This window comes from Massilia sp. PWRC2 (assembly GCF_049896725.1).
Classification (GTDB): domain Bacteria; phylum Pseudomonadota; class Gammaproteobacteria; order Burkholderiales; family Burkholderiaceae_D; genus JAFCUW01.
Map to the genome: position 1 here is coordinate 115,344 of NZ_JAFCUW010000008.1, position 56,189 is coordinate 171,532.

The window sequence follows — 56,189 nt, forward strand, 5'->3', positions numbered from 1 at the left end:
GGCGTGAACGGCGGCAAAGCAGGCACGGTCGACGGCGGCGGCTGAGCAGCCTTGATGGGACATATCGGGGGCATCACGATGGGGAACGCAAGCCTGCCAACAGTGCCCCCTGATTTCCCCCCGATTTTTTAGCGAATGCAGGCAGCGCGCGAAACTGCAACGACAGTGGCCCGTCGCTTTGATCTGGTGTTAGCTTGTCGCGGAATCAACTAGCCACGGAATCAACTTGCCACGAAATGCAGGTGACCGGCCACCAGTGGGCCGGTAGCGGCGCCGGCGCCGCGGTCAGTGGGATGGCTGCGGCCCTCGTTGACGGCAACGACGGCAAAATCGAAGGGCTGACGCCGGCGAGGCAGGCGACGTTGACGCCGTATTCATGGGGATTGGAGCGCCGTTGATGGTGGGTATAGATGCCGCATGTCGAGCAGAACCAGTGCTTTGCCTGCATGGTATTGAACTGGTAGAGCGTCAGGGCGTCCATCCCCGCCGTGACGGTCAGCTGCCCCACCATGGCCGACACGGCGACCGCCCCGCGCATGCTGCATAGCGAGCAGTTGCAGCGGCGTGCCGTGCGCAGCCCATCCTTGAGGACCACTGTGAACTGCACCGTGCCACAGTGGCAGGCGCCTTGCATTGCAGCTTGCTGTTCGCTCATGATCATCTCCCTCGCACTGCAATACGGTGGCACTGGACAATCGCACTGGACAATCGCGCCACTCACCTCGCTGCAAGCGCCCCCTTCACATGGAACCGTCACGCTCGAAGGCAGCGCCAGAAATGCATCGGGCTGAGGTCACCAGAAAAATCATCTGGCTCACCAACCATCGCGTTCAGTCCGCAAACCATTGGGACAGCCACCTGCGCTGTCAGTTCCCCTGCTGCCAGCATCCCCGCCTGGCAGTGATTTCAAACCGCGCCCCACGCCCTCGAGGCAGAGGCAGATCAGACGGGTTTGCAACCCCTCTCAAAATCATCTGGCTCCGCCAGTGATTTTGCGCTGACCTGCGGTGCGCCTCTGAGCCGGTGTTGCCCTTCGCCCCTCACTTCAAGCCAAACAAAAGTAGGTTTTCACTTTTGTTTGACCTATTTCAGCCACCCGCGATGCCGGAAATACAGAAAAGGCGCAATCGCACTGGTGACCATCAAGGCCAGCGCAAACGGATACCCCAGCTGCCACTCCAGCTCCGGCAGCCACTTAAAATTCATGCCGTAGATACTGGCAATCAGGGTCGGCGGCAAGAAAGCCACCGAGGCCACCGAGAAAATCTTGATGATCTTGTTCTGGTTGATGTTGATAAAGCCGACGGTGGCATCCATCAAGAAGTTAATTTTGTCGAACAGGAAGGAGGTGTGGCCGTCGAGCGACTCGATGTCGCGCAAAATCTGGCGCGCTTCTTCGAACTGCTCGGCATTGAGCAGGCGCCCACGCATCAGGAAACTGACGGCGCGGCGGGTGTCCATCATATTGCGGCGGATGCGGCCGTTCAAATCTTCCTCGTGGGCGATGGCGTTGAGCGTGGCCGCCGCGTCGGTGTCGGTGAATTCTTCCTGCAGTACGCGGCTGGAGACTTCTTCCAGGTTCTGGTAGATGCCTTCGAGGGCATCGGCCGAATACTCGGCATCGGTGGCGTACAGGTCGAGCAGCACGTCCATATAGTCTTCGATCGAGCCGGGGCGCGAACGGGCGCGCATGCGCACCAGCCGAAACACCGGCAAGTCGTCGGTGTGCACGGAAAACAGCATCTTGCGCGCCAAAATGAACGCCACCGTGACGATGCGCGACGGGCCGTCGTCTTCTTCGAGCAGGAAGTCGGTGCGCAGGTGCAGGTCGCCATTTTCCGCTTCGTAGTAGCGGGCCGACGCTTCGATGTCCTTGACTTCATCTTCGCCCGGCAGGATGACGCCATAAATGGCCTTGACCCAGGCGCGCTCGTCGTCGTTCGGATCAGTCAGGTCGACCCACACCGGCGCGACCTGTTCGAGGTCCTCGCGGCTATCGATGGGGACCTGGTTGAGGCGGCCATTTTGTAAGACGAATACGTTGATCATGCGTGACGGTCCCGGCCCATGTAAAAACTAGCGCAAGTGTAACCGCAAGCACCCCGGCCCGTCACCTGTGGCTCAAGCGTCCCCGTCCCGATCAGGGCAGTTCTGCCGAATTCATGCGATTGAGGATGACGCCGGTGCGCCGGGCCAGGTAATTGGTGCTGCGGTGGGCGTCGTAATAGCGGGGATTGGGCAGCATCACCGCCAGCCGCGCCGCCTGCGCCGCCGTCAGCGACGACGCCGGCGCGTGAAAATAATGGCGCGCAGCGGCCTCGGCGCCAAACACGCCACGGCCGAATTCGACGACATTCAAATAAATCTCGAGGATGCGCTCCTTGTCGAGCACCGTCTCGAGCATGTAGGCGATCACCAGTTCCTGGCCCTTGCGCAGATAATTGCGCGAGCCCGACAAAAACAGGTTCTTGGCCAGCTGCTGGGTGATCGTCGAGCCGCCGCCCACCACCCGGTGACGGCTACTGTTGCGGTCATACGCTTTTTGCAAGGCCTCCCAGTCGACGCCGTCATGCTCGGCAAAATTGGCGTCTTCCGAGGCGATCACCGCCCGTTTCAGGTTGGCCGAAATGGCGCGGTAGGGCACCCACTGCTGCTCGAGGGTGGCGCGCGGGTTGGTTTCGCGCAGGCTCGAGAGCTGGGCGCTCATGAAGCTGGTCATGCCGGGATTAAAGCGCGACCACCAGCAAATCTGCAAAAAGAAATACACCTGCAACAGCAGGACCGCCAGCAGCGGCCCGAGCACCAGCCATTTGAGCCAGCGCTTGGCGCTACTACTGTGGCTACCGCTGCTACGTTCCCGCGCGCCCTTCATGCCGCCGCACGCAGCGACGCCAGCACGGCAGCGGTGGCAGGCCGCACGCCGCGCCACCCATAAAACGCTTCGGCGGCCTGCTCGACCAGCATGCCCAGACCATCGCGGGTGGCGGCGCCGTGCTCGGCGGCAAACGCCATGAATGGCGTGGACGCCGCGCCATACATCATGTCGAGCGCCAGCGTGCCAGCGCCGAACACGCAGGCCGGCAGCGGCGGCAGCGCTCCCGTCAGGCTGGCAGAAGTGGCATTGATGACGATGTCGAACGGCCCCCTCAACTCGGCAAACGCGCGCACATCGATGGGAAAATCGAACTGCGCCGCCACCGCGGCGGCGGTGGCAGCGGTGCGGTTGACCAGCGTCAGCGTGGCCGGGCCCTGTTCGATCAGCGGCAACAGGGCGCCGCGGGCGGCGCCGCCAGCACCCACCACCAGCACGCGCTGGCCGGCAATGGCGAGGCCGGCGTTGCCGGTGATGTCAGCCACCAGGCCGGCGCCATCGGTGTTGTCGCCAGCGATGGCGCCGGCGTCAAAGGTCAAGGTATTGACGGCACCCGCGGCGCGCGCGCGCGCGCTCAGGCGCGTGCACAGCGCAAACGCCGCAATTTTAAAGGGCACGGTGACGTTGGCGCCCTTGCAGCCGGCAGCAGCCAGCGCCGCCACCGTGGCAGCAAAACCATCGAGCGGCGCCAGCACGCTGTCGTAGGTCAGATCAATGCCCAGCTGGCGCGCAAAGGCGGCGTGGATGAGGGGCGACTTGCTGTGGCCGACGGGGTTGCCGATGAGCCGGTAAAAATCGCCCATCAATTGCCCCTCAAATTGGTCTCGAGCCGTTCATCGCGGGTAAATTTAAACCGGGTGATGATGACCCACAGGTCGTCGCGGTCGGTCGAGAGCATATTCGGCGGAAATTTGCCGAACGGCGCCGAGCGCCGCACGATGGCCATGGCGGCCGCATCGAGGGCCGGGTTGCCCGAACTTTTTTCCACCCGCACGCCGCCATCCTTCAAATAAATGGTGCCATCCTGGAACACCGGAATGTACAGCACCAGGTCGCCATACAGCTTGCGGCCATCCTTCTGCGGAAAATTCAGGGTGCCAATTTCTTCGACCCGCTTTTGCATGGCCTTGTAATACATCGCGTAACCGACTTCCTGGGTGCTCGGCGTGATGTAGGTTTTGCGGGGGCGCTTGTTCTGGTCTTCGATCGTGGTCGACAGTTCGGCGGTGGCACGGGCAATCGCCTTGGACGACTCGAGCAAGTCCTGGCCAGTGCGGGCGGGGTCGGGGGTATCGCGGTCGGTGACCGGCGGCGCCCGGTAAGCCGAGGCGCGCGCCAGCGTGAGCAGGTTTTGCTGCACCTGTTCGAGCTCGGCGATACGCTTCTGGGCTGCCTTGACGCTGTCGCCGTTTTCACTCTTCCTCATGTCGGGCAGGGGCGACTTCGAGCGGCCGGCATCGGCCTGGCCGCCGCCATCGAGATTGGCCTGGGCCAGGGCGTCGGCCTGGATCGGCTTGCGGTCATGCTTGGCATTGACGAGGATGACTTCCAGCCCCGGATCAGCGGGCTTGACGACAAAGGCGTCAGGAGCGACAAAACGCACCGCCAGCAGGGCTGCATGGAGCACCACCGAGACGGCGATGGCGATGGTCAGGGAACGAGATTGAAATAGGGACGTCACGCGACACCGGCAAAAACTATTGAACTACGGAACGTTAATTCTACCGCGTTTGCCTGCGGGCACCGAAGGGAAATCCGCCGCCGGTGCCCGATGCTATCAGTTCGACAAGGGACTATCCGCCGCCGGCGCCTGCGGTGCACCGGCCACCATCTCGATGCCTTCGGCGTCGGCGGCGACGGCGGCGCCGCTGTCGGCCGGCAGGCTGGCGCCGGCGTCCGCGCCGTCGGCGGTCAGATCGCCCGTCTGTTCATCCTGGCGGTCGTCGTCGTCGACGGCGCCAGCGGCATTGCCCTCACCGGTGGCTGCCACCACTTCGAGCAGGCGCGCCTCGATGGTCAGATCGACTTCATCCCAGCGCAGGATGTCGAGAATGACGGCGGCGCCGCGCGCCACCTGCGGCATGCCGGGCAGGCGCACCACCAGCGGAATGTCGGCTAGACGCAACAATTCATCCTTCAAGACCACGGCATCGACGCGGCGGCCGCCCTCGCCCGCCTGCTGACCCAGCCAGCGCAGGCACCAGTAGCGTTCCATGTTTTGCTGGAACTCGTTATAGGCCGCGTAGGCCGCATCAAACGCCGAGACGATGGCGAACAGGCCGGCATCGCGCTGCTTGAAGGGTGCCACCAGCGGCGCGGTGACGCCGTTGCTGGCGCAGGCCAGGATTTGCCACTGGTTGACCAGGTCGGTATACCGGCGCAGGGGCGAGGTGCTCCAGGCGTACTGATCGACCCCGAGACCCTGGTGCGGCGCCGCATGGGTGACCATGCGCACCTGCAGCTTGGCGCCCCAGCCGGGACCGCCCGTGGTTTGCGAACGGTAAATGCCGGGCACGCCGCAGTCGTGCAGCAGCTTGCCCCAGGTGCTGTTGGCAAAAATCATCAGCTCGGCGACGATCTTGTCGAGCGGCGCGCCGCGCTTGCGCTTGACCACCGAGACGACGTCGTCATCGACATAAAAATTGAAGTCGACGCGGTTGTTTTGCTCCGGTTTCAGGCCAAACGCTTCGCGCTTGGCCATGCGGCCGCTTTCCAGTTTCAAGGCCCACTGCCACAGCTGCAGCAGCTCGGCCTTGTGCGGGTAGGCGCCTTCGCCGCTGGCCAGGGTGGCTTCATTGACCAGCTCATCGAGATCGTTATGGCGCAGATTGGCCGCCATCGGCACCAGTTCGGCGCGCGTTTCGGTGGCCAGCACCGACCAGGTGGCGGTGTCGATGGTGGCGTACAGCGACAGCGCCGGGCAGGTGCGCCCTTCGGCCAGGGTGAAGGCGGCCACCACGTCGTCGGGCAACATCGTGATTTTGTCACCCGGCATATACACGGTCGACATGCGCGCGCGCGCCAGCTTGTCGATGGCGTCGTCCGGTTTGATGCCCAGGCCCGGCGCGGCGATGTGGATGCCGACCTTGATGGTGCCATCGCCGAGCACGGTGACGGAAAAGGCATCGTCGATCTCGGTGGTGGTGACGTCGTCGATCGAAAAGGCGGCCACGGCCGCCAGCGGCAGGCTGCCGGCGGCAGGCGGTGGCGGCAGCGCCACCGCGGCAAAGCCGGCGCCGCGCGGGAAGTTGTCAAACAGGAAGCGCGCCATGTGCAGTGCCTTCGGCGAAGACACGCCGCCGGTGGCCAGCATCAGGCGCGGCGCGCTGGTCTGCAGTTCCATGCAGGCAGTCTCGAGCGCCTTATATTCGATGGTGTTCTTGTCGGGCTTGAACAGCAGTTGCTGGACCATGGCTTGCATCGGCGCCGGCAGGGTGCCCGCCTTGAGCTGCTCGACGTAGCCGGCCTGGATCACGGCTTGCTGCTTTTTCTTTTCGATGCCCGCCTGCGCCGCCCGCAGCGACTGCTCGGGCGCCGCCTTGTAGCGGCCGCGGCCCTTCTTGTAGAAATAGATGGGGGCATTGTGCAGGGCCAGGATCAGGCCGGCCGCTTCGGCGGGCAGCGGCGCGTGGCCGACGTAATCGGCGGCCAGCTCGGCAAAACCGAATTCTTCCTGGCCTGCCACTTCCCACAAGAACTCGAGGTCGACCTCATCGGCGATCGCCTTGGCGGACGCGAGCAGTTCGGCCGGCGTCGGCTTTTCGTACTGCAGCAGTACGTCCTTGATTTTTACCTTGGTACGCTTCGCGGACGGCATTTCCACCTGATAGGCTTCGCCCGCCTGGGACAACACGCTGCCGACCTTAAAATCGCCGGATTCTTCAAAAAATACATTCATGGTTCACTTCACGTTCTTGATGAGAGTAGTCGGCTGCAATGCCAGCACGGGCGGCAAGAATACCTCCGTGACCAGCAGGCTGCCTTGATGGCGGCGATACAGGCAGCGCCGCGCATAGTACATGGAAGATGCGGCGCCAGCCGGGCCAAGCGCCGCCGTCGCCCGCAGCACCAGCGGATGGCTGGCACGCAGGCGGGCAAATGCGAGCGCGCCGCGGCGCACCAAAGGGTCATAAAACAGGGTCGAACCGAGCGATCGCTCGCCGAGGCCGCCAAACAGCGGCCAGTCGGTGGCCGAGTCGGACAAGGGTACCACCGTGTGGGCGAACACCACGGCCGCCCCGTCGCAGCGCAGCAGCACCTCGCGTTCGAGCACCCGGCCCGGGCGCGCCATGCCGATGGCAGCGGCTTCATCGGCCAGGCACAGGGCCCTGCGCTGGTGCAGGCGCTGGACCCGGAAGGCGTCGCTATGGGCGATCAGGCGCGCGGTGAGCGAGCCGGGCGCCGTCAGCCAGGCTGCCAGCGGCGCCGGCGCCGCCAGCGCGCCGACGTGGCCATGCCAGTGCGTCAGCCGCAGCGAGCCTGCCCGCGCTGCGCTCACGTGGACGCCCGCAAAAGGCAAAAGTCGAGCACGGCGTCGACGTAATCGGCAAATTCGCTGATCGCATGGTCGCTGCCATCGATGACGTGCTGGCGCGCGCCCTGGTAATGGGCCAGCATGGTGCGGTAATCGAGCACGTCGTCGCCGCTGGCGGCGAGCAAAAAATAACGGGACGGGTCAGTAATGGCCGGCACCGCCAGCGCGCGCAGCTCATCGATATACTCGACCTTGAATTCAAACGGCGCCTCCGAGTGCCAGGCGGTGGTCACGCCCACATGGCGCGCCAGACTGTCGAGCGGGTGGACGGCGGGATTGAGCAGCACCGCACGGCAGCCGAGTTGCTCGGCAAGATAAGTGGCGTAATAGCCGCCCAGCGACGAGCCGACAATCGCCAGTTCGGCCGTGGGCACGCCATCGACCAGCGCGCGCGCCAGCGCAATGGCCGCGCGCGGCGACGCCGGCAGCTGCGGGCAGGCCAGTTCGCCGGCGCGCCCGAGTGCCGCCATGCGCGCTGCCACCACGGTCGCCTTGTACGACGACGGCGACGAGCGAAAGCCGTGCAGGTACAAGATCATGCGGTGGCAGGGACCACAGCGGCCAGGCCATCGAGCAGCTTCTGGTGGATGCCGCCAAAGCCGCCATTACTCATCACCAGCACATGGTCACCCGCTTGCGCCGCCTGCACCACGGCTTGCACCAGGAAATCGAGCTGATCAAAGCTGTGGGCGATGGCGCCCAGCGGTTTGAAGGCATCGGCCAGGCTCCAGCCCAGCGCCTGCTGGCTGCCAAAGCCGAACACCAGGTCAGCGTCCTTCAGGCTGCCCGGCAGCGCATCTTTCATGGCCCCCAGTTTCATGGTGTTCGAACGGGGCTCGAGGACGGCGAGGATGCGGCCGCTGGCGCCGATTTTCTGGCGCAAGCCACCGACGGTGGTGGCAATCGCGGTCGGATGGTGGGCAAAATCGTCGTAGACGGTGACGCCGTGCACACTGCCGCGCACTTCCATGCGCCGCTTGACGGAGGCAAAGCGCGCCAGCGCTGCGGCCGCCTGCGCGGCCGGCACGCCGACGTGGCGGGCGGCAGCGATGGCGGCGAGCGCATTGGCGCGGTTGTGGCGCCCGGTCAATTCCCAGTGCACGCTGCCCACCACGGCGCCATTGAACAGCACCTCGAAACTGCCATCCTGGTGCTCGGTCATGCTCCAGTTGGCGTGTTCGCCGACACCAAAACTTTCATGCTCGCTCCAGCAACCCCGTTTGATCACCCGTGCCAGCGACGCCTCGTCGCCATTGACCACCAGCCGGCCGATGCCGGGCACGGTGCGCACCAGGTGGTGGAACTGGGTTTCGATGGCGCCGATATCGGGGAAGATGTCGGCGTGATCGTATTCGAGGTTGTTGAGCACCGCCGTCTTGGCGTGGTAATGGACAAATTTGCTGCGCTTGTCGAAAAACGCGGTGTCGTATTCATCGGCCTCGATGACGAAATAATCCGATGGTATCGCTCCGGACAGGCGTGCCGACACGCCAAAATTGACCGGCACGCCGCCGATCAGGAAGCCGGGCGCATAACCGGCGTCTTCGAGAATCCAGGCCAGCATGGCCGACGTCGTGGTCTTGCCGTGGGTACCGGCGACGGCGAGTACCCATTTGTGACGCAGGATGTGCTCGCCCATCCACTGGGGCCCCGACATATAAGGCAGGCTGCGGTTGAGAATTTCCTCGACCAGCGGATTGCCGCGCGAGACCACGTTGCCGATCACATACAGATCGGGCGCCAGCGCCACCTGCTCGGGGCCGAAGCCCTGGATCAATTCGATGCCCTGGGCTTCGAGCTGGGTGCTCATGGGCGGATAGACGTTGGCGTCGCAGCCGGTGACGCGGTGGCCCGCGGCCTTCGCCAGAACAGCCAGGCCACCCATGAAGGTGCCGCAAATGCCGAGGATATGAATATGCATGATGGGATCGTGGTGGACGGCGTCACAGGGCCGCGCCGCAAAATAGAATGGCGAAAGCGCGATTTTACCTGACCCGCTGCGCTTTACCGTTCCAGAGTATCATCGGGCGATGTTGCCCACTCTGTTGACCACCCAGTTGAGCACCCAGTTGCCCACCCCCATGCCGACCCCGCACCCTGACCATGGCCAGCTGCGCACCGAGATCGCCGTGCGCGCCGCCCGCCTGATCGCCGAAGATGGCGCCGATTACGACCTGGCCCGCAAAAAAGCCGCACGCCAGGTCACCGGCGTTGACGCCAGCGTGCCCAATCTGCTGCCCGACCGGCTCGAAATCGAAGCGCAAGTGCGCAAATACCAGGCGCTGTTCCAGGCCGACAGCCAGCCGGTCCGGCTGATGCAGCTGCGCCAGCTGGCCGCCGAAGTGATGGAACGGCTGCTGCCGTTTCGCCCCTATTTAACCGGCGCGGTACTGCACGGCACCGCCGGCATCCATGACGACATCCACCTGCAACTGTTTGCCGACAGCAGTAAGGACGTGCTGATGTTTCTGCTCGACCGCGACATCGCCCTCGATATTGGCGCAGCGCCCCATTTCAAGGGCAGCCGTTACGATGATGTCGAAACCGTCAGCTTTTACTGGCGCAAGCAGCAGGTACACGCTGAACTGTACGAACTGAACGATTTAAAAGGTGCCCTCAAACCACGCGCCGATGGCAGCGCCCACCGGGCCGACCTGACCGCAGTGCGCGCACTGCTGGGTAACCCTGTATCCTCCCCCGCAACCTGACTTCTTTTTAATTTATGAACACTACCAACAAGATCGTGCTGGCCGTCGTTGCCGTGATTGCCATCGGCGCCGGCGCTACCCTCAGCAAAAAACACGACAGCCAGACAGTGGCAGCGCCAGCGGCAGACATTGCCGGACCGGTCGCCGCCTTGTATGGCCAATCGATGAACGATGCCAGCGGCGCGCCGCACGCGCTGTCTCAATGGAAAGGCAAAGCGGTGCTGGTCAATTTCTGGGCGCCGTGGTGTGGCCCCTGTGTGCAAGAAATGCCGGAACTGGTCGAACTGTCCAAAGAACTGGCCGGCAAAAACATCGGCGTGCTCGGCATCGGCATCGACTCGCCGACGAACATCGCCCAGTTTGCCGACAAATACCGGATTTCCTACCCCTTGTATGTGGCCGGCATGAGCGGCACCGACCTCTCGCGGCAATTTGGCAACACCAATGGTGGCTTGCCATTTACCGTGCTGATCGGCGCCGATGGCAAGGTGCGCAAGACCTATCTGGGACGGCTGAAATTCGCCGAACTGCGCGCTGACCTCGCCGCACTGTAGTCTGGCGAACGGTCGTTCTATTCCATTGAGCGTAAGTATTACCGCTTGCCAATCCCGGGTGTAGTCGGCAAAATGCCAGACTTTCGCGCCCAAGTATCGTAAAGCACCCCACGCCATGGTTAAAAAGTTGCTACTGCTAAATGGCCCAAATCTCAACCTGCTAGGCACGCGCGAGCCTGCTGTGTACGGCAGTAGCAGCCTGGCCGATATTGAGCAGGCGGCGCAGGCGCAAGTGGCGGCGGCGGGTGCCGAACTGAGCTGTTTCCAGAGCAACCATGAGGGTGCCTTGATTGATCGCATCCACGCCGCCCGCGCTGAGGGGATCGCCGCCATCGTCATCAATCCAGGCGGCCTCACCCATACCAGCGTGGCATTGCGCGACGCGTTTGCCGCCGTTCAGATACCGTTCGTGGAAGTGCATATTTCTAACGTCCATCAACGTGAAGCATTCCGCCACCATTCTTTCCTCTCGGCCCTCGCAGTCGGCACGATTTGCGGACTGGGAACGGACGGCTACCGGTATGCCATCGACTTCGCGCTCAAAAAGCGTTAATCTTCGTCAACTTCACGTATTGTCGTGGCGCGCCTTATCCGGGCGTCCCATTTGCCTTTAAAAACCACAATAATTCCAAGGGGTTCTACATGGATTTACGAAAGCTCAAGACCTTGATCGACCTGGTCGCCGAATCGGACATCGCCGAACTCGAAGTCACCGAAGGCGAAAGCAAGGTCCGCATCGTCAAGTCGTCGGCCATGCATCAAGGCCAGATGATGATGATGCCGCAACAGGGCATGCCCCAGCAGTATTCGGCGGCGCCGCTGGCACCGGCGGCAGCGGTGGTCGACGTGCCGGCCGAGCCGACCGGTGTGATCATCAAGTCGCCCATGGTCGGCACCTTCTACCGTTCGTCGGCACCGGGCACCCCGGCCTTCGTCGAAGTGGGCAGCACCATCAAGGAAGGCGACACCTTGTGCATCATTGAAGCGATGAAACTGCTCAATGAAATCGATGCGGAAGTCTCTGGCGTCGTCAGCAAGATCCTGGTTGAAAACGGCCAGCCGGTCGAATTCGGTCAACCACTGTTCGTGATCGGCTAAGCGGCCGCGCGGCAGTCGCCACCGCGGCTTGTGCAGCGCGTGGCGATCCTGACTCATCATGCTGTTCCCGGTTTGCGCCGGGCTTCATAGAAACACCGAACCTACCATGTTTGAAAAAATTCTTATCGCCAACCGGGGTGAAATCGCCTTGCGTATCCAGCGCGCCTGCCGCGAAATGGGCATCAAGACCGTGGTCGTCCACTCCGAAGCGGACAAGGATGCCAAGTACGTCAAGCTGGCCGACGAGTCGGTCTGCATCGGCCCGGCCTCGTCCACGCTCAGCTATCTGAACATGCCGGCCATTATCAGCGCGGCCGAAGTGACCGACGCTGAAGCGATTCACCCGGGCTATGGCTTCCTGTCAGAAAACGCCGATTTCGCTGAACGGGTGGAAAAATCGGGCTTCGTCTTTATTGGCCCCCGCTCCGATTCGATCCGCCTGATGGGTGACAAAGTCTCCGCCAAGCAGGCGATGATCCGCGCCGGCGTGCCGTGCGTGCCCGGCTCGGAAGGCGCACTGCCGGACGATCCCAAGGAAATCGTGCAAACCGCCCGCAAGGTCGGCTATCCCGTCATCATCAAGGCGGCCGGCGGCGGCGGTGGCCGCGGCATGCGCGTGGTGCATACCGAAGCGGCCCTGCTCAACGCGGTGGCGATGACCAAGACCGAAGCCGGTACCGCCTTCGGCAATCCTGAAGTGTACATGGAGAAGTACCTGGAAAATCCACGCCACGTGGAAATCCAGATCCTCGCCGACGAACACAAGAACGCCGTCTGGCTCGGCGAACGCGACTGCTCGATGCAGCGCCGCCACCAAAAGGTGATCGAAGAAGCACCGGCACCGGGCATTCCCCGCAAGCTGATCGAAAAGATCGGTGACCGCTGCGCTGAAGCGTGCCGCAAGATCGGCTACCGCGGCGCCGGCACCTTTGAATTTTTGTATGAAAATGGCGAGTTCTATTTCATCGAGATGAACACCCGCGTGCAGGTCGAGCATCCGGTCACGGAAATGATCACCGGCATCGACATCGTGCAAGAACAGATCCGCATCGCCTGCGGCGAAAAGCTGCGCTTCCGCCAGCGCGACATCATGTTGTCGGGCCACGCTGTCGAGTGCCGCATCAATGCCGAAGACCCGTTCAAATTTACCCCGTCGCCAGGGCGCATCACCGGCTGGCACACGCCGGGCGGCCCCGGCATCCGCGTCGATTCGCACGCCTATGCGGGCTACTACGTGCCACCGCACTACGACTCGATGATCGGCAAAGTGATCGCCTACGGCGCCACCCGCGACCAGGCCATCCGCCGCATGCAGATCGCGCTGTCGGAAATGGTGGTCGAGGGCATCCTGACGAATATCCCCCTGCACCGTGAACTGATGATCGACGCCCGCTTCATCGAAGGCGGCACCAATATCCATTACCTCGAGCAGAAACTGGCCAACAAGCCCGATCTGAAGAGCATGATGGATGCAGCCGACGCCAAGGCGGCGCCATGAGCTGGACCGAAGTCGTCATCGAAATCGCCCGCGCTCATGCCGAGGCGCTGTCGGACGCGCTGATGGAAGCGGGCGCGCTGTCGGTATCGGTGGAAGACGCCGATGAAGGCACCGCCCAGGAACGCCCGCTGTTTGGCGAACCAGGCATGGAGCCGACCGAGGCGGCGTGGGACCACAGCCGCGTGGTGGCGTTGACCGATGTCGACGCCGACCAGGCGGCCATCGTCGCACAAGCAGCCAGCGCGATTGGCCTGGGCGTCGCCCCGGCATTTAGCACGCGTGCCGTCGCCGACGAAGACTGGGTGCGGCTGACGCAGTCGCAGTTTGCGCCGATCCACATCGGCACCAACATCTGGGTGGTGCCAAGCTGGCACGAAGCGCCCGATCCAAGCGCGCTGATCCTCGAACTCGACCCCGGCCTGGCGTTCGGCACCGGCAGCCATCCCACCACGCGCTTGTGCATGGAATGGCTGGAAGTGCATGCAAAGCCGGGCCACAGCGTGCTCGATTACGGCTGCGGTTCCGGCATCCTGGCGATGGTGGCGAAAAAAATGGGGGCAGGCGCCGTTACCGGCGTCGACATCGACCCGCAGGCGATCGTCTCGGCGCGCGACAACGCCGAGCGTAACAACTGCGCCATCGATTACTACCTGCCCGACGAATTTGCCGCCGCCACGCCGGCCGGCGCCACCTTCGACAGCGTGGTCGCCAACATCCTCTCGAGCCCATTGAAGCTGATGGCGCCGATGCTGTGCGGGCGCGTTGCCCCTGGCGGCACCCTGACCCTGTCGGGCGTGCTGGCACGCCAGGCCGAGGAAGTGGCGGCGGCCTATGCCCCCTTCATCAAGCTCGCGGTGTGGGCCGAACAGGACGGCTGGATCGCCCTGCACGGGGTGCAAGGACTGGCTGGGATACCGCCGGCCCGGGCCGGCTAAGGCGAGCCGCCATGGCGCTCGCCACGATCTGCCCCCACTGCGGCACCACCTTCCGGGTGGCCGCAGACCAGTTGAAGCTGCGTGGGGGTATCGTGCGCTGCGGCGCCTGCCATCAAGTATTCGACGGCAGCGCCGCGCTGGTCGAGCCGGACGCGCCGCCGCGTGCCGGCAGTGCGGCAGCGGCGCCGCCCGAAGGTAGTAGCGCTGCGGCGGCGCTGCCGGTGCTCGACAGTATCGTCAGCGCCGCGCCAACGCGCGCCGACGATCCCAATCAGATCGTCTACACGATCGACTTCGATACCACGCTCGAGCCGGTGCAACCGGTGCCGGTGGTGCCGCCAGCGCCAGTTTTAGTATCAGCGCCAGTTTTAGTATCAGCGCCAGTTTTAGCACCAGCGCCGGTATTCGTACCGACGCCAGCGCCAGCGCGTGAACTGGTACAGGAACTAGAGCCGGCACCAGCGCCCGCAGCCGATTTGCCTGCCATGGTGCGCGAGTCGCCCGTCGCCGCGCCGTTGATACCGCCGCAGGCGGAGATCGAACACCTGGTGGCGCTGGCGCCGCCAGAAGAACCGGAAGACCCGTTCGGCGCGCAGTTCGGCGCACCGGTTGGCGCACAGCCTGCCGAACCATCGCGCGCGCCACCGGCACTGCCAGCTGCTGTCCCGCCAGCGCGGCAGACCAGCGTGACGCCGTCGCCGGCCTCGCTGTTAATGCGCTCGTCGGCTGCCGACGAACCCGCGCCCGCTGCGCCGGCCGGACCGCCCGCGGTGCTGCCGCTGGCAGCGGCCAAGCCAGCGCGCCGCAACAGCACCTCAGCTGAAAAAGCGAAGTCGAAGCCACGGCCGGCGCCAATGGACGATCTGGCAGCGGCCCACGACGAACCCGAATTTGTCCGCAGCAGCCGGCTGCGCGAACAGCATGGCGCGCGCCGCCGTATGCTGGCGCTGCTGGCCGTGGCCGTGCTGACGGTGACGCTGCTGGCGCAGGGCCTGTGGGTTTTCAAAAATACGCTGGCGGCGCGCTATCCGGCGGCGCGGCCGGTGCTGGTCGCGGCCTGCGCCGTGCTCGGCTGCACGGTCGAACTGCCGGCGCAGATCGATGTGCTGGCAGTCGAGACGGGCGAATTGCAATCGCTCGAAGGCAGCGCCGACATCAGCAATTTTGCCTTCACCACGCTGCTGCGCAACCAGGGCGAACTGGTGCAGGCCTGGCCCCACCTGGAACTGGCGCTCACCGACGCCAGCGACAAGACCCTGGTACGCCGCGTGTTCACACCGGCCGACTATCTGCCGCCTGGCGCGCTGGTCACCGACGGCTTCGCGGCGCGCTCGGAGCAGAGCGTCAAACTGCGCTTCGAACTCAAACAACTGAAGGCGTCGGGCTACCACCTCGCCATTTTTTACCCTTAAACCAGGACGCCCTGCCACCATGACCGACACTTCATCGACCACCACCCTGATCTGCGGCTCGCTCGCTTTCGACAAGATCATGCAGTACCACGGGCGCTTTTCCGAGGCGCTGATCGCCGACCAGCTGCACAAGGTCAACGTATCGTTCCTGGTGCCGACCCTGCATACCGAATACGGCGGTTGCGCCGCCAACGTCGCCTACAACCTGATGATGCTGGGCGGCGATCCCTTGATCATGGCAACCCTCGGCCAGGACGGCGGCGAATACCTGGCGCGGTTTGCCGAGCTGGGTATATCGACCCGCGCCATCCGCACCATCGGCCACGCCTACACCGCCCAGTGCTTCGTCACGGCCGACCAGGACAACAACCAGATCAACGCCTTCCACCCGGGCGCCATGCAGTTCTCGCATGAGAACAACGTGGCCGACTACGGCCCCCTGCGGGTCGCCCTGATCGCCCCCGATGGCCGCGACGGCATGCTCAAGCACGCCAGCGACTGCGTCAGCGCGGGCGTGCCCTTCATGTTCGATCCGGGCCAGCAGCTACCCATGTTCAATGGCGAAGAACTGCGCGACTTCATCGACAAAGCCACCTACGTCGCCGCCAACGACTACGAATTCGAGATGCTGATGGAGCGTACCGGCTGGTCGGCCGACACCATCGCCGGCCAGCTCGATGCCCTCATCGTCACCCGCGGCGAGCAAGGTTCGGAGATTTTTGCGAATGGCGAGCGGATGATGATTCCAGCGGTGCCGGCCAGCGCCGTGGTCGACCCCACCGGCTGCGGCGACGCTTACCGCGCCGGCCTGCTGTTCGGCATCGCCAACGGCTTTGACTGGGGCACCACCGGCCGGCTGGCCAGCCTGCTCGGATCGATCAAGATCGCCCACCAGGGTGGCCAGAACCACCGCTTCACGGCAGCTGGCGTGGCCGGGCAATTCGAGCAGGCGTTCGGCTACCGCATGCAGTAAACAAGGTTCAGCACAAAGCTCAGGGCGGCGCCAGCAGGGCCGCCACGGCGTCGACGCTGATGCCGCGGATTTCCACCAGCTTGCTGCGACTGCTGCTGCCATGGGTGATGACGACGGCGCCTCGCGCCACTCCCAGCGTCTTGGCCAGCCACTTGAGCAGCACGGCATTGGCCTGTCCTTCTACCGGCTGCGCCTGCAGCTTGATTTTCAGGGCGACGCCCTCGCCTGCCGCGATCAACCCCACCACCTCGGTCTTCCTCGCATTGGGCGTCACCTGCACCGCCAGCCGCACACCCTGCGGCACGGCGCTGCACCAGGGCGCCGCGCGCGCCTCAGCGATAGCCGAACACCGAGTCGAGCACGAACTTGGCGATCTGCAGCAAGATCAGCGCCACCAGCATCGATAGATCGAGGCCACCGAGCGGCGGCACCACGCGCCGCAGCGGCCGCAGCAGCGGATCATTCAGGGCGCCCACCAGCGGCGCCAGTGGCGCCTGCGGATTGACCCAGCTGAAAATCGCTTCGATGACCAGCAGCGCCATGAAGCCGTACAGGATCCAGGTGAGGAAGCGGTGCAGCGCCGCCTTGAGCACGAATTCAAATGGCATACCGGCCAGCAGTAGCACCGAGCTGGCCAGCAGCACCACCAGGAAGGCGCCGATCAGGCTGGCCCAGTCATAGCCGCCGACGCCCGGCACCACGCGGCGCAGGGGGCGCACCAGCCAGTCCGTTACGGTATAGGTAAAGTGCGCCACCGATTGCGGCGGGCGCACACGAATCGCCTGCATCCAGAAACGAAGCAGCAAGACCCCGCCGAGCAAGGTGGCGATGGTATCGACGATCAACTGGAGAATACTGAGCACGACGACTCCTTAAAAAAAATACCGCTGTGTGAAAGTCACACAGCGGTATTCTGCCTGAAGGAGGCGCAGCTGGCTATTACGGACGGCTGCTGGTCGGGAACGGCCAGGCGGCGGCCGGCGCCAGCACGGTCTTGGCGGCCGGCGCTGGCGCAGCAGGCTTGTCAGCCGCCACCGCAGGTGCAGCGACGCTCGACGTTGCGGGAGCGCTCTTTGGTGCAGCAGCAGGCTTCGGTGCCGCTGCTTTTTTCGGTGCGGCTGGCTTGGCGGCTGGTTTTACAACTGGGGTGGCCACTGGTTTGGCCACTGGTTTGGCCACTGGTTTGGCCACTGGTTTGGCAACAACAGGCGCGGCTGCCGGTGCGGCAGCTTTAACGGGCTTTTTTGCTGCTGGCTTAGCCGCTACCGTCTTTTCTGCTGGCTTGGCTGCCGCCTTGCTGGCTGGCTTGGCTGCTGTTTTGGTAGGGGCGACTGGCTTGGCGGCGGCCTTCGGTGCGGCCTTCGGTGCGGCCTTCGCGGCCGCTTTCGGTGCGGCCTTCGGTGCGGCCTTGGTTGCAGCCTTCGGTGCGGCCTTCGCTGCAACCTTCGCTGCAACCTTCGCTGCGGCTTTCGGTGCGACCTTGGTTGCGACCTTCGCTGCTGCCTTCGCTGCTGCCTTCGGTGCTGCCTTCGCTGCTGTTTTAGCGGCGGGTTTTACCGCTGCCTTGGCACTGGCTTTTTTGGCTGCTGGCTTGGTGACCGGGACTTTGGTGACAGCTTTGGCGGCGGCTTTTTTGCCAGCGGGCTTGGCGGCAGCGGCTTTTGTCACTGCTGGCTTGGCGACGGCCTTGCTGGCGCTTTTTGCCGTGGCTTTAGTTACACTCTTGGCTGCGCTCTTGGCTGCAACTTTCTTTGCCGGTGCTGCCTTGGTGCTCGCTGCCTTGGTGCTGGCGACCTTTTTGGCGACCGGCTTGGCTGCAGCCTTGCTGGTGGCTTTTTTTGCTGCTGCTTTGGGTGCCGCTTTCGCTGCTGCTTTGGGTGCCGCTTTCGCTGCGACTGCTTTTTTGACTGCTGGCTTGGCCGCTACGCTGGCTTTTTTGGTGGCTGGCTTGGCTGCTGCTTTGACGACGGCTTTCTTTGCCGCTGGCTTGGCTGCTGCAGCTTTCTTGGCCGCTGGCTTGACGGCGACAGCGGCTTTTTTGGCAGCCGGTTTGACCGCGGCGGTCACTTTTTTGGCTGCTGCTTTAGGGGCGGCGGCGGCTTTCGCGGCCGGCTTCTTTGCTGCTGGTTTTTTTGCTGCTGTTGCCATTTGAATTCTCCTTCATCTGCGATGAAAAAAATACGCTACAAGGTTGAAACCCGTTCGACCAGCGTGGGTACGGTCGAGCGAATTATTCATCGGCACAAACGAGGCGCTTGGTTTGCGCTAATGAATTCGGCACCAGCTGAACTGCTGCAACTCCTCACGATTGCAGCACTTCAGCCGTCGTCATCGCGCCATGGCGACAACTAAATCGGGAACTACGGGAGGCTGACCACCGGCGCCGATCGCACTAACCTGAAACGAAAAAGCCGCCATGCCTGATCTGATTCAAGCAGTGCGGCTTGCGGTTTGCGGTGAGGTCCGGTGCATATCCAGGTGATTCAGCTTCCCATTTAATCGGTGGAATCTGCCGCTGCGCGCGCGATTCAAACAGCGCCGGCTCAATGCGACATTTTCAATCTCGTAAAGTACACGAAAAGCTTAACACTGCGCAACAGGCACACCGATAAATTCGCAGGCTTTTTTTGCGCGCGACGCCGTCAGCGAATCGATATGGCCGCGTCAAGCACCCTGTGGCCATGCGCGAAAGCGTCGTCGGCGGCCCCGCCAGCATCGCCAGCAGCGCTCGACGCGGCCCGCGCCTGTGCCGCGCAAGACTGCGCGCAGACCGCCTGCGCTTTGCATATCGCCGTTAGCTGCAGGCCGTATGCAAAATCGACTGGTGCGGCAATGGGCCCTGGCGCGGGCGCCGGGCGCCGTCAGGAGCGTCGCGCCGCCTTGTCTGCGCGGCCACGCCACGCCGCCGCGCGCGCGGCCGACGAGGCGAACTTGATTTCGTCTCGTTACCGCAACGAGATGCACGCGCAAAAACAAAAACCCGGCACGGGGCCGGGTTGTGGGTGCTGCAGCGCGCGAACTGGTCGCCGCCTGGTTCGCCGGATTACTCCCAGTTGAGCGCACCACCGGTCTGGTACTCGGTGACGCGGGTCTCGAAGAAATTGCGTTCCTTCTTCATGTCGATCATTTCGCTCATCCACGGGAAAGGATTTTCGTCGTGCGGGAACAGCGGCTCGAGACCGATCTGCACCGAACGGCGGTTGGCGATGAAGCGCAGATATCCCTTGAACATGGAAGCGTTCAAACCGAGCACGCCACGCGGCATGGTGTCTTCGGCGTAAGCGTATTCGAGGTCGACCGCCTTCAAGAACAACTGCTTGATCTCTTCACGGAAGGCCGGCGTCCACAGCTGCGGGTTTTCCATCTTGATGGTGTTGATCAGGTCAATGCCGAAGTTGCAATGCATCGACTCGTCGCGCAGGATGTACTGGTACTGCTCGGCAGCACCCATCATCTTGTTTTGACGACCGAGCGCCAGGATCTGGGTAAAGCCGACGTAAAAGAACAGCCCTTCCATCAGGCAGGCAAACACGATCAGCGACTTGAGCAGGGTCTGGTCCGCTTCGGTGGTGCCGGTGGTGAAGCTGGGGTCGGTCAGCACATTGATGAACGGGATCAGGAATTCGTCCTTGTCACGAATCGATTTGACTTCGTTGTAGGCGTTGAAAATTTCCGACTCGTCCAGGCCGAGCGACTCGACGATGTACTGGTAAGCGTGGGTGTGGATGGCTTCCTCGAACGCCTGGCGCAGCAGGTACTGGCGGCACTCCGGTGCCGTGATGTGGCGGTAAGTGCCCAGCACGATGTTGTTGGCAGCGAGCGAATCGGCGGTGACGAAAAAGCCAAGATTGCGCTTGACCAGGCGGCGCTCGTCTTCGGTCAGGCCATTCGGGTTTTTCCACAGCTCGATGTCGCGCTGCATGTTGACCTCTTGCGGCATCCAGTGATTGGCGCAGCCGGCCAGGTATTTGTCCCAGGCCCATTTGTATTTGAATGGCACCAGCTGGTTGACGTCCGTCTTGCCATTGATAATGCGCTTGTCGTCCGCATTGACGCGCTTGGCGACCAGCGCTTCGTTGGCCGCTTCGCCAGCCGGCGTGACCTGTGTCTGCGGCGCCGGCGCTATGGTGGCGGTGGCGGCAGCGGCAGTAGTTTCTTCGTCCCATGACAGCATGATGATTTCCCTTGTGCTCTATGTAGTGCGATAGCAGGAACGCCGGCGATCGGCGCCCCTGTGAATTTTTCTTGCAGTTACTGGCAGGCTTCGCATTCCTCGAACCCATCGTCGCCCGGACGCAGATAGCAGGCGGCGCCGACTTCTTCTTCGCTGGCAGCCTGCACACCCGCCGCTGCGCTCGCGGTCGCTGCCGCTGACGATGAAGCCATCGCCGCGCTGGCCGATGCCGACATCCCGCCATCGACGGCCACTGCATTGAGTGCACCGGTCTTCGAGGTCGACTTTTCCATGTGGGTGGCAGCGATGGTACGCAGGTAATACGTGGTTTTCAGACCACGCAGCCACGCCAGTTTATAGGTCTCGTCGAGCTTCTTGCCGGAGGCACCCGCCATATAAATGTTCAGCGACTGGGCCTGGTCGATCCACTTCTGGCGACGCGACGCCGCTTCCACCAGCCAGCTTGGCGACACTTCGAAGGCGGTGGCGTAGATGTCGCGCAAGTCCTGGGGAATGCGGTCGATCTTGACCAGCGAACCGTCGAAATACTTGAGGTCAGCGATCATCACTTCATCCCACAGGTCACGCGCCTTGAGGTCACGCACCAGGTATGAATTGATTTCAGTAAATTCGCCAGACAGATTCGATTTCACGTACAGGTTCTGGAACGTCGGCTCGATACAGGCCGATACGCCAATGATATTGGAAATCGTCGCGGTCGGCGCGATTGCCACACAGTTGGAGTTACGCATGCCGAACTGGGCGATGCGCTCACGCACCAGGGTCCAGTCCATGGCCGACGAATCGTCCACTTCGAGGTAGCCGCCGCGCTCTTCGGCCAGCAGGCGCACCGAGTCTTGCGGCAGGATGCCGCGCGACCACAGCGAGCCTTCGTACGATTCGTAACGACCGCGTTCTTCGGCCAGCTCGGTCGACGCCAGGTAAGCGTAGTAGCACACCGCTTCCATCTGGGTATCGGCGAACGCCACCGCTTCATTCGAGGCGAATGGCACCCGCATCATGTGCAGGCAATCCTGGAAGCCCATCACGCCCATGCCGACCGGACGGTGACGCAAGTTGGAGTTGCGGGCTTTTTCGACGGCGTAGTAATTGATATCGATGACGTTGTCCAGCATACGCATGGCGGTACGAACCGTCTTTTGCAGCTTCACATGGTCGAGCTTGCCCTCTTTCATGTGCGCCGGCAGATTCACCGAACCGAGGTTGCAGACGGCGATTTCGCTGTCGTTGGTGTTTAAGGTGATCTCGGTGCACAGGTTCGAGCTGTGGACGACGCCGACGTGCTGCTGGGGCGAGCGGATGTTGCAGGGATCCTTGAAAGTGATCCATGGGTGGCCCGTTTCAAACAGCATCGACAGCATCTTGCGCCACAGGTCGAGGGCGGCGATCTTTTTGAAGACGCGGATGTCGCCAGCGGCAGCTTTTGCTTCGTAGCCGGTGTAGGCGATTTCGAAGGCTTTGCCGACCAGGTCGTGCAGGTCCGGCGTTTCCGATGGCGAGAACAGCGTCCATTCGCCCTTTTCCATCACGCGCTTCATGAACAGGTCGGGAATCCAGTTGGCCGTGTTCATGTCGTGGGTGCGGCGGCGGTCGTCGCCGGTATTCTTGCGCAGGTCGAGGAATTCTTCGACGTCGAGGTGCCAGGTTTCCAGGTAGGCGCAGACGGCACCCTTGCGCTTGCCACCTTGGTTGACGGCAACCGCGGTGTCGTTGACCACTTTGAGAAACGGCACCACGCCTTGCGACTTGCCATTGGTACCCTTGATGTGGGCGCCGAGGGCACGCACCGGGGTCCAGTCATTGCCCAGGCCACCGGCGAACTTGGCCAGCAGGGCGTTTTCCTTGATGGCGTCGTAGATGCCCTCGAGGTCGTCCGACACGGTGGTCAAGTAGCACGACGACAATTGCGAGCGCAGGGTGCCCGAGTTGAACAGGGTCGGCGTCGAGCTCATGAAGTCAAAGCTCGACAGCAGGTGATAAAACTCGATGGCGCGCGCTTCGCGGTTTTCTTCGCGCAGCGACAGGCCCATCGCCACCCGCATAAAGAAGGCCTGCGGCATTTCGATGCGCACATCGCGCACGTGCAGGAAATAGCGGTCGTACAGGGTTTGCAGGCCGATGTAGCCGAACTGCAGGTCGCGGTCCGCCACCAGCGCACGGGCCAGCTTGGCCAGGTCGTAGGATGCCAGCACCGGGTCGAGCAGCTCGTTGGCAATGCCGTTGGCGATGTATTGCGGGAAGTAGTCGACATAATGGGCGGCCGCCTTGGCCTGCGGCACATCCTGGCCGAACACTTCCTTGCGGATGGTGTGCAGCAGGATGCGCGCCGTCACCTGCGAGTAGGCCGGGTCTTTTTCCATCAGCGCGCGCGCGGCCAGGATGGCCGACTTGTGCAACTCTTCGACGGGCACGCCGTCGTACAGGTTGCGCACCGTCTCGGCGAGGATGGCGTCGGCATCGACGTGCTTTTCCAGGCCGACGCAGGCAGCGCCGATCAGGTCGCGCACTTCCTGCATGTCGAGCGCGCGGCGCTGGCCATTTTCCAGCACGTGGATCTGCGGCGCGGCGACGTCGCTGCGGCCGCCCTGGGCTTCCTTGGCGGCGCGGCGCTCTTCCATGTGCTTGGCGCGGTACAGCACGTAGCCGCGGGCGACGTCATGCTCGCCCGAGCGCATCAGCGCCAGCTCGACCTGGTCTTGCACGTCTTCGATGTGAAAGGTGCCGCCGCCCGGCTGGCGGCGCAGCAGCGCGGCGACCACGCCGGCGGTGAGTTGCTCGACCTTGTCGCGGATGCTGGCAGAGACGGCGCCCTGGCCACCGTGCACGGCGAGAAAGGCCTTGGTCATGGCGACATTGATCTTGGATGGCTCGAAGGCCACCACGGCGCCGTTACGGCGGATGATGCGGTAGTCGCCGCTGGCGGCGATCTCGGTGGCGCTGGGCGCGGGCATGGCGGCACCTGGGGTGGGGTGCAGCGAATTGGTGGAAACAGATGGTGAAGTGTGCATTGAAGCTCCCCAGGTTGGCCGCCAGCTGGGCGGCCTTGGTTATCAAACGTTGTCAAACGCACGGCGAATCGCCGCAACGCAAAAAGCGGGCGAGCCACCGGCCCGTGCCCATCGACAGCGCCGCCCTCTTGCATGCAAGTGAGGGGCGGATCAGGCGGCGAGAGGCAGGGGTTGGGGTGCTCGATCGTGCAAGTCAGACTTGACTTTGGTGGTGTGCCGGGCTAGGACTCCCCTGCCCTGACACCACTACATCTAGTCATGAAAGCTAACTTGAGACTAATTGTAGTACCTGACTGCCAGGCCTGCAATATATTTCCAACACGATTGGGAAGTAAATATTTAGTCGAAACTGGCGTGTGGCCACTTGACTTTACGCAGCTCGGCAGCGACGCCGCGTGGGCGGTTAGCATCCACTAACATGGCAGTGGACGACTGCAGCAATGCTTGCAATTTTGACCATTCGAAATACGGTCCGGGGTCCGTCTTGCGGCCCGGGGCGACGTGCTGGTGGCCCAGGATGGCGCCGATCGGGTAGCGTGCCAGCAGGGCGGCAAGCAGGCGCGCCAGGCTGTCATATTGAGCAGGCGAAAAAGCCACAACATCGCTGCCCTCGAGTTCGATGCCGACCGAATAATCATTGCAATTGTCGCGGCCGTCGAAGCTCGACAGGCCCGCATGCCAGGCGCGCGCGCCGCAGGCGACGAACTGGACGACGGCGCCGTCGCGGCGCACCAGGAAGTGACTCGACACTTGCAAGCCGCGCAGGTCGGCGGTGGCGGCATTGACATAAAAATCGAGGCGATTGCTAAACAGGTCGGCGATGTGGTGGCCGCCGAACTGCCCCGGCGGCAGGCTGATGTTGTGCAGGACGATCAGGTCGATGGCCGTGCCGGCCGGGCGCGCATTGTAATTGGGCGAATCGTAGCGGCGTGCCGGCGGCCACCAGCCGTCGCTGTCGATGGCAAGTTCGACTGCCGGGGTATTGGCCGCATCCATTACGGTTCCTGGATGTCGAGCTTTTGCATCGAATAGCGCAGCTGGCGGAAACTGATGCCCAGCAATTCGGCGGCCTTGGTGCGGTTGAACTGGGTCTGCGCCAGCGCGCGCAAGATCATCTCGCGCTCGACCTGGGCCAGGTGGTCGGGCAGGTTGGCCGGCAGATTCGCGGGCAGCTTGGCGGGCGGTTTGGCCGACAGTTTGCCCAACTCCTCGTCTTTGACGGCCGCAGCAGATAAGGGCGGCGGCGCCGGCGGCTCGACCGCGGCAGGCAGCTCGGGCGCCACCGCCCGCGCCGCCTTGAGCGACAGGTCGGCCACTTCGATGACGCCATGATCAGCAAACGCCAGCGCCCGTTCGAGCACATTTTCCAGCTCGCGCACATTGCCGGGGAAGGAATACGTACACAGGGTGTCGAGCACGCCGGCGCCCAGCCGCACCGGGCTGGCACCGCCGGCCAGCCGCGCGAGAATGCCATCGGTCAGCACGGCGAGGTCGACCAGCCGCTCGCGCAGCGGCGGCAGGGTCAGTTCGATGACGTTGAGGCGGTAAAACAAATCCTGGCGGAACTCGCCGCGCTCTACGCAGGCGGCCAGATCCTTGTGGGTGGCGCTGATGACGCGCACGTCGACCGGCTCCTCGGCGGTGGCGCCGATCTTGCGCACGCGCCGCTCCTGGATCGCCCGCAGCAGCTTGACCTGCATCGCCAGCGGCAGGTCGGCCACTTCGTCGAGCATCAGGGTGCCGCCGTTGGCGGCCTGAAAAAAGCCGTCGCGCTCATCGACCGCACCGGTGAAGGCACCCTTGCGGTAGCCGAAAAACTCCGCTTCCATCAGCGCTTCCGGGATGGCGCCGCAGTTGACGGCAATAAAAGGCTGGGCCGCGCGCGCACTCTGGGCGTGGATTTCACGGGCGGCCAGTTCCTTGCCGCTGCCGGACTCGCCGGAAATGGCGATCGGCGCCATCGAACGGGCCAGCCGGCCAATCTGCGCACGCAAGCCTTGCATGGCGGGCGAATCGCCGATCAGGCGGCTGCCGTTGGATCCGCCGGCGAGGTTGGCGAGGTTGGCGACGCTGGCGGCGCTGGCGGAATGGGCCACCGCCGCCGGCGCCGGCGTCACTTTCAGCGCCGAGCGCACCATCAGGCGCAGGTCGTCGAGCACCACCGGCTTGGAGATGTAGTCAAAGGCGCCCGCCTTCAGGGCGATGACGGCATTGTCGGTGCTGCCATAGGCGGTGATGACGGCGATCGGCGTCGGCTTGCCGCTGGCGGCCACCTCGCGCACCAGTTCCAGGCCCAGCCCGTCGGGCAGGCGCATGTCGGTGAGCACCAGCGCGTAATCGACGGCGGCGGCGCGCAGCAGCGCACGCGCTTCGCCCAGGCTGGCGGCGCTGTCGACATCGAGGCCCATGCGAACCAGGGTAATGTCGAGCAGTTCACGCAGGTCGGCTTCATCGTCGACGATCAATACCCGGGGTGGACTCATGGCAGGACTTTCTCAAGTGGCAGTGCAGTGCCGTGGGCGAACGAAACGACGAAACGGCCGGTGGGCTTGCGCAGGCCGAAATGGCCGGCGTCGATACGGTATTCATAATCGAGCATGGCGCCATTATTAAGGCACAGCTCGCGCGCCAGGTACAAACCGAGCCCGGTACCCTTGCTCGAGGTGGTATAAAACGGCTCGAACAGGTGGGCGCGCACTTCCGGCGTGATGCCGGGACCGTCGTCCTGCACGTGCAGCTCGAGCCGCCCGGGGGCGTCGCTGACGACAAACACGCGGATCGAGCCGGGTGTGCCACTGGCATAGCGGATCGCATTGGTGAGCAGATTGACCACCACTTCGCGCAGGTGCAGGGGATCGAAGCGCACCGCGGCGCTGCCGGCCTGCATGTCGATCAGGGCCGGCGGCAGCGCGTGGGTTTCTTCGAATTCGGCGCCGATGTCGGCCAGAAAAGGGGCCAGTGCGTGCGGCAGCGTTTGCGGCTGTACCTTGCGCGACAGTTGCAGGATGTCCTCAACCATGCGGTTGACCCGTGCCACATTGTCGGCGACGATTTTCAGCAGGCGCGCGTGGCCGGGATCGGCCAGGTCTTCAGCGAGCAGCGAGGTGGCGTGACCAATCGCCGACAAAGGATTACGCACTTCGTGGGCGATGCTGGCGGTGAGCCGGCCCATCGATGCCAGCTTGAGTTGCTGGGCCTGGTTTTCGATGGCGGTGACGTCCTGCAGGAACACCACAAAACGCGCGCTGGCGGCACTGGCCGTATCGACCCGCGCAAAGCGCAGTTTCAGGTGGGCCGCCAGTTCCGGGCGCACGCTGCGGGTGCCGCTGGCATCCTGCTCGGGCTTGATGACGACGTAGGCGGCGCCAGCGCCGGTATCGACGCCGCGCCAGCTACTGAAAGCGTCGGCCAGCGGCGCCAGCGCCGGCGCGGCCAGGGTCAGCAGATCGGCATCCGCATCGGCATCGGCATTGGCATTGGCATTGGCAGCCACGCCGAGCATGCGGCGCGCCGCCGGATTACTGGTCAACACGGTGCCGGCGGCGTCCACCACCAGGATGCCATCGCCGACATCAAACATGACAATCTGATTGATCGCCAGCTGGATGGCGAGGTCGGCGCCGCGCCGGCTGGCCAGCTGTTCCTGGCCGATCAGGCGCCGCGCCAGGCTGCCCACCACCAGCACCAGGGCGAAAAACATGGCGCCATACACCCCCGCCTGCAGCAGCTGGGCGGTTTCACCTTCGAAGGTGAGCAGCTGAAAACTGCTGTGCCCGATGACCACCATGGTCGATAGCGCGGCGGCGAACAGCGACAGCAGCAGGGGTGCCAAAATGGCGGCACCCGCCAGCGGAAACAGGTAGAGGATCGCCAGGCTGCTACGGATGCCGCCGGCAGCGACGTACAGCATGGAAATGACGGCCAGGTCGAGCGCCACCTGGGCGCCCAGCTGGATCAGGAAGTTGCGGCGGCGGTAGATCGCCAGCAGGGCGAACACGCCGCCACCGATCAGATACGCCATGCAGGTTTCGGCATAAAAGTGCAGCGAGGTGGCATGCAGGTTGTCGCTGCCCACGCGCAGATAGACCAGCAGCACGGCGGCAATGGCCATGCGGGTGAAGGTAAGTGTCTGCAACGAACGCCAGAAGGTGGCGTTGGTTGCCGCTGTGCTGCGAGTCACGCCGCGCCCGCGCAGCATCTTACTTTGCCGGCAACCGGACGTGCGCCGGGCAGCAGTAATCGAGGCCGTCGGCGCGCACCGCTTCGGAGGCGGGAAAATACAGGGAGCAATGGGCGCACGAGGTCATGCTTTCAATGGGCGCGCTGGCGCCGGTGGCGCCGTTAGCGTCAGTCGCGGCCGGCGGGGCGCCATGCTCGGCCCGGTCAACGCGCTCGCGGGCAGCGCGGATCTTGGCGCGCACGGCGAACACCACCAGCACCGCCAGCGCCAGCCAGAACAGCAGGCGGCTCATGCGACCGCCCGGTGCAGCACCACTTCGAAGACGAAGCGCGAGCCGACATAGGCCAGCACCAGGGTGGCAAAGCCAGCGAGCGTAAACCGCAGCGCCATCTTGCCGCGCCAGCCTTTCCAGCGGCGTCCGGCCAGCAGGGCGCCAAACAGCACCCACGAGAGCAGGGCAAAGACGGTTTTATGGTCCCATTTGAGGGGGGCGCCAAACAGCTGCTCGGAAAACACCACGCCCGAGAGCACCGTTAAAGTGAGCAGCACGAAGCCGATGCCGATCAGCCGGAACAACAGCTTTTCCATGGTCAGCAGGGCCGGCAACTGGTCGAGCGAACGGCTCAGGGTGCTACTGAGCCAGCGCGCCGGCGGCGCCGTGCGCGTGTGCAGACGCGCTTCCTGCAGCGCCATCAGCACGGCGTGGAAGGCGGCGATGGTCAGCGTGCTGTAGGCCAGCACTGCCACGGCGATGTGCCAGCCGAAGGCGGGCGACTGGCCCTTGAAGGGAAACACGGCGCCAGGAAACAGCGCCGGCAGGGCTGCGGCGACGGCGGCGCACGGCAACACCAGGCGGCGCAGGCCATCGAGCGCAAAGTTGCGGTTTTCTACCAGGTAGGCCGCCACCGATACCCACAAGGCCGCCGACAGCATGACGGCAAAGCCGAGCCGCACGCCGCCGGGCGTGTGCAGGGCGAACCAGAGGGCGCCGGCGTGCAGCAGCCAGGCCAGTGTTGTCGCGCCGGCAATCAGCCCGCCCTGGCGCAGCGGCAACAGTGCGCAGATGGCGTAAAGCAGTGCGGCGGCATAGAAATAGGTGGTTTGCATTCCTGTCAGTTTACACCATGGTGCCCTGCCCCGGTGGATGGGCAGCAGCGGGCAGCCACCGGCGCCTAGTCGACCGCCGCCATGCGCATCTCGTCATTGTGATGGCGCTGCTGCTCTTCCATCACCAGCTGGCCCAGTTCGCGTTTGAGGGCATTGAACTCGGCAGAAGCGGGATCGCGCCCGCGCGGCAGGTCGACGATGATGTCGCGCTTGACCGTGCCGGGGCGGTAGGTCATGACGACGATGCGGTCGGCCAGGTAAATCGCTTCTTCGATGCTGTGGGTAACGAACAAAATGGTTTTCTTCAGTTCGGCCCAGATGCGCAGCAATTCATCCTGCAAGTTGCGGCGGGTTAGCGCGTCGAGGGCGCCGAAGGGCTCATCCATGAGCATGATGGGCGAGTCGAGCGCCAGCACGCGGGCAATCGCCACGCGCTGGCGCATGCCGCCCGACAAATCCTTGGGAAAGCGCGCGCGGAAGTCCGACAGCGACAGCATGCTCAACAGGGCGTCGACGCGGCTGCGGATCTCGGCCCGTGCCATGCCCTTGATTTCCAGCCCAAAGCCGATATTGTCTTCCACCGTCATCCATGGAAACAGCGCGTATTCCTGGAACACCATGCCCCGCTCGGGACCGGGGGCCGTCACCTGCTTGCCATCGGCGACGATGGTACCGGAGGTCGGCAGGGCGAAGCCGGCCACCGCATTGAGCAGGGTCGACTTGCCGCAGCCGGACGGTCCCAGCAGGCAGGTAAATTGCCCGCGCGGGATTTCCAGGTTGATGTCCTTGAGGGCCACCAGTTCGCGGCCATCGGTGCGAAAGATCTTGTTGACGCCGCTAACGACGATGTGGGGAGAGGTGTGCGTGCTCATCTTAATGTTCCAGGCCGCGGTGCCAGCGCAGCAAATGGTTGTTCAGGCGGTTCATGCCGACGTCGATGGCCAGGCCCCACAGGCCGATGGTGATCATGCCGGCAATAATTTTGTCGGACCAAAAATACTCGCGCGCTTCCAGGATGCGGAAACCGAGGCCATTGTTCACCGCAATCATTTCGGAAACGATGACGACGATGAAGGCGGTACCGATGCCGATGCGCACACCGGCGAGGATGTAGGGCACCGCCGCCGGCAGGATCACCCGCAGGAACATGGTGCGCTGGCTGGCGCCGAGGTTTTTCGCCGCCCGCAAATAAATGCTGTCGACCTGGCGCACGCCGGCGATGGTATTCATCAGCACGGGGAAAAACGCCCCCAGCACGATCAAGAACACGGCCGGCGGATTGCCCAGGCCGAACCACAGGATCGACAGGGGAATGTAGGCGATCGGTGGAATCGGCCGCAGCAGCTGGAACAGGGGGTTGAGCCAGGCGTACACGCGGTTGCTCGCGCCCATTGCCAGGCCAATCGGCAGGGCCAGGCCGGCGCCGATGAGGAAGCCGACGATCACCCGGTACATGCTGCCGATCGAATCGATGATCAGTTCGCCGGAAAACATCCACGCCAGCTTGCTGCCGGTGCCGTCATACGGCGCGACCGGCAACAGATAGGCGATCCAGCGTTCAACCACCGCCACGGGCGATGGCAAGACCTGCGGGTTAACCCAGCCCATCATCGCCACGCCTTGCCAGGCGGCGATGATCAGCGCCGGCACGATCAGGCCGATAGCGGTGCCGCGCAATGTTGCTTTCTGCATCAAACATCCTTCATAAAAAACGGTGGGGGGAACTGGCAGCGCAGGCTACCTGTGCCATTTTTGCGCCGCCCGAACGCCATCAGCGCACGGCCAACAACATTATTTAACGTTCAGCGATTTCTTCGCTTCGTCCAGCAGATCGGTCTTGACCCAGTCCCTGGCCACCGGTGGCTTGGCCATCTTGCCCACGCCCGTCTTGGCCATGATGTCGGTGGTGATCTGGATGTGTTCCGCGCTGACGTCGTAGGTGTATTCGGCGTTGCCCATGGCATCGTTGAAATCGCCCGTGGTGATCTGGCCCTTGAACACCGTCTCGCGCACGTATTTCTCGGCCAGCGGCTTGTTATCGATAAACGTCTTGGTCGCTTCGACGAAGCAGCGCATGAATTTCTCGGCCAGCACGCGTTTGTCTTTGTAGAATTTCTCGGTCATCACCATGGTACGCACCGGCTCGCCGATCGGGGTGTCGTAAGGCTTGATCACTTCGACGCCGAAATTCTTGTTGATCGCCTGCGACGACTGCGGTTCCGACTGCATCATGGCGTCGATGTTTTTACCCAGCAGGGCAGCGTTCAAGTCAGGGTAGGACAAATAAATCAGTTGCACATCCTTGCCCGGTGCGCTGTCGGCGGTCAAGCCGTGCTTTTGCAGCTCGGCCATCAGCAGCACTTCCTGGATGGCGCCGCGGGTGACACCCACTTTTTTGCCCTTTAAATCCTTGACCGACTTGATGCCGAGATCAGGCCGTGCCACCAGGCGCGCGCCGCCCTTGGCGAAACCGGCGACGACATAGATGGGCGCACCGCTGGCGCGGCCGGAAATGGCCGCTTCCGAGGCGGTGGTGGCAACGTCAAGCTCACCGGCAATGATGGCCTGCATGGCGTCGAGGCCCTTGGCGAAAATTTTCTCTTCGATCTTGATGCCGCACTTGGGGGCGATTTCCTTCATATACGACACCGCGCCGTAATGGGCAAATTTGAGGTTGCCGAGGCGGACCACATCCTGTGCCTGCGCAGTGCCGGCGCCGACGGTGAGCATCGCCGCGATGGCGATGGATAAGTAGTGGGGGATGGGGGGCATGACAGTCTCCGTTATTGTTGTGTTGATCGTTGCATTGCTCGAACTGGCAGAAAGTACAGGATTAGCAGAATCATCAGCTGCCGCTATTATGCATAATATCTGGCCCCTGAACAGCTCGTAAAATCCGCAATTGGCAATTGGCCGCAATAGCGCCGGCGCGGTGCGCAACTGCCGCAGCGCTTCGGGTAAAATGACCGCTTGATTTTCGGTCGCCGCTGGCGCCATCACGCTACGCAGTCACTCCATCCAAATAGGCAGGTAGAACATGTTAGATAACTTAACCCAACGCCTGGCCAAGGTCGTCAAGACCATGCGCGGCGAAGCGCGGCTCACCGAAGCGAACACCGCCGAGATGCTGCGCGAAGTGCGCCTGGCCCTGCTCGAGGCCGACGTCGCCCTGCCGGCCGTGCGCGAGTTCATCAGCCGGGTCAAGGAAAAAGCCCTCGGCGAAGAAGTCATTTCGTCGCTCAGCCCCGGCCAGGCCCTGGTTGGCGTGGTGCAGCGCGAACTCGGTGCGCTGATGGGTGCCGATCTCGGTCCGGAAGCGTCGCAACTGTCGTTTGCCCAGCAGCCGCCGGCGATTATCCTGATGGCCGGTTTGCAAGGTGTCGGTAAAACCACCACCGTCGGCAAGCTGGCCAAGTACCTGCGCGAAGAAAAGAAAAAGAAAGTGCTGACGGTCTCGGCCGACGTCTACCGTCCCGCCGCCATCGCCCAGCTCGAGTCGGTCACAAAGCAGGTCGGTGCCGATTTCTTCCCGTCGTCGGCCACCGACAAGCCGGTCGACATTGCGCTCGCCGCGCTCGACTGGGCGAAAAAGCATTACCACGATGTGCTGATCATCGACACTGCCGGTCGCCTCGGTATCGATGAAGCGATGATGCAGGAAATTTCGGCCGTGCACGCGGCCGTCAAGCCGATCGAAACGCTGTTCGTGGTCGACGCCATGCTGGGCCAGGATGCCATCAACACGGCCAAGGCCTTCAACGACGCCCTGCCCCTGACCGGTATCGTGCTCACCAAGCTCGACGGCGACTCGCGCGGCGGCGCCGCCCTGTCGGTGCGTCATATCACCGGTAAGCCGATCAAGTTTGCCGGCGTCTCGGAAAAGCTCGACGGCCTCGAAGCCTTCGATCCCCAGCGCATGGCCAACCGTATTCTCGGCATGGGCGACATCCTGGCGCTGGTCGAAGAAGCGCGCAAAGGGGTCGATACCAAGGCGGCGGCCGACCTCGCCAATAAAATCAAGGTCGGCGGCAAGTTCGACATGAACGATTTTAAGTCGCAACTGAGCCAGATGAAAAAAATGGGCGGCATGGCCAGCCTGCTCGACAAGCTGCCAGCGCAATTCCAGCAGGCCGCCGGTGGCGCCAACATGGACCAGGCTGACAAGCAGGTACGGCGCATGGTCGGCATCATCGATTCGATGACGCCGGGCGAGCGCGCCAAGCCCGAATTGATCAAGGCGACCCGCAAGCGCCGCATCGCCGCCGGTGCCGGCGTGCAGGTGCAGGAAGTCAATCGCATGCTGGCGCAGTACGAACAGATGAACGCGATGATGAAAAAATTCAAAGGCGGCGGCATGATGAAAATGATGCGCGGCATGAAAGGGATGATGCCCGGCATGCGCTAGGCACGCCATCGCGCGCGTTAAAAGCACGCCGGCGCCATGGGTAATTTCCCTGTGGCGCCGGCGTTTTTTATGGCTTTTCCCCATGTGGCGTTGCCAAAGTCCCTGTTCTGGCGTTTTCGACTGTTTCCAATGCGAAAAATGTTGAAAAACACTTGCAACAACAGTAAAAGGCCACCAATATAAGCCGTGCGATGTATAGCGCAATTTCCCATTCCGTCCGTTCCAGGAGGCTCGAAGATGGCAACAGCCAAAAAAACCCCAGCAGCAGCGCCCGCAAAGAAGGCCGCCGCGGTCAAGCCAGCAGCAGCGGCCAAACCGGCAGCGAAAAAAGCAGCAGCAGCTCCAGCCAAGGCCGCCGCGCCAAAAGCAGCAGCGGCCGCCAAAAAGCCAGCAGCACCCCGCAAACCCAATGCCGCGTTCATGAAAGCGATGACGCCTTCGGACACCCTCGCCGCAGTGGTTGGCGCGACGCCGCTGCCACGCACCGAAGTGACCAAAAAAGTGTGGGAGTACATCAAGAAGCTCGATCTGCAAGACGCTGCAAACCGTCGCATGATCAACGCCGACGACAAGCTCAAAGCCGTCTTCGGCGGCAAGGCGCAAGTATCGATGTTCGAAATGACCAAGCTCATTTCCGACCATCTGAAATAAGAACACTGGCCGGTCGGCCGATTGCTTTTTAAAAGCCCCGATGGCGACATCGGGGCTTTTATTTTGTCGGCGCCGTGTACAACCGGACAGACACCTGCACTGCCAGCGGTGGCGCGGCAGTCCCCCTGCTGATCGCGCCGACCATCACGTCCGTCGCCGCGGCGACGAACCGAATCGGTTTTGCGTAAACTAAAAAATCCTCGGCTGCGCAGAGGATTTCTATCCGTTCCAACCAAACAAAAGCAGGGGTTCACTTTTGTTTGACGGTTTTACTCCCACTTCTTCCAGGCCGCCAGCACCGCATTGGGATACTCGGGCCGGCCGCGGCTGCCGTTATAGCGGCCCAGCGCCAAATACAGGCTGCCCCCTTCCATATCGATATACATGCGCAAAATGGCGCAGCCATAGCGCAGGTTGGTCTGCATATGAAACAGCTTGCTGCGGTCGTTATCGCCGATCACCGCGGTCCAGAAGGGCATCACTTGCATGTAGCCGCGCGCGCCCACCATCGAGACGGCGTACTTGCGGTACGCCGACTCGACCTGGATAAGACCGAGCACCAGTCCCGGATCAAGGCCGGCGCGGGTCGCTTCGTACCAGGCGGTGGTGAGAAATTCGGTGCGCAGCTGCTCGTCGGGCAACTTGCGGCGCAAGCGCTCGGACATGACACCGAGCCACTGGGCAAAGCGCAAGCGCGCAGCCTCGTCGCGAAACACCGGCTGCGGCGGGCGCGTGTCCTTGATGGCAGAGGCGAGCGCCAGCCGCACCGAGTCGGCCAGCGCTTCTTCTTTCTGGTTGCCCGCCACCGCCGGCAAGGCCGCAGCCAGGCCGGCGAGCAGCGCCAGCCTCACCATCCGGGTCAGCACCGCATTCACCGTGACAACTGGTCCTTGATGAAGGCGACCATGCCATCGATGGGGACGGCGGTGGCGGTAGCATCGCGGCGCCCCTGGTATTCGAGGTTGCCCTCTTTGAGGCCACGCTCACCGACAACGATGCGGTGCGGGACGCCAATCAGTTCCCAGTCGGCGAACATGGCACCGGGACGCAAGCCTCGGTCGTCGACGATGACGTCGACGCCGGCCGCCTGCAGCTCGGCATACAGCCGGTCGACGGTGGTTTTCACCAGCTCGCTGCGGTCCATGCCCATCGGGCACAGCACCAGTTCGAACGGCGCGATGGAAGTTGGCCAGATGATGCCCTTGTCATCAAAATTCTGTTCGATCGCCGCGCCCAGGATGCGGGTGACGCCAATGCCGTAGCAGCCCATTTGCAGCGGCGCCGGCTTGCCGTTTTCGTCCAGAAAAGTGGCCTTCATACTCTCCGAATACGCCGTGCCCAGCTGGAACACGTGACCGACTTCGATGCCCCGCTCAATGGCCAGCACGCCCTTGCCGTCCGGCGAAGCGTCGCCCTCGACGACGTTGCGCAGGTCGGCCACCAGCGGTTCGGGCAGATCGCGGCCCCAGTTGGCGCCGGTATAGTGAAACCCTTCGGCATTCGCGCCGCAGACGAAGTCGGCCATGTTGGCGACCGTGCGGTCAGCCACGATGGTGACCGGGGTCCGGGTGCCGATCGGCCCCAGGTAACCGGGAATCGAACCGTAGCACTCGAGAATTTCCGCCTCGGTGGCGAAGCGGTGATTGGCCAGACCGGCGACCTTGCCGACCTTGATGTCGTTGAGTTCATGGTCACCGCGCAGCAGCAGCATCCAGTTTTCCTTGACCTGCTTGCCGGCGACTTCTTTTTCCACCGTCAGGGCGATGGTCTTGACGGTCTGCGCCAGCGCGATGCCGAGCAACGCTGCCACGGTTTCACACTTGGTGGTGCCGGGGGTGGCGGTTTTGCTCAGATCCTGCGTGGCAGCGGGACGGCTGGCCGCCACCGGCATGGCTTCGGCCGCTTCCATATTGGCGGCGAAGTCCGAGGTCGGGCAGTACACCAGGGCGTCTTCGCCGGTGCTGGCGATGACGTGGAATTCGTGCGAACCGCTGCCGCCGATGGCGCCGTTGTCGGCGGCCACCGCGCGGAACTTCAGGCCGAAGCGGTGGAAGATGGCGGTGTAGGCATCGAACATGATTTTATAGGACGCCTGCATGCCGGCCAGATCGCGGTCGAACGAATAGGCATCCTTCATGGTGAACTCACGGCCGCGCATCAGGCCGAAGCGGGGGCGGCGCTCGTCGCGGAACTTGGTTTGAATGTGATAGAAATTGAGCGGCAGCTGGCGGTACGACTTGATTTCCGTGCGCACCACGTCGGTGATGACTTCTTCCGAGGTGGGCTGGATGGCGTACTCGCGGCCGTGGCGGTCTTTTACACGCATCAACTCCGGTCCCATCTTGTCCCAGCGGCCAGTCTCTTGCCACAGCTCGGCCGGCTGCACCAGCGGCATCAACAGCTCGATGCCGCCGGCCTTGTTCATTTCGTCACGGATGATGGCCTCGACCTTGCGGATGACGCGCAGACCGGTGGGCATATAGGTATAAATGCCGGAGCCGAGCCGCTTGATCATACCGGCGCGCATCATCAGCTGGTGGCTGACGATCTCGGCGTCGGAAGGCGCTTCTTTTTGTGTTGAAATAAAAAATCGGGAGGCGCGCATATCGTTGAATTCTTTTTAAAAAGAGAGAGTTATAATCAACCTAATTTTAAAGGATTAGCTGGCCGATGCGTCCAATCTTTGCACAAATGGGTCCGCTGGAGCGGTTCCCGCCGTTTTCGCGCGTCGAAAACCCGGTGGGTGCGGCTGCAGGACGACGGATTTAGGAGTAACAACGGGTAGAGCACGCGCTGGCAGAAAGTTTCGAGGTGAAGCATGCTCGACCGTGAAGGGTTTCGGCCCAACGTCGGCATCATCCTGCTCAACGCCCAAAACGAGGTGTGGTGGGGTAAGCGGGTGCGCGAGCACTCATGGCAATTCCCGCAAGGGGGGATCAAATACGGAGAGACACCCGAACAGGCAATGTACCGCGAGCTCGAAGAAGAAATCGGCTTGCGCAAGGAGCACGTCAAGATTGTCGGGCGCACCCGCGACTGGCTGCGCTATGAAGTGCCCGATCATTTTATCAAGCGTGAAATTCGCGGGCATTACCGTGGCCAAAAGCAGATCTGGTTCCTGCTGCGCATGGTCGCGCGCGACAATGACGTCAACCTGCGCCTGACCGACCACCCCGAATTTGACGCCTGGCGCTGGCACGACTACTGGGTACCGCTCGACGTCGTCATCGAATTCAAGCGCGATGTCTACCAGCGGGCCTTGCAGGAGTTGTCGCGTTTTCTGGCGGGGCCCGGCCAGCCCACCCATGAACGGCGCCATACGGCGCGCTACCTGCGCCAGCCGCACGCGCCCCGTCAAACGGGCGCGGCGGACGAGTCGACGCTGATCCTGCCCGACCTGATGCTGCTGCAGGACAAACCGTAATCAACGCGGCCGTCATCGCTCACACCGCTCAATGGACGCTACGGCGTCCATTATCACAGGCGCGCGCCGCGCGTCCAGCCCTGAAAAATATTTTCTTTAAGATAATTTTTTAGGGTAACTGCCGGCTAAAATCGGTGAATGAACATTCCATTCTCACGCACGCTGTTGCTGCCCTTCGCGCTCGCTTGCGCCCCCTTCACCGCCCACGCTGCCGAGGCGCCGCGCTGCAAATACGTCAGCGTCGGCGAATTGCCGCTGCGCTTTGTCGGGCAAAACTTTACGCCCACCATCGAAGGCAGCGTCAATGGCTTGCCGGCCACCATGCTGCTCGATACAGGCGCCGAGCGCAGTGCGATGACCAACCCGGCAGTCGACAGGTTCCAGCTCAATGCACGCATCACCGGCCGCCACGCGGAAGGCATCGGCGGCCTGTCGCGTCTGTACAACGTGCGGGTCAGCGAATTTGGCATCGGCCCCATCCGCAGCAAGGCGCTCTACCTCGACGTCCTCGGCGACACCGGGGCGACGCCGGCCTTCGACGCCATCGTCGGTGCCGATTTCCTGTTTCAGGCCGATATCGAAATTTCGCTGGCCGAACGCGCCGTGCGCTTCTTCCGGCCGCTCGACTGCAATGCCAGCAGCTATCTGGCGTACTGGACCCAGGAGGCGGTGGTGGTGCCATTGACGGGCAACTTTGGCCGCAGCAAGAACAACACGGTGACGGTGGAACTCAATGGCGTCAAGTTCGACGCCATCATCGATACGGGCGCCGACCGCAGCGTGGTGTTCGAGCGCGCCGCCGGCAAGGCCGGCGTGCCGCCCGAGCACCCGTCGAGCCGCAAGGCCGGCAGCATGACCGGCATCGGCAGCGATATCGTGCAAACCCGCAGCGCCGTCTTTAGCAGCTTCGCCATTGGCGGCGAAACCATCCGCGACGCCGAACTGCTGGTGCTGCCCGACGCCGGCGCCATCGGCCCGGCGGGCAGGCGCATCGACATGCTGCTGGGCGCTGATTTCTTGCGCAGCCACCGCCTGCTGTTCGCCATGAGCCAGCGCCAGCTGTATATCAGCTACCTGGGCGGCGACGTCTTCGAGCGCGATGTCCACGGCATTCCCGTCTGGCTGCAAACGGAAGCCGATCGCGGCAATCCCGACGCATTGCTGGCACTGGCCAGCCGCTACAGCCTGGGCAAGCAGGTGCCGCGCGATGGCGCCAAGGCGGCCGCCCTGCTCGAACAGGCGGCCGCCCAGGAGCACCGGGCGTCGATGATCGCGCTGGCCGATCTGCGCACGCGCGAGCGCCGGCATGCCGATGCGGCCTCCCTGTACAGCCGCGCGCTGGCGACGGGCGCCGATGATCGCCGCCTGTGGCTGCTGCTCTACCTGGCGCGCGTGCGCGCCGGCCAGCAGGCGCTGGGGACGACGGAGCTGGCGCAAAAGCTGGCGGCAAACAGCAGTCGCGCATGGCCGGCGCCGGTGGCCGAATTTTTCCTTGGCCGTATCGACGGCGCCACCCTGCTCGCCAGCGCCGCCAACGATGACGGTGCCGCCCACAGTTGCGACGCCCAGGGCTGGATGGCCAGTGCGGCGGCAGCGCGCGGCGACCTCGAAGGGGCCAAGGCGCTGGGCGCCGAACGGGCCCGCGCCTGCCAGCCGGGCGGGCGCTGAGGGACGCAGCGGGCGTTACCGGTACAATGGGAATCTTCCCTTGTCACCGCCCGCTGCCGCCATGTTCACCCCCTCTTCCCACGACGTCCGCCGTTTTTTCTGCGAAGCCTTTCGCAAGCAGCAGGCGGGCGAACTGCTCAGTCCCATGGACGCCATCGCCGCCGACTGGATCGCCGCTCACCCCGAATATGCCAGCACCCTCGCCGATGCCGACGCCGCCGTCGCGCGCGACTACTCGGTCGAAAGCGGCCAAACCAATCCGTTTTTGCATTTGTCGATGCACTTGTCGATCGCCGAACAGGTGCAGGTCGACCAGCCACGCGGCATCCGCGACGCCTTCACGGGTCTAAGCACACGGCTGGGCGCGCACGAAGCGCACCACCAGATCATGGAGTGCCTCGGCCAGATGATCTGGGCCTCGCAGCGCGCCGGCACCGAGCCCGATACCGAGGCGTATATCGAATGCGTGCGCAAGGGCGCGCGCTAACAATCAAACAGCCCCGCTGATCGCTCAGCGGGGCTGTTTGGTGAGGACCACGTGAAGACCACGGCAGATCAGCGGTGGCCGGTAGCGATCGTCCCCGGCAGGCTGCCCAGATAAGCGGCGATATCGGCGATATCGCGGTCCGACAATGCCGCCACCTGGCCGCCCATGATGGGATTGTTGCGGCCATTGGCGCCATTGCCCCGTTTATAGGCGGTCAGCGCGTGGGCGATGTAATCGGGATGCTGGCCGGCCAGCTTCGGATAACTGGGATCGATCGGCTTGTTAAAATCGGCGCCGTGGCAGGCGGCACAAGCCTTGTCCTTGACCAGCTTGGCACCATTGACGACATCGGCAGCGAGCGCGCCGCTATTGAATGCGACCACAGCGGCCACGGTAAAGATCAGGCGTTTCATGGCATCTCCTTATTTGGCCGGCATCTGCGAATAATAGGCGGCCACATCGGCCATGTCCTGCTCGCTCATGGTGGCGGCCACGCCGCGCATCTGGCTGTGCTTGCGGTCGCCCTTTTTGTACGCCAGCAGCGCCGCTTCCAGGTATTTGGCTGACTGGCCGGCGATCATCGGCACCCGGTACACTTCCGGAAACGCCGTCTTGTAGCCGGGGATGCCATGGCAGCCGATACACTGTTCCACCTTGGCGCCTGCCGCCTTGGGATTACCAACGATGTCGACCGCGCCAGCGAACTGCGTCGCGGCGGCGAGCACGAAAAGTACGATGATGTTTTTCATGGTTGCAAGGGTAAGGTGGATCGGAGCGATCTGTTGTTCATTTATAACTTTGATTTTTAGCATTTGATTCTAACGCAAGCGCATGAGGGAGTCCACCAACACCGCAGCCTGCGCGCCGGGCGCCAGTTGTCATATACTCGACGTCAACGTTCGACTTCCCCACTTCCCCACTGACCGCCCCCATGACCGCACACACCATGCCACGCCGCTTCGAAGGTTCCGACAGTTACGTTGCCACCGCTGACCTGAAACTGGCCGTCAACGCCGCCCTCACCCTGCAGCGTCCGCTGTTGATCAAGGGTGAGCCAGGTACCGGCAAGACCATGCTGGCCGAAGAAGTGGCGGCAGCGCTGGGCATGCCGCTAATGCAGTGGCACATCAAGTCGACCACCAAGGCGCAGCAGGGCCTGTACGAGTACGACGCCGTCTCGCGCCTGCGCGATTCGCAGCTGGGCGACGAGCGCGTGCGCGACATCCACAATTACATCGTCAAGGGCGTGCTGTGGCAGGCGTTCACCGCGCCAGAACCGGTGGTGCTGCTGATCGACGAAATCGACAAGGCCGACATCGAGTTCCCCAACGACCTGTTGCGCGAACTGGACCGGATGGAGTTTTATGTCTACGAAACGCGCGAAATGGTGCAGGCCGTGCACCGCCCGCTGGTGATCATCACTTCGAATAACGAAAAAGAATTGCCGGACGCCTTTTTGCGCCGCTGCTTTTTCCACTACATCAAGTTCCCCGACAAGGACACCATGCAAGCCATCGTCAAGGTCCATTACCCGACCCTGAAACAGGACTTGCTGGCGCAGGCACTCAACAGCTTTTACGAAGTGCGCGACGTCCCGGGATTAAAGAAAAAGCCGTCGACCTCGGAGTTTCTCGACTGGCTCAAGCTGCTGCTGGCCGAAGACATCGGCCCGGAAGCACTGCGCAGCAGCGACAACAAGGCGGTGGTGCCGCCCCTGCACGGCGCGCTGCTGAAAAACGAGCAGGACGTGCACCTGTTCGAGCGCCTGATCCACATGTCGCGCACCAACCGTTAAGCGACCAGGGCCGCCCGCATGATCGACGTCCAGCCAGTCACGCTCACCCTCAACGGCATCCGCCTCGAACCCTTGGGCGCGCAGCATGCCGACGGCTTGCGCGCAGCCGCCGTTGACGGCGCCCTGTGGCGGTTGCGCGTCACTTCGGTGCCCGAACCGGAACAGGTCGACGCGTATATCGCCGGCGCCCTGGCGATGAGCAACCGGCTGGCCTTTGCCGTCATCGAAGAAGACAGCGGTGCGGTGCTGGGCTCGACCAGTTACCACGACATCGTCAGCCACCTCGACCGCGTCGAGATCGGCTGGACCTGGTACGCCAAACGGGTGCAGCGCAGCCACGTCAACAGCAGCTGCAAGATGCTGTTACTGGGCCACGCGTTCGAGCACCTCGGCTGCCAGGTGGTGGGCCTGCGCACCGACAATTTTAATTTTGCCTCGCAACAGGCAATCGAGCGGCTCGGTGCGCGCCGCGATGGCGTCATCCGCCACCACGCGCTGCGCCGCGACGGCAGCGTGCGCGACACCGTGATGTACAGCATCACGCGCGGCGAATGGCCGGAGATCCGCGCGCAGCTGGCTTACCGGCTGCAACACCATGGGGTACCGGGCACATGCTGATCGACTTTTTTTACACCCTCAGGGATGCCAAGATTCCCGTCACCATCAAGGAATTTTTGACCCTGCTCGAGGCCATGGACAAGCAGCTTATCGCGCACTCGCTCGACGATTTTTATTTTTTGGCGCGCCTGGTACTGGTCAAGGATGAAGCCCATTACGACAAATTCGACCGCGCCTTCGGCCACTATTTCAAGGGCATCAACGCCGCTTTCGACAGCGACAGCACCATCCCGCTCGACTGGCTGCTCAAGCGCATGGAACGCGAACTGACGCCCGAACAAAAAGCGGCACTGGAAAAATACGGCTACGACAAGCTGATGGACCGCCTCCATGCACTGCTGAAAGAACAGAAGGAACGCCACGAGGGCGGCAGCAAATGGATTGGCACCGGCGGCACCTCGCCGTTCGGCCATGGCGGCACCAATCCGGAAGGCATCCGCATCGGCGGTGAAGGCGGCAAGCGCAGCGCCGTCAAGGTGTGGGAACAGCGCGCCTACCGCGACTACGATGGCGAGCGCGAGCTCGGCACCCGCAACATCAAGGTGGCGCTGCGGCGCCTGCGCAAGTTCGCCCGCCAGGGCCTCGACGAAGAGCTGGCGCTCGACGCCACCATCCGCGCCACCGCCAGCAATGCCGGCTACCTCGACATCAAGATGCAGCCCGAGCGCAAGAACAACATCAAGGTCTTGATGCTGTTCGATGTGGGCGGCAGCATGGACGACCATATCGAGCGCACCGAAGAACTGTTTTCCGCCTCAAAATCCGAGATCAAGAACATGGAGTTCTTTTACTTTCACAACTGCGTCTACGACTTCCTGTGGAAAAACAACCGGCGCCGCAATGCCGAGCGCTTCGATACCTGGGATATCTTGCGCAAGTACCCGCCCGATACCAAGCTGATTTTTGTCGGTGACGCCACCATGAGCCCCTACGAGGTGCTGCAAGCGGGCGGCTCGGTCGAGTACAACAATGAAGAAGCGGGTTCGGCCTGGCTGGCGCGTTTTTGCAATGCGTTTCCTAAATTTATCTGGCTCAATCCGGAGCCGGAAGCGAGCTGGCAGTACCGCCAATCGATTGCGGTGATCCGGCAGATCGTCAATCAGCGCATGTTTCCGATTACGATAGACGGGCTGGAGCGGGGCATGCGCCTGCTCAGCAAGTAGGGAGCGGCATGCAGGGGACAGCTGCCTTTCCCCGCCTTACGGTAAGGACATCAGCTTGGTGATGGCCGAATACAGGTGGCGGTCGGCCACCGGCTTGTCGAGCAGTCCGCGCACGCCGGCGGCGCGGGCGCGGGCGGCGTCGTACGGATAATTGCGCGCCACCAGGAACACCACCGCAGTGCGCGCCGCGCTCGGCAATTGCTTGACGGTGGCGCACAAGCGGTAGGGATCGACCTGCGGCGTCGCGGTGTTGATCATCAATAGCGAGACGGGCGTCTCGTCGCACAGGGCGACGGCAGCGCCGGCGCTGTCGGTCCACTCGACCGGCAGGCGGCGCGCGCCGATCATCTTGGCAACGTGGTCGCGGAAGGCGCCGCCCTTGTCGACGATCAGGATGGCGCCGCCGGGCGGCGGGCGGCGGCGGATGGCGTGGGCGCTGCCGCCATGCGGTTCGCTCAAATCGATATCGAGGCGCGGCTGGCGGCGCCGTTCGACCAGCGGCGCTCCCTGCCCGCTGGCCGCCAGCCGCGCCAGCGCCTGCGCACGGCGCGCCACCAGTTCGGCCAGCGCCAGGTGCAGGCGTGCCGGCTCGGGTGGCCAGTCGATGCGGGCAAAGGGCAGGCAGGCGCTGGCGGGACCGAGCAACAGCGCCGGGGTCGCTTCGCAGGGATTGAGGCCCGCCAGCAGCGTCAGCGCCGCCGCTTCATCGGCCTTAACCAGGTAGAGGTCGGCTTCCTGCAGGCTGTCTTCAAGCAGGCAATAAAAATGCGGACCGCTGACCGGCCCGTTGAGCAGCACGGCCGCCAGCGCGGCGCTATCGTCTGGCGCGAATCCGATCAGGCGTACGGCATGGGGATGACTGGGACAATGCATGATCCTGGCACTCTGTCGTTGGCGCCGGCCCGCTGGCCGATGCCTTGAATCTAGCGATAAAGCATGGGGGAGGCAAGCAATTTGTTTCCTGCGAATGCAGCCCGGGGCACACTCGGGGCAACACCAGTGTGGCGCCGCCGCAACCCCGGGGCGGCAATGGCCCCCTTCTAATTTCCGAAATGCAGCAGTTGAGCCGTCCAGGGGGCGCAGAACTGGGTAAAATAAGCTGGGGCAAAGTACTGTGTTTATATCCAGTATCCGGCACTTGCGCTAGAATGCGCGGGCAATGGTGGCTCCAGGGAAGCACTGATGGATTCCATGACCGGCCCGGCCCTCAAGCCTGGCCAGGCATCAGCAAAACAAACGCAAACGTACACGACAAGCAATGGCAACCAAAAAACCCGCATCCGATTACAGCGAATCATCGATCCGCGTCCTCAAGGGACTCGAACCCGTCAAGCAGCGGCCGGGCATGTACACGCGCACGGAAAATCCCCTGCACATCATCCAGGAAGTGATCGACAACGCCTCCGATGAAGCGCTCGGCGGCTATTGCTCGCACATCGCGGTGACCGTCAACGTCGACGGCTCCATCACGGTCGACGACGATGGCCGCGGCATCCCCGTCGGCCTGCACCCGGAAGAGCAGGTGCCGACGGTGGAAATCGTGTTTACCCGCCTGCACGCGGGCGGCAAGTTCGACAAGGGTTCGGGCGGCGCCTATGCGTTCTCGGGCGGCCTGCACGGGGTTGGCGTGTCCGTCACCAATGCGCTGTCGTCGCGCCTCGAAATTACCGTCTGGCGCAAAGAGCCCGATGGCAACGGCCTGCACCACATGGTGTTTGCCGATGGCGACGTCATCGAACCGTTAAGTTCGCGGCCGGCACCCCGCGATGGCAAAAAATCGGGGACCCGCGTCACCGCCTGGCCGAACCCGAAATACTTCGATTCGGCCGACATTTCCAAAACCGAGCTGGCGCGCCTGCTGCGCTCGAAAGCAGTGCTGCTGCCCGGCGTCACCGTCACCCTGACCACTGCCAAAACCGGCGACGTGCAGACCTGGAAGTACGACGAAGGCCTGCGCGGCTACCTCAACGAAATGCTGGCGCAAACCTCGAACGGCGAGACCCTCATTCCCGTCTTCGAAGGTGCCCAGTACGCCAATGGCGAGACGGATGGGTTTGCCGAAGGCGAAGGCGCCGCCTGGGTGGTGGCGTGGACCGAAGAAGGCGCCGTCGTGCGCGAATCGTATGTCAACCTGATCCCCACGCCCAATGGCGGTACCCACGAATCGGGTTTGCGCGATGGCCTGTTTGGCGCCGTCAAAAATTTCGTCGAGATGCACTCGCTGCTGCCGAAGGGCGTCAAGCTGCTGCCCGAAGACGTCTTTGCGCGCGTCTCGTTTGTGCTGTCGGCGAAAGTGCTCGACCCGCAGTTTCAGGGCCAGATCAAGGAACGCTTGAATTCACGCGACGCCGTACGCCTGGTGTCGACGTTTTCCAAGCCGCCGCTCGAAGTGTGGCTCAATCACCACGTCGAATATGGCAAGAAGCTCGCCGAACTGGTGATCAAGCAGGCGCAGTCGCGCCTGCGCTCGCTGCAAAAAGTGGAAAAGAAAAAGTCGTCGGGCGTTGCCGTGTTGCCTGGCAAGCTCACTGATTGCGAATCGTCCGACATCAGCCGCAACGAAATTTTCCTGGTCGAGGGTGATTCGGCCGGTGGCTCGGCCAAGATGGGCCGCGACAAGGAATTCCAGGCCATCCTGCCGCTGCGCGGCAAGGTGCTCAATTCCTGGGAAACCGACCGCGACCGCCTGTTTGCCAACAACGAAATCCACGATATCGCCGTCGCCATCGGCGTCGACCCGCACGCCTATGGCGACAACCCGGACCTGTCGAATCTGCGCTACGGCAAAATCTGCATCCTGTCGGACGCCGACGTCGACGGTTCGCACATCCAGGTGCTGCTGTTGACGCTGTTTTTCAAGCACTTCCCGGCGCTGTTCGACAAGGGCCACATCTGCATCGCCCGGCCGCCCCTGTTCCGCGTCGACGCCCCTGCGCGCGGCAAAAAGCCGATCCAGAAAATGTACGCGCTCGATGCCGGCGAACTGGTGGCCATCGAAGACAAGCTGCGCAAGGACGGCGTCAAGGAAGGTGCCTGGGGCATTTCGCGCTTCAAGGGCCTGGGAGAGATGAATGCCGAGCAGTTGTGGGAAACCACCATGAACCCGGACACCCGCCGCCTGCTGCCCGTCAAGCTGGGCGACTTCAGCCAGGGCGACGCCTCGGCGCGCTTTAATATGTTGATGGGCAAAGGCGAAGCTGCCGCCCGCCGCGCCTGGATCGAAGAACACGGTAACGAGACCGAAGCCGATATTTAGTATTCGATGCCCGATGCTTGATTCCTGATTTAACGGGCGCGCCTGGCGCGTCCCTCACGCCCTTACAGACCATGTCCACACAAGCCACTTTGTTCGACCCCACCGATCCGGCCGCCAGTGCGGCCGCCACACCGCCGGCACCGCCGGCGCCACCGGCACCGCCAGCACCGCCGGCCGGCGACGACGACGCCCTGACCCTGTCGACCTTCGCCGAGCGCGCCTACCTCGACTACGCCGTCTCGGTCGTCAAGGGCCGCGCGCTGCCCGACGTCACCGATGGCCAGAAGCCGGTGCAGCGACGCATCCTGTTTGCCATGAACGAGCTGGGCCTGGGCCCGACTGCCAAGCCGCGTAAATCGGCAGCGGTGGTGGGCGACGTGCTGGGCAAATTGCACCCGCACGGCGACCAGTCGGTGTACGACGCGCTGGTGCGCATGGCGCAGGATTTTTCGCTGCGCTATCCCCTCATCGATGGCCAGGGCAACTTCGGCTCGCGCGATGGCGACGGCGCCGCCGCCATGCGCTACACCGAAGCGCGCCTGACACCCATCGCCAAGCTGTTGATGGATGAAATCGACCAGGGCACGGTCGACTTTCAGCCGAACTACGACGGCTCGACGACGGAACCCAAAACCCTGCCGGCGCGGCTGCCGATGGTGCTGCTCAATGGCGCCTCCGGCATTGCGGTGGGCCTGGCCACTGAAATCCCCTCGCACAACCTGAGCGAAGTGGCGCAGGCGGCGGTGGCGATGATCCGCAATCCCAAGCTCACCCACGCCGAACTGATGGCCATCATCCCCGGCCCCGACTTCCCCGGTGGCGGCCAGATCATCACCCCGGCAGCGCAGATCGCCGACATGTATGCCAGCGGCCGTGGCAGCATGAAGGTGCGGGCGCGCTGGAAGATCGAAGAGCTGGCGCGCGGCCAGTGGCAGGCGGTGGTGACGGAACTGCCGCCCGGCGTGTCGTCGCAAAAGGTGCTGGAAGAAATCGAAGAACTGACCAATCCCAAGATCAGGCTGGGCAAGAAGGCGCTGTCGCCCGAGCAGACCACCTTGAAACAGACCATCCTCGGCTCGCTCGACGCCATCCGTGACGAATCGGGCCGCGAGGCGGCGGTGCGGCTGGTATTCGAACCGAAATCGAAGAACCAGGACCAGACCGAATTCATGCTCATGCTGCTGGCGCACACCTCGCTGGAATCGTCCAATTCGATCAACCTGGTGATGATCGGCATCGATGGGCGTCCCCGTCAGAAGGGCTTGTCGAGCATTCTGCAGGAGTGGGTCGAGTACCGCTTTGACACGCTGCGCCGGCGCACCGTGTTCAGGCTGGCCAAGGTCGATGACCGCATCCATATTCTGGAGGGGCGCGAAGCGGTCCTGCTCAATATCGACAAGGTGATCGCCATCATCCGCAATGCGGACGAGCCGAAACAGGCGCTGATCGACGAATTTCGCCTGTCCGAGCGGCAGGCCGAAGACATCCTGGAAATCCGCCTGCGCCAGCTGGCGCGACTGGAAACCATCAAAATCGAGCAGGAGCTGGCCGCGCTGCGCAAGGAAAAAGCGGGACTGCAGGATATTCTCGACAACCCTGCCACCATGAAGCGCCTGATCATCCGCGAGATCGAGCTCGATGCCAAGACCTTTGGCGATGCGCGCCGCACGCTGATCGAAGAAGCGCAAAAAGCGGTCGCCGAGCAAAAGGTGGTCGACGAGCCGGTCACCGTGGTGGTGTCCGAAAAGGGCTGGGTGCGTGCGCGCACCGGCATCGGCCACGATGCCGCCCTGTTCACCTTCAAGGCTGGTGACGCCATCTACAGCGCCTTTGAGTGCCGCACGGTCGACACCCTGCTGGCCTTTGGTGACAACGGCAAAGTCTATTCGGTGCCGGTGACGGCGCTACCGGGCGCGCGCGGCGATGGCGTGCCGATTACCGCCCTGGTCGACCTGACCGGCGGCGCCCGCATCCTCCATTATTTTGCCGGAGCGGCCACCACCAGCCTGGTGCTGGCGACCTCGAACGGCTACGGCTTCGTCACCAAGGCGGGCGACATGGTCAGCCGCTTAAAAGGGGGCAAATCGTTTATCACCCTCGATAGTGGCGCGACCCTGCTGGCACCACGCGTGGTGCCGGATCAGGCCGGCGCGCTGGCCTGTTTATCGGAGAAGGGGCGGGTGCTGGTGTTCGGCATGGATGAAATGAAGGCGCTCACCAACGGCGGGCGCGGCGTCATTCTGATGGAACTCGAGCCAAAGGAAACCCTGCTGGCGGTGCAACCGATCAACCAGCGCGGCGTCAACGTCATCGGCACCTGGGCCGGCGCCAAGCCGAGAACGGTGGAACTGTTTGCCAGCGGTCTGGAGCCGCACTTTGGCAAGCGCGCGCGCAAGGGCAAGGCGCTGGTGCAAAAGGTCAAGGCGGTGACGCTGGCGATGCGCACCACCGAGTCCGACTAAACAGGCAAGTGGCGGGGGCAGCGCTGCTGTCAAGCTCGCCACGTTTCTGCCGACGAAAAAAAGGACAGCGGGCCCTGTAATGCCGTTCAGTTAAGGATTCTTTCTTAGAACTCGGGTGGTGTAGCGGTTTGGTTTTGCCTTGACGACCCGGTCGAATTTTCGATCGGGCCGTTCGTCATTCAAGAGGCTAACCAGCCTTTCGCGCAAGTGCTTCATGGATGCGGGAAGCTTGCCATACGAGCGCGTCACAGCTGCCCAGTGCAACTCGAACTGGATCAGGTGGAAGGCTCGGATGAAGCTCACTTCCATCGGATCGCATTTGACCGTCAGTGCCGCTTTGGCGATCTCGAGCCGCACCAAGTTGTAGGCGATAAGAGTGCCCCAGATTTCCTGATACACACCGTCTACCGTCTTGGAACGCAGTGTCAGCGCTGCCCCCCAGCATCGTTTGCTTTAGTTGCCGGTAACTCGTCTCGATGCCCCAGCGCCTCTCGTAGCAACGACCAATGTCGGATGGCTTGTAGCGCCGCCGGTCGCTCAATGAGGTAAGCAAGATGCGCTTGCGTGCTTGTCCGTCGATCACGGTAATGGCACGCGCCTGCCAGAATTCCGGCAGTTCTGCGCACTTGGCGCGCGCTTGCGGCGACACGCGCATGCGAACCGTGCAATCGCTTTCGCCGCCTTCGATCACTTCCCATTTCGTATTCGATTTGGCCGGAATGATGAAGTGGCGATCAGTGCCGTGCCGCGTGAGCGTGCACAATATTTCCGCCGACAGACATCCGCGGTCGAAGACCGTGAGCGATTCATTCGGTATGCCCGCGATCAACTGCTTCGCATACAGCATGTCATTGGTGCCGTATGGACCAGACGCTGCGCTATGGACAATATGCGTGGGCAGCGAAGTGACCGTCACGCCCCGTACTTGTGGGTAGCTGGCGATGGCGCCACTGGAATACTCTTGGGCGCCAAAATGGTCTCGATGTTCGACATTGTCATGGGTACGCAACGTGGTGCCGTCCATGGCGAACAGTTGCAGCCCCTTGAAAATATAAGCGCGACGATCTTGCTCGCTCCAGTGCCGTGCCGAATGATCGAACAGCCACTTGAGTGGTTCAGATCCAACTCGCTGACGCGCCTGTGCCGCCGCGCTCTTGCTGACAAATGGCGTTGGCGAATCCGGTATTGCCAAGCCGAGGTCGTCGGGCACCTCGCCGATCGATTTGTGCCGGTACAGTGCCAACGCGATCATCAGCCACACCACCTGTTCGGCCGGAAGCCGGCGGTGGCGAATACTGGTTGCCTCGGTTCGTGCGATCGCTTGTTCAATCTACTCGACAGGCAAATGCTCGCCCAGCCTGCGCCAATCGGGCGCTTCCAGGTGATTGGCAAGGAAGTGAAGAGTGTCGTCGAAGATTGCCGACGAAGGTTAACAGCGTAGTTTGCTGTTTACAAGAAAAAAATGCCGTTCAGTCTTAACTGAACGGCATTACAGCGGGCGCTGTCCTTTTTTACTACGCGACTGCGAATTACTTGGCAGCGTCTTTCTTCACATCGGCAGCGGCTTCTGCTTTCTTTTCGGTGGTCTTGGCGGCGGCGATGGTTTTGTCTTTCTTGGCTTCGGCAGCGACTTTTTCCACTTTGGCGTCGGCTTTGGCGACGGTTTTTTCTGCTTTCAGATCGGCCTTGGCCATTTTTTCGTCGGCTTTGGCGCCGGCTTTCATTTTGTCTGCCGGGTCAGCTTTGGCGACGTCAGCGGCAGCATCGGCTTTCTTGTCGGCTGCTTTGGCAGTCGCTTTGGCTTTCTTTTCACCCGCTTTGGCATGCGCCTTGCTCATTTTTTCGTCAGCTTTGGCATCGACTTTGGCTTCGGCAACTTCAGCCTTGACGATTTTTTCGTTGGCTTTGGCTTCAACCTTGGTTGCTGGCGCCATGGCTGGCGTTGCGGTCTGAGCGTAGACCGACGTAGCGAACAAACCGGCGATCAGGGTAGCGAGTACTTTATTCATGGTAATTCCTTTAATGATGATTGGAGAGGACTAGTTGGGACGTTACGGGCCAAGCCTTCTCAGGCGTGAGTCCTATCGTCTTCTTTCATTTCTCGTCCGAAAACTTTCGTCTAGGAACGAACTCAGAATATGACGTTATAACAAGAGAGTCTGTACGCTATCGCACGTTGTTTCGCCTCCTGTTACACCATTAACGAGTGCCCTTAATCATTGGTTGACAGGAACTAGACAGATTTTTTTTGGGGCTGACGGCCCCCTATTTGCGGGGCGCGTACAGGTCGATCACGCTGCTGATGGCGGCCTGGCAAACCTTACAGAACTGTTCACTGCGGTCGAACATGATGCACTGCATTTCCGAGCGGTAGTAGCCGCTGGCCTGGTAATTGGCGCCTTCGAATGCCCCCACTGTGTGGCGTTCGGCGGCGCTGGCGAACAGCGCGTTCGAGCGCGCCAGGTCTTCGGCAAACAGCGCACTCATTTCCCTTTCCGGCCGGTTGGCGGCGCGCAGCGCCGCGCGGCGCGCCTGGTAAGCGCGCGATTCTTCTTCATAGGCCGCTTTCGGCCAGGCGGTGGGCAGGGCGGTGCCCGGTGTGACGAACGCTTGCCATTTGAGTTTGGCCGGCTCGCGCAGGGCGGTGACATTCGGCTCCCACGGTTCAGGTCGCTCGGCGCCCGACTGATAAGCCACTGGCGAGGTGTAGTACTCGTCGGCCAGGCCAGCGAAGTGGTGGCCGAATTCATGGACGAACAAATAATTGGCCCAGTCGTTGCTGGCTGCGGCGGTGCTGAACTGGCCGTAGATGCCGCCGCCGCCGTAGGTGTCGTTGTTGACGAGGATTTCGATGAATTCGTAAGGTGCGTACTGGGCGATGTCGCGCAGGGCGCGGTTATCCAAGGTCAGCACGTAGCGCTCGCTGCCAAAAATATCGTAGCGCGCGCCCAGGCTGGAAGCGTGCTGGACGCCGGTCGATGGCCGCGACACCCCCGATTGCGGGGTCGGCACGGCCATTGCCCACACATTAAAATCGGCGGCGCGTTCCTTGAACGGCGAGACAGTAAACAAATGGTCGGCCAGGCGGTGCGCATCGGCGGCGAATTTTTTCATGTCGGCGGCCGTATAGCCATCGCCAATCACCAACAGATCGACCTTGTCGGGCGACGGCCCGCTCACGCGGATGGGCAGGACGGGCGCCGGCGCCGCTCCCTGCTGCTTGATGACGTCGAGTCCAGCGGCATCGACGTCGACGCTCCACACCAGCGAAAACAGATTGCGCTCATCGCGCTTGAGGATGCGCACCCTGACTGGTTTGCCGGTGGCCGGAAAGCGCACCGACTCGTGAAAACCGCGCGTCAGTTTACTAGCTTCATCGGTGGTTTTCCACTCACCGAACACGGTGGAAAAGCCGCGCGAATAGAGCAGTGCGCCGCTGGCGGCATCGACCACTTCGACGCGGTTGCTGCCGCGCTCGAGGGGATCGAGATTGTGCGCCAGATCACCGGGCCACGGTAAGGGCTCGACCAGCACGCGCTCGATGGCGTAGTGCTCGGTGAGGGCGTTGCCGCTGTGGAGGTAGTCGACGCGGATGGTGGCGGGGGCGGCGGTGGCGGGGGCGGCGGTGGCGGGGGCGGCGGCGGCGGCGGCGGCAACAACGAACAGCGCGCTGGCGCACAGGGCGCGCGAGTAGGAAAAGATCATGGAGGCAATCCGGCGGGTAAAACCGCAGTCTAGCAGTCTGGCTGCGCCGTGAAAATTGGCCGCTGCGCCGTCATGCAAAATTGCGACACGCACCAAAGGTGCCAGCGTGGCCCGGCCAGTCTCCCCCCGAGGCGAACGTCGATCTGACTCGGGTTTGCGTCCCCCTGTGAATCACTGGCTCCGCCAGTGATCCATACCTGATCATCTTTTCGCCTCTAAGCCGGTGTCCCCTTCGCCCCTCACTTCAAACCAAACAAAAGCAGGTTTTCACTTTTGTTTGATTCTATTCACTTCCCCGCATCTGCTGCCCGTTAAACCCCGGCCGGTCATTTTTATACTGGTACAGCGGCAAGCGAATCTGGATCGGCCGGATATCCATCCGCACGTTATAGATCGAATACGCTTCCGATGCCGCCGACATATAGCCGATGCTGTCGCCCACCCGGCTAAAGCGAAACTCGAAGCCGAGATCGGGCTGCAGGCTGCGCGGGCTGCCCAGGGTCAAGCCGATCGCTTCGGGCTGATCGCTGTCGATCAGTTTGCCCATCAGGTCGACCACCGTTGAATTGCCAAGAATGTCGGCAGCAAATAGCGGTTCGCGGTAATACGGTTTGGTGGGATCGAGTTTACCGTCGGCCTTGTCCTGGGCCGGGAAAAACGCACCGGTGGCGATATTAAAACGGTCGCCGGCGTCCAGATAGCTGACCATCGCATTGCTCAAATTGAAGGCACCCGGCTCGGTGCTCGCTTCGTGCAGGTCGATCAGCAGCGCACCCTTGTAGCCGATCACTTCGACGTCGCGGTTGCTCGACACCACCATGGCGGTGTTTTCATCGATGCCCAGGCCCAGTTTATAGCCTTTCTTGAGCATGGCCGGCAGCATGCGGGCGAACCGGCCGCGTACCAGCAAGTGCTGGTCGACGAAGACGTCGTCGCCAATAAAACCCAGGCCAGCGGAAATTTCATGGCCTTCCGCGACGCCCTGCTTGAGGGTGGCCAGCACCGCTTTCGGTTCGTCGAACATGGTGCTGCTCATGATGGCAGCGCCGGCGCTGGAGCCGGCGATCACGCCACCGTTGCGGTACATGTCCCACAAGGCGTCGAGCACCAGCGAATTACTGCCGTCGGGACGGCGCAGCGAACGGGTGATGCGGCTCTGGTCGCCACCGGCAAAATACGCGCCACCGGCCTTGCGCACGGCCGCTGCCAGTTCGGGATCGTCGGCCGCCGCCAGATAGTCGGTACCGGCCAGCTTGACGGCAACCGGAATGAAAAAGGCGTCGGCACCATACTGGTTGAGCAGATCGACGTTGAACTTGGCGGTGGCCTGGGGATTGGCCGACGCCGAAGCAAACACGGCGATGCGGGCGCCCTCGCCGCCCGCCAGGCGCACGATGCGCTCCCAGACGATGGCGTTGTCGGCGCGCAGGGCACCACCGACGATGACGAGCGCGCCCTTCGGTCCAGTGACCACCGGGGTGCCGGACAGGACGCCACTGTCGCTGGCGGCGTCCTTGCCAGTATCGGCAGCAACGGCAGCAACGGCCGCAGTGACGGCGGCCGCCGCCGGCAACGGCGCCGCCACCAGCGCGGCAGCGCTGGCGACGCCGCTAGCCAGGGCGCCGAGCAGCATCGCAATGCGGATCAGATAGGTCGACATCAGGCTTCCTTCAAAAAAACGGGTGAGCTCACGCTCACCCGACGGGTCCCAGCAAAGCACGGCTGCGGCATTGGCGCAGGCCGGAAATGGGGCCACGGGTGTCCTGGAACACGGCTCCGTGTTGCACCGCCGGTTCCACATAGTAGAGTCATAGCCTTCGCCGCCATCATACACATTGTCGTTCGCCTGCGTCGCTGGCGCGCTACGCTTCCTGCATTTTTTTGCTTCCAACGATCAACTATTTTCTAGCGTAGCGGGAATCACGATCACAGACTTGCCTCATCGCAACTATTTCGTTCCCCAATCGACGCATCCAGGTTGTCTGTCAAGTAACTGTTATGCCACACTGTGTGCTCCCTCTCTGTGAACTCACCCACCATGCATGCACAACGTCATCAAATTTCGCGTCCCGAAAGCGGCGGCAATTATCAGCTGAGCAGTTTTCATTTTGGCAAGCCTGGCAGCGGCAAGAAAGTCTACATCCAGGCCGCCCTGCACGCCGATGAAGTGCCCGGCATGCTGGTGGCGCAGTTTTTGCGCACGGCCCTGCTGGCGGCCGAAGCCGATGGCAGCCTGGTGGGCGAAGTGGTGCTGGTGCCGGCCGCCAATCCGCTGGGACTGGCACAAGCGATCATTGGCGCGCCGTTCGGCCGCTTCGACCTGTCGACTGGTACCAACTTCAACCGCACCTACAAGCACGTCGCCGCGGACCTGAAAATCTCGCTGGCCGGCAAGCTGACGGCCGACCCCGCGGCCAACACCGCGCTGGTGCGCCAGCACGCGCTGGCCTCGGTGGCCAGCTGGCATGCCGCCACCGATGCCGAAGCGCTCAAAAAAATCCTGCTGGGCCTGGCCATCGACGCCGATATCGTGCTCGACCTCCATTGCGACAATGAAGCGGTGATCCATCTCTATACCGGCACGCCGCTCGCCGCTGCCATCGCGCCATTGACGGCGCTGCTGCAGGCGCATGCCGTGCTGCTGGCGCTGGAAGCGGGCGAAGAGCCCTTCGATGAAGCCTGCAGCCGCCTGTGGTGGGACCTGGCCGCCCATTTTGGCGAAGCCACGCCCATTCCCATGGCCTGCCTGTCGACCACCGTCGAGTTGCGCGGCGAAATGGATGTCAGCTATGAACTGGCGGCGCACGATGCGCAGGCGCTGATCGCCTTCCTCGCCCACAGCGGCGTCCTCCGGCTGGCGCAACTGCCGCCGCTACCGACGCCGCTGTGCCAACCGACCCCGCTCGAAGGGGTCGAGCCGCTGGTGGCGCCGCATGCGGGCGTGCTGGTGTTGCGCCAGCCGCTGGGCGCAACGCTGGCGGCCGGCACGGCAGTGGCCGACCTGATCGACCCCGTCAGCGGCGCCGTCACCACCGTCTGCAACACGGTGCCGGGGGTGCTGTTCGCCCGCACCGCGCACCGCCACCTGTTGCGCGGCATGGCGATCGGCAAGATCGCCGGCGCCACCGCCTTCCGTGCCGGCAAGCTGCTGAGCCAGTGATCGACCACAGCCCCGCCTACAGCCCCGTCTAAAGCCCCTCCCATGCGACTGCGCCTGCCCAATACCTTCGTTCTCCTGTTCGCCATCCTGGCGATGATCGCCGCCGCCACCTGGCTGGTGCCGGGGGGCCAGTACGATACCCGCCTGGTCAACGGCCGCCAGCTGGTCGACCCGGCCACCTTCCACTATGTCGCCAGCGAGCCGCAGGGCCTGGTGGCGTTGATGATGGCGCCCATCAAGGGTTTTGTCGACGCCGCCCTGATCATCGGCTTCGTGCTGATCGTCGGCGGCGCCTTCGCCGTGCTGCAACAAACCGCCGCC

53 protein-coding genes and 1 pseudogene (2 of these 54 cut by a window edge) are annotated in these 56,189 nt (G+C 63.0%); 23 read left to right on the forward strand and 31 right to left on the reverse strand.

The window, feature by feature from the left end; translation table 11 throughout:
• Positions 1 to 45, forward strand: partial view of a hypothetical protein gene (locus tag ACP7BZ_RS16205; RefSeq protein WP_426114955.1) — the final stretch only. The gene continues 2,238 nt to the left of window position 1, outside the view; the window shows 45 of its 2,283 coding nt (coding positions 2,239–2,283); its start codon lies beyond the left edge, outside the window; the stop codon is at positions 43 to 45.
• A 160-nt stretch (positions 46 to 205) separates the two neighbouring features.
• Here ACP7BZ_RS16205 and ACP7BZ_RS16210 read toward each other — a convergent pair whose 3' ends face one another.
• The 9 genes from ACP7BZ_RS16210 to mpl form a co-directional block, all read right to left on the reverse strand.
• Entirely contained in the window at positions 206 to 655 is a 450-nt protein-coding gene (locus ACP7BZ_RS16210) for a GFA family protein (RefSeq protein WP_426114957.1), read from the reverse strand.
• Positions 656 to 1,083: 428 nt separating this feature from the next.
• The gene (gene corA, locus ACP7BZ_RS16215; protein WP_426114958.1) at positions 1,084 to 2,049 is read right to left on the reverse strand and encodes a magnesium/cobalt transporter CorA; all 966 of its coding nucleotides are present in this window, start codon (positions 2,047 to 2,049) and stop codon (positions 1,084 to 1,086) included.
• Between the two features lie 91 nt (positions 2,050 to 2,140).
• Positions 2,141 to 2,872, reverse strand: a complete 732-nt coding sequence (gene mtgA / locus ACP7BZ_RS16220) for a monofunctional biosynthetic peptidoglycan transglycosylase (RefSeq protein WP_426114959.1) — start codon at positions 2,870 to 2,872, stop codon at positions 2,141 to 2,143.
• Complete coding sequence (gene aroE, locus ACP7BZ_RS16225; RefSeq protein WP_426114961.1) at positions 2,869 to 3,675, reverse strand: shikimate dehydrogenase; 807 nt, start codon at positions 3,673 to 3,675, stop codon at positions 2,869 to 2,871. Before aroE ends, mtgA begins: the two co-directional genes overlap by 4 nt.
• Positions 3,675 to 4,553, reverse strand: a complete 879-nt coding sequence (locus ACP7BZ_RS16230; RefSeq protein ID WP_426114963.1) for a TonB C-terminal domain-containing protein — start codon at positions 4,551 to 4,553, stop codon at positions 3,675 to 3,677. The genes aroE and ACP7BZ_RS16230 overlap by 1 nt, the downstream gene beginning before the upstream one ends.
• 96 nt (positions 4,554 to 4,649) lie before the next feature.
• The gene (locus ACP7BZ_RS16235; RefSeq protein ID WP_426114964.1) at positions 4,650 to 6,770 is read right to left on the reverse strand and encodes a ribonuclease catalytic domain-containing protein; all 2,121 of its coding nucleotides are present in this window, start codon (positions 6,768 to 6,770) and stop codon (positions 4,650 to 4,652) included.
• A 3-nt stretch (positions 6,771 to 6,773) separates the two neighbouring features.
• A complete protein-coding gene (locus tag ACP7BZ_RS16240) occupies positions 6,774 to 7,370 on the reverse strand; it encodes a chorismate--pyruvate lyase family protein (RefSeq protein ID WP_426114966.1) in 597 nt (198 codons plus the stop codon).
• The gene (locus ACP7BZ_RS16245) at positions 7,367 to 7,945 is read right to left on the reverse strand and encodes a YqiA/YcfP family alpha/beta fold hydrolase (RefSeq protein ID WP_426114968.1); all 579 of its coding nucleotides are present in this window, start codon (positions 7,943 to 7,945) and stop codon (positions 7,367 to 7,369) included. The genes ACP7BZ_RS16240 and ACP7BZ_RS16245 overlap by 4 nt, the downstream gene beginning before the upstream one ends.
• The gene (mpl, locus tag ACP7BZ_RS16250; RefSeq protein ID WP_426114970.1) at positions 7,942 to 9,327 is read right to left on the reverse strand and encodes a UDP-N-acetylmuramate:L-alanyl-gamma-D-glutamyl-meso-diaminopimelate ligase; all 1,386 of its coding nucleotides are present in this window, start codon (positions 9,325 to 9,327) and stop codon (positions 7,942 to 7,944) included. The genes ACP7BZ_RS16245 and mpl overlap by 4 nt, the downstream gene beginning before the upstream one ends.
• A gap of 109 nt (positions 9,328 to 9,436) precedes the next feature.
• On the opposite strand from mpl, the gene ACP7BZ_RS16255 reads away from it, so the two are divergent.
• The 8 genes from ACP7BZ_RS16255 (at position 9,437) to ACP7BZ_RS16290 (ending at position 16,584) form a co-directional block, all read left to right on the forward strand.
• On the forward strand, positions 9,437 to 10,114 hold the full coding sequence (locus ACP7BZ_RS16255) for a hypothetical protein (RefSeq protein ID WP_426114971.1): 678 nt from the start codon (positions 9,437 to 9,439) through the stop codon (positions 10,112 to 10,114).
• Positions 10,115 to 10,128: 14 nt separating this feature from the next.
• The gene (locus ACP7BZ_RS16260; protein ID WP_426114973.1) at positions 10,129 to 10,668 is read left to right on the forward strand and encodes a TlpA family protein disulfide reductase; all 540 of its coding nucleotides are present in this window, start codon (positions 10,129 to 10,131) and stop codon (positions 10,666 to 10,668) included.
• A gap of 115 nt (positions 10,669 to 10,783) precedes the next feature.
• Positions 10,784 to 11,221, forward strand: a complete 438-nt coding sequence (gene aroQ / locus ACP7BZ_RS16265) for a type II 3-dehydroquinate dehydratase (protein ID WP_426114975.1) — start codon at positions 10,784 to 10,786, stop codon at positions 11,219 to 11,221.
• Between the two features lie 89 nt (positions 11,222 to 11,310).
• A complete protein-coding gene (gene accB, locus ACP7BZ_RS16270; protein WP_426114977.1) occupies positions 11,311 to 11,766 on the forward strand; it encodes an acetyl-CoA carboxylase biotin carboxyl carrier protein in 456 nt (151 codons plus the stop codon).
• A 106-nt stretch (positions 11,767 to 11,872) separates the two neighbouring features.
• On the forward strand, positions 11,873 to 13,264 hold the full coding sequence (accC, locus tag ACP7BZ_RS16275; RefSeq protein ID WP_426114979.1) for an acetyl-CoA carboxylase biotin carboxylase subunit: 1,392 nt from the start codon (positions 11,873 to 11,875) through the stop codon (positions 13,262 to 13,264).
• The gene (gene prmA, locus ACP7BZ_RS16280) at positions 13,261 to 14,199 is read left to right on the forward strand and encodes a 50S ribosomal protein L11 methyltransferase (RefSeq protein ID WP_426114981.1); all 939 of its coding nucleotides are present in this window, start codon (positions 13,261 to 13,263) and stop codon (positions 14,197 to 14,199) included. Before accC ends, prmA begins: the two co-directional genes overlap by 4 nt.
• An 11-nt stretch (positions 14,200 to 14,210) precedes the next feature.
• Positions 14,211 to 15,611, forward strand: coding sequence for a DUF3426 domain-containing protein (locus ACP7BZ_RS16285; protein ID WP_426114983.1), 1,401 nt, complete (start codon positions 14,211 to 14,213; stop codon positions 15,609 to 15,611).
• A 19-nt stretch (positions 15,612 to 15,630) separates the two neighbouring features.
• Positions 15,631 to 16,584 carry a carbohydrate kinase family protein gene (locus ACP7BZ_RS16290; protein WP_426114985.1) on the forward strand — a complete coding sequence of 318 codons (954 nt, stop codon included), beginning with the start codon at positions 15,631 to 15,633 and terminating at the stop codon, positions 16,582 to 16,584.
• Positions 16,585 to 16,603: 19 nt separating this feature from the next.
• Here the strand turns inward: ACP7BZ_RS16290 and ACP7BZ_RS16295 are convergent, their stop codons facing one another.
• From ACP7BZ_RS16295 to ACP7BZ_RS16305, 3 genes are all read right to left on the reverse strand, one after another.
• Positions 16,604 to 16,888, reverse strand: a complete 285-nt coding sequence (locus tag ACP7BZ_RS16295) for a DUF167 domain-containing protein (protein ID WP_426114987.1) — start codon at positions 16,886 to 16,888, stop codon at positions 16,604 to 16,606.
• A gap of 28 nt (positions 16,889 to 16,916) precedes the next feature.
• Positions 16,917 to 17,447, reverse strand: coding sequence for a YggT family protein (locus tag ACP7BZ_RS16300; RefSeq protein ID WP_426114988.1), 531 nt, complete (start codon positions 17,445 to 17,447; stop codon positions 16,917 to 16,919).
• A 76-nt stretch (positions 17,448 to 17,523) separates the two neighbouring features.
• A complete protein-coding gene (locus ACP7BZ_RS16305; protein ID WP_426114990.1) occupies positions 17,524 to 17,739 on the reverse strand; it encodes a hypothetical protein in 216 nt (71 codons plus the stop codon).
• Between the two features lie 16 nt (positions 17,740 to 17,755).
• On the opposite strand from ACP7BZ_RS16305, the gene ACP7BZ_RS16310 reads away from it, so the two are divergent.
• A complete protein-coding gene (locus ACP7BZ_RS16310) occupies positions 17,756 to 18,736 on the forward strand; it encodes a hypothetical protein (protein ID WP_426114992.1) in 981 nt (326 codons plus the stop codon).
• 17 nt (positions 18,737 to 18,753) lie between these two features.
• On the forward strand, positions 18,754 to 18,936 hold the full coding sequence (locus tag ACP7BZ_RS16315) for a hypothetical protein (protein ID WP_426114994.1): 183 nt from the start codon (positions 18,754 to 18,756) through the stop codon (positions 18,934 to 18,936).
• 691 nt (positions 18,937 to 19,627) lie between these two features.
• On the opposite strand, the gene ACP7BZ_RS16320 is transcribed toward ACP7BZ_RS16315, so the two are convergent.
• From ACP7BZ_RS16320 to ACP7BZ_RS16365, 10 genes are all read right to left on the reverse strand, one after another.
• Positions 19,628 to 20,758, reverse strand: coding sequence for a ribonucleotide-diphosphate reductase subunit beta (locus ACP7BZ_RS16320; RefSeq protein ID WP_426114995.1), 1,131 nt, complete (start codon positions 20,756 to 20,758; stop codon positions 19,628 to 19,630).
• Between the two features lie 77 nt (positions 20,759 to 20,835).
• Positions 20,836 to 23,730 carry a ribonucleoside-diphosphate reductase subunit alpha gene (locus ACP7BZ_RS16325; protein WP_426115293.1) on the reverse strand — a complete coding sequence of 965 codons (2,895 nt, stop codon included), beginning with the start codon at positions 23,728 to 23,730 and terminating at the stop codon, positions 20,836 to 20,838.
• A gap of 396 nt (positions 23,731 to 24,126) precedes the next feature.
• A complete protein-coding gene (ampD, locus tag ACP7BZ_RS16330) occupies positions 24,127 to 24,783 on the reverse strand; it encodes a 1,6-anhydro-N-acetylmuramyl-L-alanine amidase AmpD (protein ID WP_426114997.1) in 657 nt (218 codons plus the stop codon).
• The gene (locus ACP7BZ_RS16335; protein ID WP_426114999.1) at positions 24,783 to 26,270 is read right to left on the reverse strand and encodes a sigma-54-dependent transcriptional regulator; all 1,488 of its coding nucleotides are present in this window, start codon (positions 26,268 to 26,270) and stop codon (positions 24,783 to 24,785) included. Before ACP7BZ_RS16335 ends, ampD begins: the two co-directional genes overlap by 1 nt.
• Positions 26,267 to 27,922: a sensor histidine kinase gene (locus ACP7BZ_RS16340; protein WP_426115001.1), complete on the reverse strand. Its 1,656-nt coding sequence runs from the start codon at positions 27,920 to 27,922 to the stop codon at positions 26,267 to 26,269. The genes ACP7BZ_RS16335 and ACP7BZ_RS16340 overlap by 4 nt, the downstream gene beginning before the upstream one ends.
• A 64-nt stretch (positions 27,923 to 27,986) precedes the next feature.
• A complete protein-coding gene (locus ACP7BZ_RS16345) occupies positions 27,987 to 28,259 on the reverse strand; it encodes a PP0621 family protein (protein ID WP_426115003.1) in 273 nt (90 codons plus the stop codon).
• Complete coding sequence (locus ACP7BZ_RS16350; RefSeq protein ID WP_426115005.1) at positions 28,256 to 29,074, reverse strand: cytochrome C assembly family protein; 819 nt, start codon at positions 29,072 to 29,074, stop codon at positions 28,256 to 28,258. The genes ACP7BZ_RS16345 and ACP7BZ_RS16350 overlap by 4 nt, the downstream gene beginning before the upstream one ends.
• Positions 29,075 to 29,139: 65 nt before the next feature.
• Complete coding sequence (locus tag ACP7BZ_RS16355) at positions 29,140 to 29,946, reverse strand: ABC transporter ATP-binding protein (protein WP_426115007.1); 807 nt, start codon at positions 29,944 to 29,946, stop codon at positions 29,140 to 29,142.
• A 1-nt stretch (position 29,947) separates the two neighbouring features.
• Positions 29,948 to 30,766: an ABC transporter permease gene (locus tag ACP7BZ_RS16360; protein WP_426115011.1), complete on the reverse strand. Its 819-nt coding sequence runs from the start codon at positions 30,764 to 30,766 to the stop codon at positions 29,948 to 29,950.
• 99 nt (positions 30,767 to 30,865) lie between these two features.
• On the reverse strand, positions 30,866 to 31,846 hold the full coding sequence (locus tag ACP7BZ_RS16365) for an ABC transporter substrate-binding protein (protein ID WP_426115013.1): 981 nt from the start codon (positions 31,844 to 31,846) through the stop codon (positions 30,866 to 30,868).
• 265 nt (positions 31,847 to 32,111) lie between these two features.
• On the opposite strand from ACP7BZ_RS16365, the gene ffh reads away from it, so the two are divergent.
• Both ffh and ACP7BZ_RS16375 read left to right on the forward strand, forming a co-directional pair.
• The gene (ffh, locus tag ACP7BZ_RS16370; RefSeq protein WP_426115015.1) at positions 32,112 to 33,479 is read left to right on the forward strand and encodes a signal recognition particle protein; all 1,368 of its coding nucleotides are present in this window, start codon (positions 32,112 to 32,114) and stop codon (positions 33,477 to 33,479) included.
• Positions 33,480 to 33,716: 237 nt separating this feature from the next.
• On the forward strand, positions 33,717 to 34,130 hold the full coding sequence (locus ACP7BZ_RS16375; RefSeq protein ID WP_426115017.1) for an SWIB/MDM2 domain-containing protein: 414 nt from the start codon (positions 33,717 to 33,719) through the stop codon (positions 34,128 to 34,130).
• Positions 34,131 to 34,399: 269 nt separating this feature from the next.
• Here ACP7BZ_RS16375 and ACP7BZ_RS16380 read toward each other — a convergent pair whose 3' ends face one another.
• On the reverse strand, positions 34,400 to 34,984 hold the full coding sequence (locus ACP7BZ_RS16380) for a lytic transglycosylase domain-containing protein (RefSeq protein WP_426115294.1): 585 nt from the start codon (positions 34,982 to 34,984) through the stop codon (positions 34,400 to 34,402).
• Positions 34,985 to 35,001: 17 nt separating this feature from the next.
• Positions 35,002 to 36,735, reverse strand: a complete 1,734-nt coding sequence (locus ACP7BZ_RS16385; RefSeq protein WP_426115019.1) for a proline--tRNA ligase — start codon at positions 36,733 to 36,735, stop codon at positions 35,002 to 35,004.
• Between the two features lie 213 nt (positions 36,736 to 36,948).
• Between ACP7BZ_RS16385 and ACP7BZ_RS16390 the strand changes: the two genes are divergently transcribed.
• The 3 genes from ACP7BZ_RS16390 to ACP7BZ_RS16400 all read left to right on the forward strand — a co-directional run bounded on the left by ACP7BZ_RS16390 (position 36,949) and on the right by ACP7BZ_RS16400 (position 39,709).
• Positions 36,949 to 37,554: an RNA pyrophosphohydrolase gene (locus ACP7BZ_RS16390; RefSeq protein ID WP_426115021.1), complete on the forward strand. Its 606-nt coding sequence runs from the start codon at positions 36,949 to 36,951 to the stop codon at positions 37,552 to 37,554.
• 138 nt (positions 37,555 to 37,692) lie between these two features.
• The gene (locus tag ACP7BZ_RS16395) at positions 37,693 to 39,222 is read left to right on the forward strand and encodes an aspartyl protease family protein (protein ID WP_426115023.1); all 1,530 of its coding nucleotides are present in this window, start codon (positions 37,693 to 37,695) and stop codon (positions 39,220 to 39,222) included.
• Between the two features lie 61 nt (positions 39,223 to 39,283).
• Positions 39,284 to 39,709, forward strand: coding sequence for a DUF1841 family protein (locus ACP7BZ_RS16400; RefSeq protein ID WP_426115025.1), 426 nt, complete (start codon positions 39,284 to 39,286; stop codon positions 39,707 to 39,709).
• 68 nt (positions 39,710 to 39,777) lie between these two features.
• On the opposite strand, the gene ACP7BZ_RS16405 is transcribed toward ACP7BZ_RS16400, so the two are convergent.
• Positions 39,778 to 40,122 (reverse strand): c-type cytochrome, encoded by a 345-nt coding sequence (locus ACP7BZ_RS16405; protein WP_426115027.1) that lies wholly within the window; start codon positions 40,120 to 40,122, stop codon positions 39,778 to 39,780.
• 9 nt (positions 40,123 to 40,131) lie between these two features.
• The gene (locus ACP7BZ_RS16410; protein ID WP_426115029.1) at positions 40,132 to 40,458 is read right to left on the reverse strand and encodes a c-type cytochrome; all 327 of its coding nucleotides are present in this window, start codon (positions 40,456 to 40,458) and stop codon (positions 40,132 to 40,134) included.
• 182 nt (positions 40,459 to 40,640) lie between these two features.
• On the opposite strand from ACP7BZ_RS16410, the gene ACP7BZ_RS16415 reads away from it, so the two are divergent.
• From ACP7BZ_RS16415 to ACP7BZ_RS16425, 3 genes are read left to right on the forward strand one after another with little or no spacing between them, the layout of a single operon-like run.
• On the forward strand, positions 40,641 to 41,504 hold the full coding sequence (locus tag ACP7BZ_RS16415; protein ID WP_426115031.1) for an AAA family ATPase: 864 nt from the start codon (positions 40,641 to 40,643) through the stop codon (positions 41,502 to 41,504).
• A gap of 18 nt (positions 41,505 to 41,522) precedes the next feature.
• A complete protein-coding gene (locus ACP7BZ_RS16420; protein ID WP_426115033.1) occupies positions 41,523 to 42,122 on the forward strand; it encodes a GNAT family N-acetyltransferase in 600 nt (199 codons plus the stop codon).
• The gene (locus tag ACP7BZ_RS16425) at positions 42,116 to 43,285 is read left to right on the forward strand and encodes a vWA domain-containing protein (RefSeq protein ID WP_426115035.1); all 1,170 of its coding nucleotides are present in this window, start codon (positions 42,116 to 42,118) and stop codon (positions 43,283 to 43,285) included. Before ACP7BZ_RS16420 ends, ACP7BZ_RS16425 begins: the two co-directional genes overlap by 7 nt.
• A gap of 36 nt (positions 43,286 to 43,321) precedes the next feature.
• Here ACP7BZ_RS16425 and ACP7BZ_RS16430 read toward each other — a convergent pair whose 3' ends face one another.
• A complete protein-coding gene (locus ACP7BZ_RS16430; RefSeq protein ID WP_426115037.1) occupies positions 43,322 to 44,158 on the reverse strand; it encodes a response regulator in 837 nt (278 codons plus the stop codon).
• 385 nt (positions 44,159 to 44,543) lie between these two features.
• Here ACP7BZ_RS16430 and ACP7BZ_RS16435 point away from each other — a divergent pair, with 385 nt between their 5' ends.
• Together ACP7BZ_RS16435 and parC are read left to right on the forward strand one after the other, a co-directional pair.
• Complete coding sequence (locus tag ACP7BZ_RS16435) at positions 44,544 to 46,541, forward strand: DNA topoisomerase IV subunit B (protein WP_426115039.1); 1,998 nt, start codon at positions 44,544 to 44,546, stop codon at positions 46,539 to 46,541.
• Between the two features lie 71 nt (positions 46,542 to 46,612).
• Positions 46,613 to 49,003, forward strand: coding sequence for a DNA topoisomerase IV subunit A (gene parC / locus ACP7BZ_RS16440; RefSeq protein WP_426115041.1), 2,391 nt, complete (start codon positions 46,613 to 46,615; stop codon positions 49,001 to 49,003).
• A 90-nt stretch (positions 49,004 to 49,093) separates the two neighbouring features.
• Here parC and ACP7BZ_RS16445 read toward each other — a convergent pair.
• The 4 genes and pseudogenes from ACP7BZ_RS16445 to ACP7BZ_RS16460 form a co-directional block, all read right to left on the reverse strand.
• Positions 49,094 to 50,420 (reverse strand): annotated as a pseudogene (locus ACP7BZ_RS16445) (IS4 family transposase).
• Between the two features lie 112 nt (positions 50,421 to 50,532).
• Positions 50,533 to 51,012 carry a hypothetical protein gene (locus ACP7BZ_RS16450; protein WP_426115043.1) on the reverse strand — a complete coding sequence of 160 codons (480 nt, stop codon included), beginning with the start codon at positions 51,010 to 51,012 and terminating at the stop codon, positions 50,533 to 50,535.
• Positions 51,013 to 51,268: 256 nt separating this feature from the next.
• Complete coding sequence (locus ACP7BZ_RS16455) at positions 51,269 to 52,708, reverse strand: M64 family metallopeptidase (protein ID WP_426115045.1); 1,440 nt, start codon at positions 52,706 to 52,708, stop codon at positions 51,269 to 51,271.
• Positions 52,709 to 52,991: 283 nt separating this feature from the next.
• Complete coding sequence (locus ACP7BZ_RS16460; RefSeq protein ID WP_426115047.1) at positions 52,992 to 54,368, reverse strand: cyanophycinase; 1,377 nt, start codon at positions 54,366 to 54,368, stop codon at positions 52,992 to 52,994.
• A 378-nt stretch (positions 54,369 to 54,746) separates the two neighbouring features.
• Between ACP7BZ_RS16460 and ACP7BZ_RS16465 the strand changes: the two genes are divergently transcribed.
• Positions 54,747 to 55,868, forward strand: coding sequence for a succinylglutamate desuccinylase/aspartoacylase family protein (locus tag ACP7BZ_RS16465; RefSeq protein ID WP_426115049.1), 1,122 nt, complete (start codon positions 54,747 to 54,749; stop codon positions 55,866 to 55,868).
• Between the two features lie 42 nt (positions 55,869 to 55,910).
• Positions 55,911 to 56,189, forward strand: partial view of a YfcC family protein gene (locus ACP7BZ_RS16470; RefSeq protein WP_426115052.1) — the start only. The gene runs 1,107 nt beyond the window's last position; 279 of the gene's 1,386 nt are visible here — the first part of the coding sequence; the start codon lies at positions 55,911 to 55,913; its stop codon lies off the right edge, out of view.

Bases quoted from the DNA above. Each gene is read 5' to 3' on its own strand.
- ACP7BZ_RS16210 (WP_426114957.1), bottom strand. From the start codon at position 655: ATGAGCGAACAGCAAGCTGCAATGCAAGGCGCCTGCCACTGTGGCACG.
- corA (WP_426114958.1), bottom strand. From the start codon at position 2,049: ATGATCAACGTATTCGTCTTACAAAATGGCCGCCTCAACCAGGTCCCC.
- mtgA (WP_426114959.1), bottom strand. From the start codon at position 2,872: ATGAAGGGCGCGCGGGAACGTAGCAGCGGTAGCCACAGTAGTAGCGCC.
- aroE (WP_426114961.1), bottom strand. From the start codon at position 3,675: ATGGGCGATTTTTACCGGCTCATCGGCAACCCCGTCGGCCACAGCAAG.
- ACP7BZ_RS16235 (WP_426114964.1), bottom strand. From the start codon at position 6,770: ATGAATGTATTTTTTGAAGAATCCGGCGATTTTAAGGTCGGCAGCGTG.
- ACP7BZ_RS16245 (WP_426114968.1), bottom strand. From the start codon at position 7,945: ATGATCTTGTACCTGCACGGCTTTCGCTCGTCGCCGTCGTCGTACAAG.
- mpl (WP_426114970.1), bottom strand. From the start codon at position 9,327: ATGCATATTCATATCCTCGGCATTTGCGGCACCTTCATGGGTGGCCTG.
- ACP7BZ_RS16255 (WP_426114971.1), top strand. From the start codon at position 9,437: ATGTTGCCCACTCTGTTGACCACCCAGTTGAGCACCCAGTTGCCCACC.
- ACP7BZ_RS16260 (WP_426114973.1), top strand. From the start codon at position 10,129: ATGAACACTACCAACAAGATCGTGCTGGCCGTCGTTGCCGTGATTGCC.
- aroQ (WP_426114975.1), top strand. From the start codon at position 10,784: ATGGTTAAAAAGTTGCTACTGCTAAATGGCCCAAATCTCAACCTGCTA.
- accB (WP_426114977.1), top strand. From the start codon at position 11,311: ATGGATTTACGAAAGCTCAAGACCTTGATCGACCTGGTCGCCGAATCG.
- accC (WP_426114979.1), top strand. From the start codon at position 11,873: ATGTTTGAAAAAATTCTTATCGCCAACCGGGGTGAAATCGCCTTGCGT.
- prmA (WP_426114981.1), top strand. From the start codon at position 13,261: ATGAGCTGGACCGAAGTCGTCATCGAAATCGCCCGCGCTCATGCCGAG.
- ACP7BZ_RS16285 (WP_426114983.1), top strand. From the start codon at position 14,211: ATGGCGCTCGCCACGATCTGCCCCCACTGCGGCACCACCTTCCGGGTG.
- ACP7BZ_RS16290 (WP_426114985.1), top strand. From the start codon at position 15,631: ATGACCGACACTTCATCGACCACCACCCTGATCTGCGGCTCGCTCGCT.
- ACP7BZ_RS16315 (WP_426114994.1), top strand. From the start codon at position 18,754: ATGAAAAAAATACGCTACAAGGTTGAAACCCGTTCGACCAGCGTGGGT.
- ACP7BZ_RS16320 (WP_426114995.1), bottom strand. From the start codon at position 20,758: ATGCTGTCATGGGACGAAGAAACTACTGCCGCTGCCGCCACCGCCACC.
- ACP7BZ_RS16325 (WP_426115293.1), bottom strand. From the start codon at position 23,730: ATGCCCGCGCCCAGCGCCACCGAGATCGCCGCCAGCGGCGACTACCGC.
- ampD (WP_426114997.1), bottom strand. From the start codon at position 24,783: ATGGATGCGGCCAATACCCCGGCAGTCGAACTTGCCATCGACAGCGAC.
- ACP7BZ_RS16335 (WP_426114999.1), bottom strand. From the start codon at position 26,270: ATGAGTCCACCCCGGGTATTGATCGTCGACGATGAAGCCGACCTGCGT.
- ACP7BZ_RS16345 (WP_426115003.1), bottom strand. From the start codon at position 28,259: ATGAGCCGCCTGCTGTTCTGGCTGGCGCTGGCGGTGCTGGTGGTGTTC.
- ACP7BZ_RS16350 (WP_426115005.1), bottom strand. From the start codon at position 29,074: ATGCAAACCACCTATTTCTATGCCGCCGCACTGCTTTACGCCATCTGC.
- ACP7BZ_RS16355 (WP_426115007.1), bottom strand. From the start codon at position 29,946: ATGAGCACGCACACCTCTCCCCACATCGTCGTTAGCGGCGTCAACAAG.
- ACP7BZ_RS16360 (WP_426115011.1), bottom strand. From the start codon at position 30,766: ATGCAGAAAGCAACATTGCGCGGCACCGCTATCGGCCTGATCGTGCCG.
- ACP7BZ_RS16365 (WP_426115013.1), bottom strand. From the start codon at position 31,846: ATGCCCCCCATCCCCCACTACTTATCCATCGCCATCGCGGCGATGCTC.
- ffh (WP_426115015.1), top strand. From the start codon at position 32,112: ATGTTAGATAACTTAACCCAACGCCTGGCCAAGGTCGTCAAGACCATG.
- ACP7BZ_RS16375 (WP_426115017.1), top strand. From the start codon at position 33,717: ATGGCAACAGCCAAAAAAACCCCAGCAGCAGCGCCCGCAAAGAAGGCC.
- ACP7BZ_RS16380 (WP_426115294.1), bottom strand. From the start codon at position 34,984: ATGGTGAGGCTGGCGCTGCTCGCCGGCCTGGCTGCGGCCTTGCCGGCG.
- ACP7BZ_RS16385 (WP_426115019.1), bottom strand. From the start codon at position 36,735: ATGCGCGCCTCCCGATTTTTTATTTCAACACAAAAAGAAGCGCCTTCC.
- ACP7BZ_RS16390 (WP_426115021.1), top strand. From the start codon at position 36,949: ATGCTCGACCGTGAAGGGTTTCGGCCCAACGTCGGCATCATCCTGCTC.
- ACP7BZ_RS16395 (WP_426115023.1), top strand. From the start codon at position 37,693: ATGAACATTCCATTCTCACGCACGCTGTTGCTGCCCTTCGCGCTCGCT.
- ACP7BZ_RS16400 (WP_426115025.1), top strand. From the start codon at position 39,284: ATGTTCACCCCCTCTTCCCACGACGTCCGCCGTTTTTTCTGCGAAGCC.
- ACP7BZ_RS16405 (WP_426115027.1), bottom strand. From the start codon at position 40,122: ATGAAACGCCTGATCTTTACCGTGGCCGCTGTGGTCGCATTCAATAGC.
- ACP7BZ_RS16410 (WP_426115029.1), bottom strand. From the start codon at position 40,458: ATGAAAAACATCATCGTACTTTTCGTGCTCGCCGCCGCGACGCAGTTC.
- ACP7BZ_RS16415 (WP_426115031.1), top strand. From the start codon at position 40,641: ATGACCGCACACACCATGCCACGCCGCTTCGAAGGTTCCGACAGTTAC.
- ACP7BZ_RS16420 (WP_426115033.1), top strand. From the start codon at position 41,523: ATGATCGACGTCCAGCCAGTCACGCTCACCCTCAACGGCATCCGCCTC.
- ACP7BZ_RS16425 (WP_426115035.1), top strand. From the start codon at position 42,116: ATGCTGATCGACTTTTTTTACACCCTCAGGGATGCCAAGATTCCCGTC.
- ACP7BZ_RS16430 (WP_426115037.1), bottom strand. From the start codon at position 44,158: ATGCATTGTCCCAGTCATCCCCATGCCGTACGCCTGATCGGATTCGCG.
- ACP7BZ_RS16435 (WP_426115039.1), top strand. From the start codon at position 44,544: ATGGCAACCAAAAAACCCGCATCCGATTACAGCGAATCATCGATCCGC.
- parC (WP_426115041.1), top strand. From the start codon at position 46,613: ATGTCCACACAAGCCACTTTGTTCGACCCCACCGATCCGGCCGCCAGT.
- ACP7BZ_RS16450 (WP_426115043.1), bottom strand. From the start codon at position 51,012: ATGAATAAAGTACTCGCTACCCTGATCGCCGGTTTGTTCGCTACGTCG.
- ACP7BZ_RS16455 (WP_426115045.1), bottom strand. From the start codon at position 52,708: ATGATCTTTTCCTACTCGCGCGCCCTGTGCGCCAGCGCGCTGTTCGTT.
- ACP7BZ_RS16460 (WP_426115047.1), bottom strand. From the start codon at position 54,368: ATGTCGACCTATCTGATCCGCATTGCGATGCTGCTCGGCGCCCTGGCT.
- ACP7BZ_RS16465 (WP_426115049.1), top strand. From the start codon at position 54,747: ATGCATGCACAACGTCATCAAATTTCGCGTCCCGAAAGCGGCGGCAAT.